Genomic DNA, 53,108 nt, shown 5'->3' with positions numbered 1-53,108 from the left:
GCCTCGAACACTTCCACGCCGTCGCCGCAGGATGGAGCCTCAGAGATCTGTGCATGCCCTAGTGCGAAAGCAGGGACGACGAAGTACTTTTGGCGTCTTTGTGCGCGTGATAACAGCGTATTCTTGGAAACCGGAGCTGCCGATGGTTTCTCTGATCAAGCCCGGCGCAAGACTGTTGCAGGTCGACGGTCCCGTGATCGAGACCGCGCGGCTCTTCCTGCGGCCATGGCGCGCGTCCGATATCGCCGACAACACGCGGATGCTGTCCGACCCCGAGACAGCGCGCTTCATCACACCGGATCATCAGCCGGTCACCTCGGAGCTGAAGGGCTGGCGCAATGCCGCCATCATCTCGGGCCATTGGGCGCTGCATGGTTTCGGCATGTTTGCGGTCGAGGAAAAATCCTCCGGCCGCTACATCGGCCGCGTCGGCCCGTATTATCCGCCGGAATGGCCGGGCTTCGAGGTCGGCTGGGGCATCGCCAGGGAGTATCGCGGCAAGGGCTATGCGGTGGAGTCCGCGCGCGCCGCGATCGATTGGGTGTTCGACAATTTCACGCTCGACCGCATCATCCATTGCATCGATCCGGACAACGTCGCCTCTCAGGCGGTGGCGCGGCGGCTCCGCGCCGACAACGAGGGGCCGGGCAAGCTCGAGGGCGATGTCGTTGATATCTGGGTGACGACGCGCCAGCGCTGGCGCCGCGATCCGGCTTGAAAAACCCCGCCTGACCGACGATTGTTCGGCTGACCCGGAGATCCTTTCGACCGATGACATTGGCCGCAACCGAACTCTGCCTGCGCGCCGCCGCCGTGACGCTGCTGCTGGTGCTTGCGGCCTCGATGTTCGCGGATTTTCGCAACGTGCTGGCGGGGCGGCTCGTGATCGCCTTCGCGCTCGGCACGGCCGCGCATGCGGTGACCGCGTCGATTGGCGCCGGGGAGCCGATCTCGATCTGGCACGCACCGCTGATCGCGATTTCGACCGGCGACATCGTGGTGTTCTGGCTGTTCACCCGCGCGCTGTTCGATGACGCCTTCGTCCTGCGCTGGTGGCACGGTCTGATCTGGGCCGCGGTGGTGACGTTCAGCTTCGTCAATTGCATGTGGATCGCGCCTAGCGGCCACGCGCAAGCCGCGATTACCACGGTCAATCTGCTGACGCTCGTCTTCATCGTGCTTGCCGTGGCGCAGACCATCGGATCGTGGTCGGCGGATCTGGTCGAGCGCCGCCGCCGTGTCCGTGTCTTCATCGTCGCGGCCTCTGCGCTGTACGGCGGAATGAACGCGCTGCTGCAGATCGCACATGCCGGCAGCCGCATGACCGTGGAGTGGGCCAATCTGCTCAACGCGGGCGTGCTCGCCGCCATTGTCGCTGGTATCACCTGGGCGATGATGCGCGTCGATGGCGCCGATCTGTTCGCCGCGCCGGTCGAGCCGGCCATCGCCAATGCGCAGCAGCCGGCCGCGATGGAGGAGGCTGCCGACCAGAAGCTGGTCAATGCCCTGATGCGCCTGATGGCGGACGAGCGCATCTACCGCCAGGACAACGTCACCATCGGCACGCTGGCGACCCGGCTGAGGATTCCCGAATACCGGCTGCGGCGCCTGATCAATCAGCGGCTCGGCTATCGCAATTTCAACGTCTTCCTCAACAACCACCGCATCGAGGAAGCCAAGGCCGCGCTGGCCGACCCCGCCCAGGCCGAGGTGCCAGTCATCACCATCGCGATGGACGCCGGCTTCCAGTCCCTCGGCCCCTTCAATCGCGCCTTCAAGGCGACGACCGGTGTGACCCCGACGGAGTATCGGAAGCTGAAGGCGACGGCGGCGTAAGGGACCGCTGATGTAAGGGACGCACCGGCGGCAGGGTTCCCTCCCCCCTTGCGGGGGAGGGTTAGGGAGAGGGGTGCCACACGGGTGGTCTCTCAATTCGAGTTTCGATGTTGTGCTGCGAGTTGTGACGACGCTGCTCTCATCGACGGTCTCGCCCGGGGCCACCCCTCTCCCCAACCCTCCCCCGCAAGGGGGGAGGGAGCCCAACTTTCCTGCTCGCCTCACGAAAGGGCGTAGCGATTCCAGAATGCCGCTGTAATCACAGGACAATTCCAGAATCGACCAGCCGCCTCCAATCCCCAGCTAGCCCGATTTCCAAATCCGGCGAGCCCTTCCGCGTCCGTTCCTGCTTCCTCCCGCCACGCACTCATGCCGGAGGACACAAGTGACCCGTCGAAAGCTCATTCTCATTCTCGCTGCCACCACCGCCCTCGGCGCGCTGGGTTGGTCCGCCGCCCGCGCCCGCGACGTGCCGAAGGTCGCGACCGGCTTTGTCGCCAACATCATCTGCTCCGAAACCTTCGTCAGCAGGCTCGACCCGAAGCGGAACTTCACCGAGACCACGGATGCGATGCCCGGCACCGGCCTGATCACCTGGGCGATGGACACCGAGGTCGACCTCGACCGCAGGGACGTCACCGTGACGCTGTTCGGGCTCGGCCGCAGCCATGCGGTCTATCGTGACGGCGTCGGCTGCACCCTCGAACATGGCGAGACGCTGGCGGACATCGCGCTGCCGCCCGCACGGCCGCAGGCCGCCCTGTTGCCCGAGGTCGCCGGCCCCGCGCTTGTCGCGCCGCAGAGCCCGCAGCTCGCGGCCGCGCTCGATCGCGCCTTTGCCGAACCGGCCGAGCCACCGTTCCGCCGCACCCGCGCGGTTGTGGTGATGAAGGATGGCCGCATCGTCGCCGAGCGCTACGCCGACGGCATCGGCACCGACACGCCGCTGCTCGGCTTCTCCGCAACCAAATCGGTGATCTCGGCGCTGATCGGAGTCCTAGTGCGCGACGGCAAGCTTGCGATTGATAAACCGGTGCCGATCGCGGCCTGGCAGGACCCGAAGGATCCCAGGCACGCGATCACGGTCGATCAGCTGTTGCGTCACACTGCGGGCCTTGCGCTCGGCAGTTCGCTGCAGGCTTCGCTCGCCTCCGCGCTCGAACCGGTCAACCGCATGAAGTACATGGAATCGGATATGGCCAACTATGCCGAGAGCATTCCGCTCGAAACGGCACCGGGACAGGTCTGGAATTATCACGACGGCAATTACGTCATCCTCTCGCATCTGATCCGCGACGCGGCCGGCAGCCATGCCGCCGACGTGCTGCGCTTCGCGCATCATGAATTGTTCGATCCGCTCGGCATGCGCAACGTCGTCATGCAGTTCGATGCGGTGGGCACGCCGGAAGGATCAGGTGCGATGATGGCGAGCGCACGCGATTGGGCGCGGTTCGGCCAACTCTATCTCGATGACGGCATCGTCGGCGGCCGGCGCATCCTGCCTGCGGGCTGGGTGAAGTACTCGGCGTCTCCGACGCCGAACGCCTGGGTCGGCATCGGCGCGGGCTTCTGGACCAATCTCGGCGACAGTTTTGGCGCCAAGTATCGCGTCGAGCACGGCTGGCCGCGCGACGCCTTCTTCGCCAAGGGCACGATCGGGCAGTATGTGATTGTCGTGCCGTCACAGCGGCTGGTCATTGTGCGGCTCGGCCGTTCGCCGAACTCGCCGCCCAAGGCGGACGGTGTGTTTGATCTGGTTAGCGATGTCGTTGCGGCGACCGCGACAGGCGCGCGGCTCGCGGGCGGCAAGTGACGGGCACGTCACACACCACCGCGCGATCGTGAATTGAATCTCCGCGTGAGGAATTTTCTGATGCCGTGACGCATCTCGCAGGAGGTGCGCCACAGCTTCTTGAACCGCGCCTCAGCCGGAGACCATCATGCCAAAAGCCTACTGGATCGTGCACGTCACGGTGCACGATGAAGCCCGTTACCCCGAATACCTCGCCGCCGCGATGCCGGTGTTCGAGAAATACGGCGCCAATTTCATCGTGCGCAATGGCCCCTACGAGGTGATGGAAGGCGCAACGCGCCAGCGCAATTTCGTCATCGAGTTCAAGGATCGCGATACCGCGATGGAATGCTACACCTGTGCGGACTATCAGGCTGCGAAAGCGATCCGGCAGAAGTATTCGGACGGGGATTTCGTGATCATTGATGGGCCGGAGTAGGGGAGGCGCTCGTCTTTTCCCAAACTCGGTGTCGTCCCTGCGAACGCAGGGACCCATAACCACAAATGCCGCTTATTGCGTGACGCTGGAACGACGAGTCCCGTTCACAACATCAGCTGCGGAGTATGGGTCCCTGCTTGCGCAGGGACGACAGCGGTAGATGCCGCTTCGACTCTGCGTCAGATGAGGCGCCCCGCCTACTGCCGCCCCAGCCGCGTCGCCTGCTCGACGCGATCAAACCGTTCCAGCGTCAGGATCGCTTCGGCGAGTTGGTCGGCGCGCTTGTCGAGCACCGGGCGGGCCAGAGTCAAAAACTTCTGTTGCATCGCCTTTGCGTCGGGGAACGAGGTGGGCTCGCCCGACGGGTCGGCGTAGAGCCGCTCATGCACGCCGTCGTCTGTCGTGATCGAGACGCGGGCGCCGAACGGATGGGTACGGCCCACCTCGAGCCGGTCGTCCTGCACCACGTCGAACTTGTCGGCGAGCGCATCGATCGCCGCATCGCCCAGCCGGTCGTAATCGTCCCAGCCGAAATGGCCCTGGTCGAGCGCGATCGCGCCGGTGAAGAACATCGAGAACTGGCCGCCGACCACCGAGGTCGGGTGGCGCTTGGTGGCGGCGTCGCCGGTCAGCGTGATGCCGTTGCGGTGCAGGCCGATCTCGACCTTCCTGATCTGGTCCGGGGTCAGATTGTGCTCGCGCCGCATCGCGATCAGCGCGTCGATCGCGGCATGGGTGTAGCGGCAGCTCGGATAGGGCTTCACGCCGATCTTCAGCGTCTCGTAGGTGCTGCCAAGGCCGGCCACCGCCTTGTCCGGATGCGCGTCATCGGTATAGCCGACCAAAAGGCCATGCTTGCCCTCGACCGAGTCGCTCGAGCCGACGAAGTCGTTGCGCGCCAGGGTCGCGGCGATCACGCCGTTCATCGCGGCGGCGCCGACCTGGTAGCGCTTGTTCCAGGCGCCGTTGACCAGGAATTGCAGCGAGCCCGCGGCCTGGCTGCCGGAGATGCCGAACGCGGAGACGATCTGCTCCTTCGACAGGCCGAACAGTTTTGCCGCCGCCGCAGCGGCGCCATAGGTGCCGGCGGTCGCGGTGGGGTGGAAGCCGCGGGCGTAATGCGAGGTCGGGTCGAGCGCGTTGCCGAGCCGGCAGCACACTTCATAGCCGGCGACGATCGCGGTCAGCACGTCGCGGCCGGAGGCGCCGACCATCTCGCCGACCGCGAACGCAGCGGGCACCACGGGTGCGCTCGGATGCAGCGAGGAATCGGCATGGGTGTCGTCGAAATCGAGCGAGTGGCCGAGCGCACCGTTGAGCAGCGCCGCCACCGCCGGCGTCCAGGTCTTGGTGTCGCCGAACACCGTGGCCTCGCCCTTGCCGTCCAGCGCCAGCGCCTCCAGCATCTTCATCAGCGAAGGGGTCGATTCCGCATCGCGGCGGGCGCGGATGGTGCTGCCCAGGAAATCCAGCGTCAAAACCTTGGCACGCTCCAGCACCTGCGGCGGGATGTCGGAAAATTTCAGGTCGGCGACGTAGGCGGCGAGCGTTGCGGTTTCGTGGGCCATCGTGTTTCCTCAATTTTGCGGCGCAGGGTAGGCGGGCGGGTTTGGCCTTTCAAGCCACCTTGCCGCCGCGGGCAGCAGCCATGCTCGACGTCCTTTAACATAGGCCTTTCCATTGATTGCGGATCAGGGTGCATGAGGACCTTCGCAAAACGCATGTTCGACAAGCTTTGGACCCGCAAGACGCAGCTGGCGCTGGCGGTCCGGATCGCCTCCGCGGGCGTCGCGGCCTATACCATCGCGGTGGCGATGCACCTGATGCTGCCGCTGTGGGCGGTGCTGACCTCGCTGATCGTCACGCAAATGAGCGTCGGCCGCTCGTTGAAGGCGACCCGCGACTACATGCTCGGCACCATCGGCGGTGCCATCTATGGCGGCGCGATCGCGGTGCTGATCCCGCATTCCGGCGAGGGCAGCCTGCTGGCGCTGCTGGTCTTGGCGATCGTGCCGCTGGCGTTTATCGCCGCGCTCAATCCCAGCCTGAACTCGGCGACGGTGACGGCGGTGATCGTGCTGCTGCTGCCGACGATGCATCATTCCAACCCGCTGGATTCCGCGATCGACCGCGTCCTCGAAGTCACGGTCGGTGCGCTCACCGGCCTCGTGATTTCGTTCCTGGTACTGCCGTCGCGCGCGGTCAGCCAGATCAGGGTCAATGCATCGAAGCTGCTGGAACTGCTTTCGGCAGCATTCGCCGAATTGCTCGCCGGCTTGACGCGCGGGCTCGACAACGACGCGCTGCACCGGATCCAGGACGGCATCGGCACCGCGGTGACCAATCTGCACGCGACCGGCCTCGAGGCCGAGCGCGAGCGCTCGATGCATCTGTCATCGGGGCCGGACACCGGCCCTCTGCTGCGGACCATCCAGCGGCTGCGGCACGACGTCGTGATGATCGGACGGGCCTGTGTCGTGCCGCTGCCGGCCGATATCCAGGCCCGGCTGGCGCGGCCGCTGGCCGAGGTCAGCAAGGCGATCGTGACTTACATGGTGTCGGTCGCGACCGCCTTGCGCGCCGGCAGCGGCCCGGCCGACATGGCGCCGGTCGATGCCGCGCTGCATGCTTACAGCGAGGAGGTCGCCGCGGTGCGAAGGGATGGCCTGATCCGCGGCCTGCCGGTCGATGCCGCCGAACGCTTCTACGCACTCGGCTTCTCGCTCGACCAGATGCGGCAGAACCTCAACGACCTCAAGCGCTGCCATGGCAATTGGTGCACGAACGGCGAGACTGCGGAGAAGATCGTCGCTGATGCACCGGAGAAGAGCGCGGCGTGATCTTTGGCTAGGCCTTGCGGCGCGTCAGGCCCTTGCTTTCCATGTGCCAGATCAGGAGGTCGATACGGTCCTGACCGAAGAAGGGTTCGCCGGCGAATACGAAGGTCGGCACGCCCCAATGGCCGGACGCCGCGTGCGCCTCCTCATTGCCCTTGATGACCTGCTCATAGCGGTCGGGATCGGTGGCGATGGCCGCATCCATCGCGGCGAGATCGAAGCCGGCGGCATCGGCCGCTCGCGCCAGATGATCGCCTTCGTTCCAGCCCTGCACCGAGCCGTCCCACAGCACACGGCTGATGGCGGAGGTGAAGGCGAGCGACTGACCCTCGAGCTGCGCGGCGGCGCCGAGCCGGGTCAGGCGGTGGATGTAGGGCTGATGTTCGGCGACGTCGAGCGTCGTCATGTCCTGCACGATCGGGTCCGGACGCGGAAAGCGGAACGGGATGTTCTCATGCTTGGCGACGCGGCTGGAGTCGAGCACGACATAGCGGGCGAATTGCGGATTGGTCTTCTTGAAGAAGCCGGGCACGCGCACCGCGAGCGGATAGACCGGCCGCAAATTCACTGCGACATCGTAGTCGGCGACCATCTTCAACGTCTTCGGCAGCGCGAGGTAGCTGTACGGACTGCGGAACGAGAAGAACAGGTCGACCGACAGGGGCATACGCTAGCCCCCGGCCTTGCGCAGCATCACGGGCACGATCAGGCGGTGGAACGGCATGATCACCGCGAGATAGGTGCGGCCGAGCCAGTTGTGGGTCAGCACCAGCGTGGTGGCGGTGATGTTGCGCGCGGCGCCGGCGCTGGTGACGTCGACCACCAGGCGGAAGTCGAGATGCTTGTCGTTGAAGCCGGCGACCAGCCGCTCGGGCGTCTCGCTGACCACCGGAAAGATCCCGATCATGTCGCGCGCCACGCCCTCAGTTGCGCCGGAGGTTTTCAGCCCGAGCGGCGCGACCAGCAGATTGCGCAAAGCGATCAGCCATTTGAACCAGCGCGGCCATCGGGCCACCATCGCCTCGGTGGCGTGCCGTGCATCGAGGCCGGGGTCCGTGGTCGCAATGCGGAACGCATCGATGAACTGCGCGCCGGCGAGCAGCGTAGCGGAATCCACGTTCGGTATGATCTCATCGACCCTCATCCCACCAGTCTGCGTGCCAACAGCCGGAAACGCAAGATCAGGAGGGTCGCATAAACCGCAGTGCCGAGCGACAGCCCGATCCATACGCCGGGCGCGTCGAGCTTGGCCCAGAAGGCCAGCGCGGAGGCCGAGGCGAAGCCGATCAGCCAATAGCTGATGACGGCGAACAGCAACGGCACCTGGGTGTCGTTCATGCCGCGCAGTGCGCCGGCGCTGGTGGTCTGGACGCCGTCGGCGATGAAGAACGTCGCGCCGATCAGCAGCAGCATCGCGGTGAGCTGCGCGGTGGCGTCGGAGGCTTCGCCGAGGAACAGCGCCGCGATCTCGAAGCGCGCCAGGATCACCGCCAGCGTCATGACGCTCATGAACACGCCGGAGAGCGCGACCGCGACAAAGCCGGCACGCTGCACCGCGTCGGGGTCACGGCGGCCGACCGCCTGGCCGACCCGCACGGTGGCGGCCATGCTGACGCCGAACGGCACCATGAACAGGATCGCCGCGATCTGCAGCGCGATCTGGTGAGCGGCCAGCGCCGTGGTGCTGATCAGCCCCATCAAGAGGCCGGCGGCGCCGAACAGGCCGTATTCCAGCAGGAAGGCGATCGAGATCGGCGCGCCGACGGCGACGAGCTTGCCCATCAAAGGCCAGTCGATGCGCCAGACGCGGCTGAACACCTGGTACTTGCGGAATGGACGGCGGCGCGCCGCAAACCACACGCCGGCGAGGAAGGTGCCGAGATTGACGATCGTGGTGGCAAGACCGGCGCCGAACATGCCGAGCTCGGGCATGCCCCATTTGCCGTAGAGCAGCAGGTAGACCATCAGCGCATTGGCCGGGATCGCCGCGAGCGTGATCCACAGCACGGGCTCCGGCCGGTTCACCGCGCTCATGAAGCCGCGGATCGCGATGAACCACAGCGCCGGCAGGATGCCCCAGGCGAGCCCGAACAGATATTGCTGCGCCAGATGCGCGGTGGCCTGGGTCTGGCCGAGCGCGAGCAGGATGCGCTCACCCTGGAACGGCAGCGCCATCAGCGGCAGCACCATGAAGAAGCCGGCCCACAGGCCGACGCGGAGCGCGCGCCGCATCACCCGCGGGTCGCGCGCACCGAAGGCCTGCGCGGCCAGCGGCGACACCGCTGACATCATGCCCATGCCGATGGTGAAGCTGACGAAATATACGGTATGCGCCAGCGCCGCCGCAGCGATGCTTTCGCTGCCGAGCCGGCCGATGAAGGCGAGATCGGTCGTCATCATCGCGATCTGCCCGAGCTGCGTCAGCGCAAGCGGCACCGCGAGCTTCAGCGTTTCCGCGAGCTCGGCCGTGAGCAGCTTGCGAGAGGGGACGACGGCCGCGCGCGACGCGGCCGGGTCGATCTTGTCGATGCAGGTCATGACGGCACGTCTAGCACGGCAAACCGGCCGGAAGGATGGCCAAGCTGCCCAAACGCGACGATCTCACGCAGAGATCGTCGCGTCCCAAATTGTTGTTTGAGCATGAACCGATCGGAAAACCGCTTCACACTTTTCCGGATCATGCTCCGATCAGGATCTGGCTGGAATCCGCTTGATCTTGGCGCCCAGCGCATTGAGCCGCTCGTCGATCCGCTCATAGCCGCGCTCGATCTGGTCGGCGTTGTTGATGGTGGAGGTGCCGTTGGCGCACACCGCTGCGAGCAGCATCGCCATACCGGCGCGGATGTCGGGCGAATTCATCGGCGCACCGCGCAGCCGGCTCGGCCCGGCGACGATCGCGCGGTGCGGGTCGCACAGCACGATGCGGCCGCCCATCGCGATCAGATTGTCGACGAAGAACATCCGCGACTCGAACATCTTCTCGTGCATCAGGATGACGCCGTCGCACTGCGTCGCGGTGACGATCGCGATCGACATCAGGTCCGCCGGGAAGGCCGGCCAGGGTTGGTCCTCGAGCTTCGGCACGTGACCGCCGAAATCGTCTTGGATCTTCATGGTCTGGTTCGACGGCACGACGAGGTCGTCGCCCTCGATGCCGCAGACGATGCCGAGCCGCTCGAAGCCCATCCGGATCGAACGTAGATGCTCGACGCCGGCGCGCGCGATGCGCAGCGGCGAGCGCGTCACTGCGGCAAGGCCGACCAGCGATCCGACCTCGATATGGTCGGGCTGGATCGCGAAGGTCGTGCTGCCGAGCGTCGCCGGCCCATGCACGATGATGGTGTTGGTGCCGACACCCTCGATCTTGGCGCCGAGTGCGATCAGGAAATTCGCGAGGTCCTGCACATGCGGCTCGGAGGCCGCATTGCGCAGATAGGTGGTGCCGCGGGCGGCGACGGCGGCGACCAGCGCGTTTTCCGTCGCGGTGACGCTCGGCTCGTCGAGGAACACGTCGGCGCCCTTCAGGCGCGAGGCGCGGAATTCCAGCCGGTGCGTCGCGGTCACCGTGGCGCCAAGCTGTTCGAAGGCCAGAAAATGCGTATCGAGCCGGCGGCGGCCGATCACGTCGCCGCCGGGCGGCGGCAGCGCGACTTCGCCGCAGCGGGCCAGCAGCGGACCTGCCAGCAGGATCGAGGCGCGGATGCGTGCGCACAGCGCCGGATCGAGATCGGCGGCGCGGATTTCCTTGGCGTGGATCTGCAGCGTGTTGCGCTCGGTCCATTCGGCGCTGGCGCCGACCGAACGGCACAGCTCGACCAGCGTTTCGGTGTCGCGAATACGCGGCACGTTGGTCAGCGTGACCGGATGCTCGGTGAGCAGGGCAGCTGCGATGATCGGCAGCGCGGAGTTCTTGTTGCCCGACGGCTCGATGGTGCCCGAAAGGCGGCGGCCGCCCTCGACGATGTATTGGATCGGCGGCACGCGGAATGTCCCCTAACGCATCATTCAGACTTGGATTCAAACTTGGCCACGCGAAATTCCGCAACGGAATCAATGGCCGTCCGGCACCGTAACACAATTCCCGGCGCAGCATCCACCCGAAAGGTAGTGCGCGACTGTGTCGATCGCGTCGTCACGGAGATGTCATCCCATGGCCGCTCGCTTTAGGACGATGGCGTAGACCGCACGGCTCACGTCATTGCGCGCGAAGCGAAGCAATCCATGGCTCCGCAAGCTGAGAGATGGATTGCTTCGTCGCTTCGCTCCTCGCAATGACGGTGGTGCAAAGCGTCGCAGCCCCTCAGATGTCGATGGTGGCGCTGAGCGAGTTTTCCTGGATGAAGTCGCGGCGCGGTTCGACCACGTCGCCCATCAGCTTGGTGAAGATATCGTCGGCCTCGTCGACCTCCTTGACCTTCACCTGGAGCAGCGAGCGCGCCTCGGTGTCCAGCGTGGTCTCCCACAGCTGTTCCGGGTTCATCTCGCCGAGACCTTTGTAGCGCTGCAGCGAGATGCCCTTGCGGGCGGCGTCGGTCACGGCCTCGAACAGGTCGACCGGACCATGGATCATTTGCTCGGCATCCTTGCGCCGCAGCCTGCCCGCGCGCACGTAGATCTCTTGCAGCTTGGTCGCGTATTCATCGAGCTTGCGTGCGTCGGCCGAGCCGAGGAAGGCGTCGTCGATCACGGCCACTTCCCTGACGCCGCGCACGGTGCGCTCGAACTGGAAGCCGTGGCCTTCCGTGAAGGTGCCGATCCAGCCGCGCTCGACCTCTTCGGCCACGGCGTCCAGCCGTTTGGCGATGTATTCCGCCGCCGAATTGGCGGTCGCGATCTCGCCGGTGATCCTGGGGCTCAGCACACCCGCGATCGCGGCCTGCTCGACGACCGCGCGATTGTAGCGGCTGTGCAGGTTGCGCAGCACGGAGCGGATGATCCGGGCGTCTTCGACCAGCGACAGCAGATCGCGGCCCGAGCGGTCCTCGCCTGAAGCCGGCTTGAAGACACATTCGTCGAGCCCGGTCGAGATCAGATAATCCTCGAGCGCGCGCTCGTCCTTCAGATACTGCTCGGACTTGCCGCGCGAGACCTTATAGAGCGGCGGCTGGGCGATATAGAGGAAGCCGCCATCGATGATCGAGCGCATCTGACGATAGAAGAAGGTCAGCAGCAGGGTGCGGATATGAGCGCCGTCGACGTCGGCGTCGGTCATCACGATGATCTTGTGGTAGCGCAGCTTGTCGACCGAGAAGTCGTCGCTGATGCCGGTGCCGAGCGCGGTGATCAGGGTGCCGATCTGCTCGGACGACAGCATCTTGTCGGGGCGCACGCGCTCGACATTGAGGATCTTGCCGCGCAGCGGTAGCACCGCCTGGAATTCGCGGTTGCGGCCCTGCTTGGCGCTGCCGCCTGCCGAGTCGCCCTCGACGATGAACAATTCGGACTTGGCCGGATCCTTCTCCTGGCAGTCGGCGAGCTTGCCGGGCAGCGAGGAGACGCTGAGCGGATTCTTGCGCGTCAGCTCGCGGGCCTTGCGCGCAGCCTCTCGGGCCGCGGCGGCCTGGATCACCTTGCCGACGATTTCCTTGGCTTCCTTCGGATTCTCCTCGAACCAGGCGGCGAGCGCCTCGTTGAGGACGTTCTCGACCACGGGTCGAACCTCCGAGGACACCAGCTTGTCCTTGGTCTGCGACGAGAATTTCGGATCGGGCACCTTCACCGAGAGAACGGCGGTCAGGCCTTCGCGGCAATCGTCGCCGGTCAGCGCGATCTTTTCCTTCTTCGCATTGGCCTCGGCATAGCCGTTGACCTGGCGGGTCAGCGCGCCGCGGAAGCCGGCCAGATGGGTGCCGCCGTCGCGCTGCGGGATGTTGTTGGTGAAGCACAGCACGTTCTCGTGGTAGCTGTCGTTCCACCACAGCGCCGCCTCGACGCCGATGCCGTTGGCTTCCGAGCGCACCATGATCGGCGCCGGCACGATCGCCTTCTTGTTGCGGTCGAGATATTTGACGAATTCCTCGACGCCGCCCGAATAGTGCATCTCCTCGCGCTTCTCGACCGCGTGGCGCATGTCTGACAGCACGATGTGGACGCCGGAATTGAGGAAGGCGAGCTCGCGCAGCCGGTGCTCGAGCGTCGCGAAATCATATTCGACGTTCTTGAAGGTCTCGGTCGAGGCCAGGAAGGTGACCTCGGTGCCGCGTTTGCCCGGGGCATCGCCGACCACCTTGAGCGGCGCCACGGCATCGCCGTGCGCGAATTCGATGTAGTGCTCCTTGTCGTCGCGCCAGATCCGCAAGCCGAGTTTGCTGGACAGCGCGTTGACGACGGAGACGCCGACGCCGTGCAGGCCGCCGGAGACCTTGTAGGAGTTCTGGTCGAACTTTCCGCCGGCATGGAGCTGGGTCATGATGACCTCGGCCGCCGAGACGCCTTCGCCCTTGTGGATGTCGACCGGAATGCCGCGGCCGTCGTCGAACACGGTGACCGAATTGTCGGCGTTGAGGGTGACCAGCACGCGGCTGGCATGGCCCGCCAGCGCCTCGTCGATCGCGTTGTCGACGACCTCGTAGACCATGTGATGCAGGCCGGACCCGTCATCGGTGTCGCCGATATACATGCCGGGCCGCTTGCGGACGGCGTCGAGGCCCTTCAGCACCCGGATCGATTCCGCGCCATATTCGGCCGGAATGGGATGCTCAGATTCGGCAGGGGTCTGCCGCGCAGGTTCAGTCATGTGAGGCCTTCGAGGATGTCCCGAATCAGCTGCGCAATATGAGGCGCTGATTCCGCTATTTGTGCCACGAAAGACGGGTTGCGCCTAGCGCAAAGTCTCTCTCTACAAACTGTTGAATAGATAGGATTTTTTAGGCCTTTTTCAAGGTCTGGGGAGGCCGATTCCGAAGGCTCTGAAAAGCCCGATTCGAAGGCAGATTCGAAGCCCTTTCGGAGCCTGCTCCGCGCCCTCAGCCGCGCCGTGTGGCGCGGCCGGATTCGACGTCGAAAATCTCCCCCGTCGGGCCGATATCGACGAACGCGGCGGGGTCCGCGCCGGTCATCCAGACCTGCGCGCCGAGCTTGGCGAGTTCGTCGAACAGCGCCTTGCGCCTGTTCGGATCGAGATGGGCGACGACCTCGTCGAGCAGCAGCAGCGGCACGATGCCGGTCATCTCGGCAACCATCGTGGCATGCGCCAGCACCAGCCCGATCAGCAGCGCCTTCTGCTCGCCGGTCGAGGCGTCGCGCGCCGGCATGTTCTTCGGCGCGTAGACCACCTGCAGATCGGTCAGATGCGGGCCGTCGAGCGTACGCCCGGCGGCGGCGTCGCGCGGGCGGCTGGCGCGCAGGATCTCGCGGTAGCGGTCTTCGACGGCGGTTGCTGGCTCCTGCAACAGCGCGTTCTCCATCCAGCCGTCGAGCATGATCTCGGCGGAGGGGAAGGCCGAGGCCGCGCCGCGCTCGCGCAGCATCACCGCGAGCTTGGCGGCGGTCTGGCCGCGCGATGCGGCGACCGCGACCGCAAGCTCGGCGGTCTCGCGCTCGATCGCGTCACACCAATGGTCGTCGTAGTTGCGCACCTCGAGCAGCCGGTTGCGCGAGCGCAGCGAGCGCTCCAGCGCCGAGACGCGGCTGGAATGCTCGGAATCGATCGCCAGCACCAGGCGGTCGAAGAAGCGCCGCCGTTCGGACGCGGCGCCCATGAACAACCCGTCCATCGCAGGCGTCAGCCACACGATGCGCAGATGATCGCCGAACGCGGTCGCGGAACCCACCGGCTCGCGATCGATGCGGCAGCGCCTCGAGTTGCTGGCCTCGCCGGTCGGCGGATCGATGCCGGTGCCGAGCGTTGCGAGGCCGAGCGCCCCCTCGACCTCCGCCGACACGGCCCAGGAGCCGTCGCCCTGGTTGTCGGCAATATCCTCCAGCGTCGCGCGGCGCAGCCCGCGGCCCGGCGACAGGAACGAGACCGCCTCCATGCAATTGGTCTTGCCGGCGCCGTTCGGCCCGACCAGCACCACCATGTCGCCCGCGACCTGCAGCGTCGCCGCGAGGTAATTGCGGAAATGCGTCAGCGACAGGCGATGAATGCGGGACGGGGTCATCTCTCTTCCTTCCCCTCTCCCCCTGTGGGAGAGGGTGGCGCCTCACGAAGTGAGGCGACGGGTGAGGGGTATCTCACAGCTCGGCAAGCTTGGCGATAATGTCTTCCAGCACAGCCCCGGGCGTCCGCAATGCGTCATTGTTCCAGTAGCGCAAGACCCGGAAGCCTTCTGCTGCCAGCGCGTCAGTCCTTGATGCATCTTGTGGCAACGAAGCGTGCTGACTGCCGTCGATCTCGATGATGAGCCGCTTCTCGAAGCACGCAAAGTCGAGAATGTAATTCCGAAATGGAACCTGCCTTCGGAATTTCAAGTGCGACAGGCGCCGATCAGGGAGCAGGCGCCACATCTTCGCTTCGGCATCGGTCGGCTCGTGGCGCATCTTCTTTGCGAAGCTGCGGAGGCGTTCGTCGCTTGGTCGATGGCTCGGCGTGCGCGGCACCAACCCCTCACCCGGCGCCTTCGGCGCCACCCTCTCCCACAAGGGGAGAGGGTGCAGTTGCGTGCGCGGAGAAAATCGTCACACCCGCATCGGCATCAGCACGTAGAGCGCGCCCTTGCTGTCGCGGTCCTGCACCAGGGTTGGCGAGCCGGGATCGGCGAGCTTCAGCACCGCGACCTCGCCCTCGATCTGGGCGGCGATGTCGAGCAGATAGCGCGAGTTGAAGCCGATATCGAGTGCGTCGGAGGCGTACTCGACCTCGATCTCCTCGGTGGCGCTGCCGGAGTCCGGATTGGTGACCGAGAGCACCAGCTTGCCCGCGGACAGAGCCAGCTTCACCGCGCGGCCGCGCTCGCTGGAAATGGTCGAGACGCGGTCGACGGCGGCTTCGAAATCCTTCTTGTCGACCACCAGTTCCTTGTCGTTATTCTGCGGGATGACGCGGCCGTAGTCCGGGAAGGTGCCGTCGATCAGCTTCGAGGTCAGCACCACATTGCCGAGCGTGAAGCGGATCTTGCCGTCCGACAGCTCGATCGAGATCTCGGCGTCGTCGCCCTCGATCAGCCGCTGCACCTCGCCGACGGTCTTGCGCGGGACGATCACGCCGGGCATGCCGGTCGCGCCCTTGGGCAGCGCGAGGTCGATCTGGGCCAAGCGGTGGCCGTCGGTCGCAACCCCGCGCAAGGTCGCGGCCTTGGCGCTGCCGGCGGCGTGCAGATAGATGCCGTTGAGGTAGTAGCGGGTCTCTTCGGTCGAGATCGCAAACTGGGTGCGGTCGATCAGGCGCTTGATGTCGGACGCCGGCAGCGAGAACGAATGCGTCATGTCGCCGGCGGCAAGGCCCGGAAAATCGCTCTCGGGCAGGGTCTGCAGCGTGAAGCGCGAGCGACCGGCGCGCACCGCGAGCACCGAGCGGTCGCCGTCGGCCTCGAGCACGATCTGCGAGCCGTCGGGCAGCTTGCGGACGATGTCGTAGAACATGTGCGCAGGCACCGTGGTCGAGCCGGCGGTTCCGGTCTCGGCCGCCAGGGTCTCCGTCACCTCGAGATCGAGGTCGGTCGCCTTCAGCGACAATTTGGCGCCCTCGGCGCGGATCAACACGTTGCCGAGGATCGGGATGGTGTTGCGGCGCTCGACCACGCGGTGAACGTGACCCAGCGATTTCAGGAGTTGCGCGCGCTCGACGGTGACCTTCATTGCAATACCCGCAAGATCCCTCAGATGGAAAAGCCGGGCGGCCGTTCAGGGCAGCATCGCGGCGTCGGAAACCCGAAAAGTCGGATCAATACCGGATTTGATCAAACCCACGGGGGGACCGCAAGGTGGCGCGGATGGCGGGCTGGCGCAAGGGAGACGGCGTCTGTTCCCCACGTTTTGGGTCCCAAATGGGTCGCCCTCCCCCTTGCGACAAAGGGGAGGGCGACCGAACCGGCGAGGCCTGCGACGGAAGTCTATTCCTGGAGCTGACGCTTCAGCGATTCGACTTCCTCCGACAGCGCCGTGTCCTTGGCGACCAATGCCTCGATCTTGCGCACGGCGTGCAGCACCGTGGTGTGGTCGCGGCCGCCGAACCTGCGGCCGATCTCCGGCAGCGAGCGCAGGGTCAGGGTCTTCGCCAGATACATCGCAACCTGGCGCGGGCGTACCACGTTGGCGGTGCGGCGCGACGACAGCAGGTCGGAGCGGCTGACATTGTACTGCCGGGCGACCACGCGCTGGATGTCCTCGATCTTGATCCGCTTCGGCTCCTGCGGGCGGATCAGGTCGCGCACCTCGCGCTCGGCCATCTCCAACGTCACCGGCTGGTTGTTGAGCTTGGAGTGCGCCAAGAGGCGATTGATCGCGCCTTCGAGGTCGCGGCCGTTATGGGTGATGGTGCGCGCCAGATAGTCGAGCACTTCCTCCGGCACGTCGAAGCTTGCGTGGTGGACGCGGGCTGCGGCGACGCGCGACTTGAGAATGCCAAGCCGCAGTTCCTCGCCGAGCGAGCCCATCTCGACCACGAGGCCACCGGCGAGCCGCGAGCGGACGCGGTCGTCGAGGCTTTCGAGGTCCGACGGCGGACGGTCGGCCGCGATCACGACCTGGCGGCCGGCGTCGATCAGCGCGTTCAGCGTGTGGCAGAACTCGGCCTGCGTCGACTTGCCCTGCAGGAACTGGAGATCGTCGATCACCAGCACGTCGATGCCGCGCAGCGCTTCCTTGAACGCCAGCGCCGTCTGCGTCTTCAGCGCCGCGACGAAGCCGTACATGAACTTCTCGGCGGTCAGATACAGCACCTTGCGCTCGCCGCCCGAATTGCCGGCCCAGGTCACCGCCTGCAGCAGATGCGTCTTGCCGAGGCCGACGCCGGCATGGATGTAGAGCGGGTTGAACATCACGGGATCGCCACGGCGTCCCTCCGCGACCTGGCGCGCAGCCGCATGGGCCAGCGTGTTGGAGCGGCCGACGACGAAGCTTGCAAAGGTCAGGCGCGGATCGAGCGGCGAGCCGCCGAGCGCGTCATGGCTGGCCGACACCGGCGCGGTCGCAACCGAGCGCAGTTCGGGCGCGGGGCGGCCATCGGTGCGCTCGACACGGCGCATCTCGACCGGCGCAACCGCTTCCTTCACCGGCGCCATCGCACGGATCGCGGAACGCACGGTGAGGTCGATGCGATGCACTTCGGGCATCTCGGCCTGCCAGCAGGTCAGAACGCGGTCGGCGTAATGCGCCTGGATCCAGCTCTTGAGGAACCGGGTCGGAACCGACAGGTGCACGCTCTCATCGTGCACGCTCTCCAGATCCATCCGTGCGAACCAGCTCGTGTAGACGTCCTCGCCGACGCTCGTCCGCAAACGTCCCTTCACCCGCGACCAGCGATCCTGTTCCGTGTTCGTCATTGCCTTCGTACTTTTCCAAAACTGAGAGATGATGATTGCGAAAGCGCCGCGCAGGTTTGCTGCCACGACGCGACCTCTAGCGGGCGCGGTCTGCTCCGGACATGGCTCTCCCGTGTGGCGGCCATGCGCCACGCGACAGATCAGCTGTTTGGAGAAGATGCGTCCCGCGAGGTCAGCGCGTACTCGACGGACTCTGCGGGTAAGAGCCAACGTCCGAGGGGTTGATTACGGCACCACTGGAGATCTGCACTTCGGCTGTCGTTGGTTCGACTGCAGTGATGATACCGTAAGGCATAAGTCCTCCCCCTCCCACCGCGACGTATCGCGGCAAGTTGTCAGCTTGCTGGTGTCTTCAAATTCGAACTGCCGCTACCGAACACCGAAATGCCCGGCGCTTCGCCGCCGCCGTGTCGTCGTCAACCCGTTCACTTGCTCCGCGTTCCCGCTGCCAGATTCCGACTGACGTCCTGGTCCCTCTTGTTCGATCCCCCAAATTGCCGGGGACATCGCCGGAGATATTTTGACACAGGTCGTCCGTCCTCATATCGCTATGAGCCGTCAATCTAGCTTCGCTTGGAGAGCGTCGCTAACGCACACACCGCCGCCGATTTGTGCGTCCGCCCTTGGGTCTCAAACCGCGCTGATCTGGAGAGCCGTGGGCGTCGCGAACAAGAAATAAATACACCAAGCGCATTTTCTGACAATCCGTGGAATCGACGGGGATCGAGACTCTTCGCGACTGTTGCGGCGTTGCCTATGCTGAGTTGCGAAAGCAAGTTTTTGAATCAGCGCACAGATTCACGCGTGTCACAAACGACGGTGCAATACCAAAAATTTTTCATAGAAAATTTACATTTGGTCTCGCGCCGGTCATTTTTCCAATCGCTGTTCAGCGCTATGTGCATAAGTAATTCGCGAGACGTCATTTTTCTCGATTACTTTTGCAGGGTAACCCGCGTCGCAATTTTCAACGCGAAATGTTCGCGCGCTATTCCATCTATCCAGCTTAGCGCAGGACAATCTCTGGGCGAGTGCGCTGCGTTAAGCATATTTGCCGGTAGAACTACGGACGCGACGAAACATGACACGCAGTTTGTTGCTCGGCAACGCTGAGTCTTCTCGCGCTATGAAACTTCCACGACAAAAGTCGAGACAAAAACAAAAAGCCCGGCGTGAGCCGGGCTTCGTGACAAATGTGTTCTTCAGTCAGCTCGATTGGCCGGCGTGCCGGTCGGCTTGTTACTTCGCGAGCTTGGCGATGCTCTGCGTGAGGCGCGACACCTTCCGGCTCGCGAGGTTCTTGTGAATGATGTTGCGCTGCGCTGCCTTCATCAGCTCGGGCTCGGCCTTGCGCATCGCCTTGAGTGCCGCCTCGCGGTCGCCGCTCTTGATCGCTTCTTCGACCGTGCGCACCGCGCCACGCATCTGGGTGCGACGCGACTTGTTGACGATGGTGCGGCGGGCAATCTTGCGGGTCGCCTTCTTGGCGGAGGTGGTGTTGGCCATGGTTCTCTAACTGTCCTTCGGCGGTGATCGCTCAGTGGTCGGGCTTGCGCGCACCGGCCGGTTCAAATCTCAACTCTGATGTATTTGTCCAAGGTATTGACTTGGGTGTCCTTGAGGCGGCCATACGAAGAGCGCAAAACTGCTGCCCCCGCATGCGGCACTGTCCAAAGAACAGCGGCGGCAGGATTGCGCCCGCCGCCATCGGCCGGTCTTATAGATGGCGCAGGCGATAGCGTCAACGCTTTCGGGACCGAAAAAGGGCCTGAAATCGGCCTCCGGGGGCCGGATAAGCCGCTGAAGAGGTTGAATTTCCGGGGGACGCCCGGTAAGGCCTGACGACGCGTGGGGCGCGACAGGGAGTTTGGGTGACGCATGATCCGCGGCTTTTTCCGTCTGATCGGCCTTTTGCTGCTCGCTGGCAGCTTCATCTTCATGGTCTATGACGGGGCCCGCTACGTCGCCGACCAGAGCCTGCGGTTCACCCAATTCGGGCAGTTCTGGAACGATATCCACCAGTCGAGCCAGCAGGCGTTCCATGCCTGGGTGGACCGCTTCGCGCCCTGGCTCTGGAACGATGTGATCCGCCTGCTGCTGGAGCAGCCAGTGTTCGCGGTGCTCGGCATTGCCGGCATCCTGCTGATGATCCTGTTCCGGCCGCGCAAGCCGCTGATCGGTTACGCACGCGACTGAACCGGCTGCAGTCCTGTTGGCCGCAGCCATCAGTAACGGGGATGCCATCATCTGCGTAAGGACATATATAGGTGACAGCCGGCCCGCAGGCCGCAGCCCGCGTCGGCCGATGTCCCGCCTGGAGGTGTCCATGTTGTTCATGCGCAAGACCACCGCGTTGCCAAGCGCCGCCGAGGCGCTGCCGGGCCGCGCGACGCCGATCCCGACCGCGACCACGCATTTCGTCAATGGCAGCAAATTGACGCCACCCTATCCGCAAGGCCTCGAGCAGGCGGTGTTCGGGCTCGGCTGCTTCTGGGGCGCGGAACGCAAGTTCTGGGAACTCGGCGACGGGATCTACACCACTGCGGTCGGCTATGCCGGCGGCCACACGCCGAACCCGACTTATGAAGAGGTGTGCTCGGGGCGCACCGGCCATACCGAAGTCGTGCTGGTCGTGTTCGATCCGAAGAAGGTCTCCTACGAGAAGCTGCTGAAGACGTTCTGGGAGAACCACAACCCGACGCAGGGCATGCGCCAGGGCAACGACATCGGCACGCAGTATCGTTCCGCGATCTACACGTTCAGCGACGCGCAGCGCAAAGCAGCCGATGCGTCGCAGGCGATGTATCAGAAGGCGCTAGCCGCCAAGGGGCTCGGCGCGATCACGACGGAGATCGCGCCATCAGGCGAATTCTACTTCGCCGAGGACTACCATCAGCAATACCTCGCCAAGAATCCGGCGGGCTATTGCGGGCTCGGCGGCACCGGCGTGTCGTGTCCGATCGGCGTCGGCGTCACCGCCGCCTGACCGCATCGGCCTTGCGTTAAATCGATGGCCTTCCGGCTCCCCACTCGGGCCGCGCAAACTCTTTGTTAACCATAAGTGGTGCAAGACTGGGCCTGTCTCGCCGTTGAGGGATAGGTCCGGTGCCGGTTGCACGCGCGTTACGATTGCCGATCACTGCCGTTGTGGCTGCGCTCGCGCTGTCTGGCTGCATGAGCACGTCCGGTCCCGTCGCGGTCGGCCCGCAAGGCGTCGATGCCGTCACCTATGGTCCGGCCTACGCACCCGCTCCGGTTGCCGATGGAGGCGGCGGTGCCATCAGCGCATTGCGTTCCGCCTTCGCCAGCGCTTCCCCTGGATATGGCTATGCCGCGCCGGTCGCCGCCCCGGTCGTCTACGCCGCCGCACCGGGTGGGCCCGCCGGTTACGACAACTCCTATCATCTCGGCCCGGGCGACAAGCTCCGCGTCGTGGTCTACGGCCAGGAAGGCCTGACCAACTCCTATGCGATCGACGCCGCGGGCGCGATCACCATGCCGTTGATCGGCTCGGTGCCGGCGCGTGGCCGCACGCCGGCCGGGCTCGCCGGCGAAATCTCGGCACGGCTGCGCAACGGCTTCATCCGCGAGCCGTCGGTGGCGGTCGAGATCGAATCCTACCGGCCGTTCTTCATCCTCGGCGAGGTCCAGGCTCCCGGCCAATATCCCTATGTGCCGAACATGACCGTCGAGAGCGCGGTCGCGATCGCCGGCGGTTTCTCGCCGCGGGCCAAGCGCGACAGCGTGACGCTGACCCACACGGATGCGTCCGGCGCCGGCCGCTTCGTGGTGCCGCTCGGCACGCCGATGAGCCCGGGCGATACGGTGTTCGTCGGCGAGCGCTGGTTCTGACGAAGGACAACGTCCTTCGTCACTCCGGGGCGATGCGCAGCATCGAACCCTCAGGTGCGCAATAGCGCACCGGGGGTCTGGTGCTTGCGCACCATCCCGGAATGACGCTTACAGCGTCACTTCTTCAGATGCTTCCCGAAAAATTCCATGCTGCGTGGCCAGGCGATGTCGGCGCTCGCCTTGTCGTAGCTCGCGCGCTCGTCGCAATGGAAGCCGTGCTGTGCGCCGGGATAGACGAAGACCTCGATCTCGGGCCGCTTCGACTTGATGGTCTCGACATCGCTCAGCGGAATGCCGGCATCCTTCTCGCCGAAATGCAGCTGCGTCGGCACGGCCGGCTTGTCGTCGGCGAAGCGGATGATGGCGCCGCCGTAATAGCCGATCGCGGCCGAGAGCCCGTTCAGCTTAGTGGCGGCCGCATAGGCGATGCTGCCGCCGAGGCAGAAGCCGATGATGCCGACCGGCCCGACCGACTTCACCGCGTCGATCGCCGCCTGGCTGTCGCGCAGCATCGCGGGAAAGTCGGGGTTGGCGACGAACTTTCGCGCCTCGGCGACTTCATCGGGTGAGTAGCCGCTCTGGAAGTTCGGCGTGATGCGGTCGAAGATCGAGGGCGCAATCGCGACATAGCCCTCCTTCACCAGGCGGTCGCAGACCGCGCGGATGTGCTGGTTGACGCCAAATATCTCCTGGATCACGACCACAGCGCCCTTCGGCGCACTGGTGGGATCGGCGCGATAGGCGCCGAGTTCAAATCCGTCCGAAGCCTTCAGTCTGATGTCTTGTCCCATGGTCCATCCTTGTCGTTGGGGGTTGCATGAAGGGGTTTAGCGCCATATCCAGTTTTCGCCCCAGTCGGCCTTCCAGCCGGTCAACCGGTGTTTGCGGAATTGCAGGAAGAGACGGTCGTGGTGCGGGAACAGCCCGCTGCCGCCGAGGTCGCGGAAGGTCAGGAAGATCTCGTTGCCGGGCCGCCCGCTGACATAAGTGAAGGGTGTGCCGAGCGCGCGTTGCGCGTCTGCGACGCCCATCCCGAACGCGAGCGGCGTGTGGTTGGACAGCGTCGCGGTGAAGGTCGGCGTGGCCGGGTCGGCGAACAGCCGTGGCTTCTGGGCGTTCGCGTCGGTCGCGGCCGCCGTCAGCAACAGAGCGACGACAACCGTCTTCATGAGGCGGCCTTTCCGGGCGCGTTCGCCGCGAGACCGTCGAGGAACGGCAGCACGGCGTCGATGAACGCCCGCGGCTGGTCGATGTTGACGGCGTGGCCGGCGTTCGGGATCACCGCCTTCTGCGCGCCCGGGATCTTTGCCGCCATGTAGTCGGACGCCGCCAGGAACGGCGTGTCGTCGGCGCCGACCACAACCAGCGACGGCACCTTGATATCAGGCAGTGACTCGATCACCCGGGCATCGCGCTGCGCCAGCATGCCGCGCGCGGCGAGCGCGAGGCCCTTGGCGTTGCGGTGGGTGACCGACGCGCGCTCGGCGCTCAAGGATTTCAGCACCTCGAGCCCTTCGCGATCGAAGCGGTCGCCGGTGTCGCGGGCGCGCTTGTTCCAGACCTCGCGGGCGTCGTCCTTCTTAAATCCCGGGCCGGTGTCGATGATCAGCAGCGCACGCACCCGCGCAGGATGGGCGCGATGGAAGGCGAGCGACATGTAGCCGCCAAGCGACAGGCCGCCGACAACAGCAGTGTCGGCGCCGGCGGCGTCCAGCAGGGCGGCGATGTCGCCGACCGTCTGTGCTTCGCTATAGGCATCCGGATTGTCGGGATAGTCGGACTGGCCGTGGCCGCGCATGTCCCAGAGAATGAGCTTGTACCGCTTCGACAGCGCCTCGATCTGGCCCTGCCACATCGCCGACGTCGACGAATAGCCGTGGGTGAGGATCAAGGGCGGGCCGCTGCCGTGAATCTCATAGTAGATATCGACGCCGCTGCGGTTGAGCTTGGCCATTGACGGGCTCCTTCTGCTGTCGATGTCAGGTCCGGCAGCGCTACCGACCTTGGTAGGAGTGATCGATACGGCATCAATACTGGCATTTCAAAAGCTTCATGCCGTTGCCGCATCGCACAACCGGCAGTTTCCGAAATTTATTCTTTTCGATCAATTCCAAATTGGATTGCCTCCAGCCGGGAACCGGATCATTGTTTCGGCAACTGTCGCTTACCCGGTGGGCGCCGGCCAAGACCCAACAGTGAGTTGCCGCCGTAAGCGGCTTCCGACACCGGAAGGGGAGAGAGATGCCAAATCTCAACATCAACGGACGGAATATGTCCGTCGAGGCGGCCAGTGACACGCCGCTGCTTTGGGTCATCCGCGAGCAATTGCAGATGACGGGCACCAAATTTGGGTGCGGCGCCGGTCTGTGCGGCGCCTGCACGGTTCACCTCAACGGCGAAGCGGTGCGGTCCTGCCAGACCTCGCTCGCCGACGCCGTCGGCAAGAAGATCACCACCATCGAAGGCCTCTCCGCCAAGGGCGAACATCCCTTGCAGAAGGCTTGGGTCGCCGAGCAGGTGCCGCAATGCGGCTACTGCCAGTCCGGCCAGATCATGCAGGCGGCGGCGCTGCTGTCGAAGAACACCAACCCGACCAAGGAAGAAGTGGTCGCGCATATGGACGGCAATCTCTGCCGTTGCATGACCTATTCACGTATCCAGAAGGCGATCATGCGTGCTGCGTCCGACATGCGCACCGCATCGGCCACCGGATCCGAGCGGAGGGCCACATGAACAAGCACGTGAAAAACCTCGCGCCCGAGACGACCGACCTCAGCCGCCGTTCCTTCCTGGTCGGCACCGCTGCAACCGGTCTCGTGCTCGGCTATGCCGGGTCCGGCATCGACCAGGCGCTCGCGGCGCCCGCACCCGCTAACTTCGAACCGAGCGTCTGGTACGCGATCGCGCCCGATGGCCTCGTCACCGTGACCTGCGGCAAGGCCGACATGGGCCAGCACGTCGCCTCGACGATGGCGCAGATCGTGGCCGAAGAGCTCGGCGCGAACTGGAAGGACATGCGGGTCCAGCTCGCATCCAACGATCCGAAGTTCAACGATCCCGTGCTGGGCGCGCAGATCACCGGCGGCAGCTGGTCGACGATGATGAACTTCGACGCCATGAGCCGCGCCGGCGCGGCCGGCCGCATCGCATTGACCGAGGCGGCGGCAGCCTCGATGGGCGTGCCGGCCAGCGAACTGGTGGTGCGCGATTCCAAGATCAGCCATCCGAAGTCGAAGAAGTCGATGTCGTTCGCCGAGGTGGTGAAGAGCGGCAAGGCGACCAAGACCTTCACGGCGGACGATCTGAAGGCGATCAAGCTGAAGTCGCCGGACCAGTACACCATGATCGGCGTCTCGGTGCCGCAGCTCGACATCCCGTTGAAGGTCAACGGCACGGCCAAATACGGCATCGACGTGATGCTGCCGGGCATGGTCCATGGCGCGCTGGTCACGCCGCCGGTCCGCTACGGCGCCACCGTGAAGTCGGTGGACGATAGCGCGGCCAAGAAGGTGCCGGGCTTCATCAAGGCCGTCACACTGGACGACAAGACCACGACCACCACCGGCTGGGTCGTCGCGGTCGCCAACACCCATGCCAACGCCAAGAAGGCGGCGGCGGCGCTGAAGATCGACTACGATGGCGGTCCGAACGCGAAGCTGTCCAGCGAATCGCTGCTCACCGAAGCCAAGCGGCTGCAGGGCCTGAGCGATTCCGGCCAGTTCTTCGTCAAGGACGGCGATCCGAATGCGGCCTTCGGCACGGCGGCCAAGGTGCTGGAGGCGGAATACACCACCAACATCAACATCCATGCGCCGATGGAGCCGATGAACGCCACCGCGGAGTTCAAGGGCGACATCCTGCACATCTATTCCGGCAACCAGTTCGCGACGCGCTCCGGTGCGATCGCGGCCGGCGCTGCCGGGATCGATCCGAAGTTCGTGGTGATGCACCAGATGTGGCTGGGCGGCGGCTTCGGCCGGCGTCTCGACGCCGACATGATGGTGCCGGCGGTGCAGGCGGCCAAGGCCGTCGGCAAGCCGGTCAAGGTCATCTACACGCGCGAGAACGACATGACGATGGATTTCTCGCGTCCGCTGACCTACCAGAAGGTGAAGGCCGGCGTGGACGGCGACGGCAAGCTCGTCGCATTGAGCCACGATGTCGTCTCTGCCTGGCCGACCCAGCGTTGGGGGATTCCCGACTTCCTGTCGCCCTCGGTCGACAAGAAGGGGCCGCTCGACGCGTTCACCGTCAACGGCTCGGACTTCTTCTACACCGTACCCAACCACTATGTGCGGGCGATCAAGAACGAGATGGCGCACAACGCCACCCCGTCCGGTCAGCTCCGCTCGGTGGCGCCGGGCTGGACGTTCTGGGCGGTCGAAAGCATGGTCGACGAGATCGCCCATGCGACCGGCAAGGACCCGGCCCTGCTTCGGGTCGAGCTGCTCGACGGCAAGGGCAAGAACGACGGCGGCGCGCAGCGTCTCCGCAACACCTTGCTCGCGGCGATGGGTCTGGCCGGCTACGGCACCAAGAAGCTGCCCAAGGGCGAAGGCATGGGCGTTGCCTGCGTGTCGTCGCAGGAGCGCGCTACGGCGAGCTGGACCGCCTGCGTCGCCCATGTCGCGGTCGCCCCCTCGGGCGAGGTGACGGTGAAGAAGCTGACGGTTGCGACCGACGTTGGTACGCAGGTGAATCCCGACGGCATCCGGGCCCAGGTCGAGGGCGCGGCGTTGTGGGGCATGTCACTGGCGCTGTTCGAGAAGGCGACGTTGAAGGACGGCGGCATCGAGCAGACCAACTTCGACAGCTACACGCCGCTTCGGATGAGCCAGCTGCCGGAAGTTGCGGTCAACGTCATCGCCAATGGCGAGAAGGCGACCGGCGTCGGCGAGCCCGCGGTGACGGTGGTGGCGCCGGCGATCGGCAACGCCGTCTTCAACGCGGTCGGCGCCCGTGTCCGCGGCCTGCCGATCACCGCGGAGGCCGTCAAGGCTGCGATGAAGGCGTAACCGCTTGAACCAATGAAAACGCCGGAGAGCGGATCGCTCTCCGGCGTTTTTTTGCGCCTGGGCGTCGAGAGGTCGTGGCGGCATCAGCATCCTTGACCTGCAAAAATTCATCATCCGCCCGCGATGCCCGCGGCCGGATCGATTTCCGGGCCGCCTGATCTTGCTGGCGGAATCCGCGATCCATCAAATTGTATCCATTGCGCTTAACCGCCGTTCAGCATCCCCATTAAGTCGGAGGGAACGCATCGTCAGGTAGCGTTGGCATCGGTCGTTACCGCGACGGGGATTCCATGACTGCCTTGGCCAATAACCAGACTTCGAAGCGCCGTCTCCTGCTGGCGTCAGATCGAAGCGATCAAAGCAACGAACTCGCCAGCATCCTGCGCTCGGTGGGCGAGGTCGATACCGTTCTGACATCGGATATTCCCGAGCAGCCGGCCCACGATCTCTCCGGTATCGTCGTCGACATCAACCTGCGCTCGCCTGAAGCCGTGCAAATCGTTCGCGCCAAGCTGCAGGGCGATGCCTATCGCGAGATGCCGCGGCTGTTCGTGCTGGCGGATGCGCTGCACCACGCCTCGATGCAGGCCTGGGCGCTCGGAGCCACCGACACGATCTCGCGGCCGTTCGATGCGCGCGGCCTGCTGCAGCGCATTCGCGCCGCATTTCCCGACAACAGCGGCTATGACGAGACCGATCGCGGCAAGGCGCTTAACCGCGGCGTCGAGGCCGCGCATGCCGTGATGGTGAAGATGTTCGAGCGGATGCGCGCCGGCGAGCCGCTCAAGTTCGAAGACATCGTTGCCGCCGAAAACAAGATCCTCAAGGCGATCAAGCACAACTCGCTGCGCGAATGGCTGACCACGGTCGGCTGCCATCACCAGGAGACCTATCGCCATTGCCTGTTCGTGACCGGCTTTGCGGTTGCGTTCGCGCAGCATCTCGGCATGCGTGAGGATGACCAGCGCCGGCTCGCGCGCGCGGCGTTGCTGCACGATGTCGGCAAGGCCTTCGTTCCGGTCGCGCTGCTCGACAAGCCCGGCGCACTGACCGTCGAGGAGATGGCCGAGATGCGCGAGCATCCGCGCCGCGGCTACGAGGCGCTGTCGGCGCAGGGTGGCTTCCCGCCGGAAATGCTCGACGTGATCCTGCATCATCACGAATTCCTCGACGGCACCGGCTACCCGAACGGCCTCAGCGGCAACCAGATCAGCGACATCGTCCGCGTCACCACCATTGTCGACGTCTATGCCGCGCTGGTCGAGAAGCGCGCCTACCGGCTGCAATTCACCCACGCCAAGGCGTTCTCAATGATGGAGGAGATGGGCGGCAAGCTCGATCAGCAATTGCTGCAGGCGTTCCGCCCGGTCGCGTTCGGGCATTATTGAGCCCTCGCCGCTCGTGCCGTCATTGCTTCGTCGCGTCGTTCCTCGCAATGACGCCTGAGACATGGCTTTTAGCCAATCAACGCAAGTCCGCGTCCCTAACCCCGCCTAGATTTCGGCGATCATCGGTGTGACCGATGCTTTGGGCGGGTGAGGAACATCATGGACACGGCAACGACCGGGGATATGGACATCCCCGCCGACATCGCGGCAACCCTTGTCGATCCCGTCGCCTATGCCGACGACCGCATTCACGACAGCTATCGCTGGCTGCGCGCCAACAATCCGCTCGGCATCGCACGACCCGAGAAGTTCGATCCGTTCTGGGTGGTGACCAAGCACGCGCATATCCAGGCGATCAGCCGGCAGAACGACCTGTTCCACAATGCCGACCGGCCGACCACGCTGACCAACCGGGCGCTCGAGGAGCGCGTTCGCAAGATCACCGGCGGCCCCAATCTGGTGCGCTCGCTGGTGCAGATGGATGCGCCCGACCATCCGAAATACCGCGCGCTGACGCAGGGCTGGTTCATGCCGAACAATCTCGGCAAGTTCGAGGGCCGCGTCCGCGAGATCGCGCGCTCAACCGTGCGGCGCATGCTCGACCGCGGCGGCGCCTGCGATTTCGTCGAGGACGTCGCGCTCGGCTATCCCCTGCACGTCATTATGGAGATCCTGGGCGTGCCCGAGGCGGACGAGCCGCGCATGCTCAAGCTGACGCAGGAGCTATTCGGCCCGCAGGATCCCGACACGGCACGCGTCCGCGACGCGCTGAGCGCCGAGCAGGTCTCAGTGATGCTGCAGGCGATCATCGCCGACTTCTCCGCCTACTTCCGCAAGATCACCGAGGATCGCCGCCAGAATCCGCGCGACGATCTCGCCACCGTCATCGCGAATGCGAAGATCGGCGGCGACTACATGCCGGAGCACGATCAGACCAGCTACTACATGATCGTCGCGACCGCCGGCCACGACACCACCTCGTCCTCGACCGCGGGTGCGATCTGGGCGCTGGCCAGGGATCCCGCGGAATTCGCCAAGGTGAAGGCCAACCCGGAATTGATCCCGGGCCTGGTCGACGAGTCGATCCGCTGGATGACGCCGGTCAAGCATTTCATGCGCTCGGCCACCGCCGACACCGAGCTTGGCGGCCGCAAGATCGCCAAGGGCGATTGGCTGATGCTGTGCTACGCCTCGGGCAATCGCGACGAGGAGGTGTTCGAGGACCCCGATCGCTTCCGCAGCGACCGCAAGCCGAATCGCCACGTCGCGTTCGGCTACGGCGCGCATCTCTGCCTCGGCCAGTATCTCGCCAAGCTCGAGATGCGCATCCTGTTCGAGGAGCTGCTGCCGCACCTGAAATCGCTGTCGCTCGACGGCGAAGTGAAAATGACGCAGGCTTATTTTGTCAACGGCCCGAAGAAGCTGCCGATCCGGTTCGAGGTAAGCTAAGGCCTATCCGTCATTGCGAGGAGCGCTGCGACGAAGCAATCCATGTCTCAACAAGCGGTGAAATGGATTGCTTCGCTTCGCTCGCAATGACGGAGAAACGTCACTCCAGCATCTTCCTTAACTCCGCCTTCGCGACCTTCTCCAGCGTCGAGCGCGGCATCTCGTCGACGAAGCGGATCTCGCGCGGCACCTTGAAGTCGGCGAGCGCGGAGCGGCAGGCGGTCATGACCTTGTCGTGCAGGTCGGCGGACAAGGCGGCGACGCCGGTTTGCGGGATGATGAAAACCACCGGCACCTCGTCCAGCATCGGATGCTTCTTCGCCACCACAGCGGCCTCGCGCACGCCCGGCACCACCGCAATCACTTGCTCGATCTCGGAGGCCGCGACATTCTCGCCGCCGACCTTGAGCATGTCCTTGGAGCGGTCGCCGAACTTGATGTAGCCGCGCTCCAGCATCGTGACGCGGTCGCCGGTGATGAAATAGCCGTGCTCGTCAAAGCTCTCGCGCGTGGCCTTCTCGTTGTGCAGATATTCGGCGAACAGCGACAGGCCGGGAATGCCCTTGATCAGGAGATTGCCGGTTTCGCCGACGCCGGTCGCGCTGCCGTCATCGTTGGTGATGCGGATTTCGTATTCCGGCGCGGCGCGGCCGATCGACATCGGCGGGTTCGGCTGATCGACCTCGCCAATGATGCCGTGGGTGATGGTCTCGGTCATGCCCCACCAGCCGATGATCTTGATGCCGAATACGGCGAATGCCGGCGGTTCGTTCACGGCAGTGCCCCAGAGCCGGAACTTGTGGTGCTTCGGCACTTCGTGCTCCAGCAGCGCCTTCATGCAGAACGGGATCGTCGAGGTCCAGGTCGAGCCGTGCTCGAGCGCCACCGGCCAGAACCGGCTCGCCGAGAAGCGCGGCTGGATTACGCAGGTGCCGCCGACCCACAGGATTGCCAGCATCGAATAGGCCAGCGCATTGGTGTGGAACAGCGGCAGATAGGTCTGGTGTACGTCGCTCGCGTGCAGATCCTGATGCGCGGCGTTGATCTTGGCGCCCCACAGCGCGTTGGCATGTGTCCACAGCACCGCCTTCGGCCGCGACGTGGTGCCGGAGGTGTATTGTACGCTGCAAGGAGCGAGCGGATCGATCGGGCGCTTCGGCCGGTCGGCGCTATCGGCGAACAGCGCGTCAAAACTGTCGCCGCGCGCGGGCGGCTGTGCCGGCGCCTGCCCGGCGTCGTGGGAGGTCACCGCGATCCAGCGCAGCCCCTTGCAGTTGGCTGATATCAGTTCGGCATAGGCCGGCTGCGTGATCGCGGCGACCGCGCCGCAATGGCCGGCGAAATATTCGATCTCGGCGGCCGCCGAGCGGGTGTTAGTGGTGACGGCAATCGCGCCAAGCTCGACACAGGCGAACCACGACATGATCGCCTCGACGCAGTTGTCGAGATGGATCAGGACGTAGTCGCCTTGCTTGATGCCGCGTTTGGCGAGGCCCGCCGCGAGCGCGCCGACCCGCTCATGGAATTCGCCGTAGCTCCAGCGCCGCGCCGGCGCATCGAACGGCGCCCAGATCAGGAACGGATGATCGCGGCGTACCTCTGCGCGCATCCTGAGCAGCCATGGCACGTCGAGCCCGGCAAACGGCCCCACGATTCCCGGCGCTGCTTTTGAATTGGTCATATGTCCTCCCGCAGCCTTCGGCCGCCCTTGTGATCTTGGTTGGGAGCAGTTCTGCCATCGGCGTGCGTCGAGAGCAAATCGGGATTTGCAGGGCAATGTTGCGCTGAAGCGATCCGTTCCGCCGCGCGGAAAGGTTGGATCTATTCTCGGCACCTTTGATCGGGCGCGCTTCGCAGCCGCGCGATCGGTGGCTCGCGATGAAAGCTACTTCGCGCCGTCCTCATACGACGAAATCTCGATCAGACTGCCATCGGGGTCGCGGCAATAGACCGAACGCAGCGTGCCGCGCGCGCCCTGCCTGGCCACCGGGCCTTCCTCGATCTTTACGCCGTTGGCCTTCAGATGCGCGACCACCTGCTCGGGCGTGCTCGAAGTGAGGAAGCAGAGGTCGTCGCTGCCGGCCGCCTCGTGGTCGGCGGTGAACCATTCCACCTTGTCGGCATCGCGCGGCCGCACGTTGATCTTCTGATTGCCGAACACCAGCGAGGTGCGCGGTGTCTTGCCCCTACCGGGATCGAACACCTTCACCTCCATGCCGAGGATCCTGCTGTACCAGGCAACCGAGCGCACGACATCGGTGACGTTGATCACGAGATGGTCGAGCCCATTCACCTTGACGGACATGATCGATCCTCTTCGGTCCAGAGCGTTTTCGAGCGAAGTGGACACCGGTTCGCGTGAAGAAAACGCGTCATAACAAGATTGCAGCTTAGTCTTTCGTCGCGGTCAGTGTCGCACGTGTCGCACTGGTCGCATCTGACATTGTTTGTTAAAACCGCGCCGCACGCAACGCAACAGAAACGGGCAGGGCACCAAACCCTGCTGGATCGGGAGAGACTTCATGATTTCACGCCGCACTGCGCTGGGCCTGATCGGGTCGGGGATTTCGACATTCGCGATCGGCCGCGCATCCGCAGCCGACTATCCGGCGCGGCCGGTGCGCTGGATCGTGGGCTATCCGCCGGGCGGCGCCACCGACATCATTGCGCGCCTGATCGGGCAGCGGTTGTCGGAGAAGCTCGGGCTGCAATTCGTGATCGAGAACAAGCCGGGCGCCGGCAACAATATCGGCACCGAGGCTGCGATCAACGCCGAGCCGGACGGCTACACCGTGCTGCTGGTCAATCCGGCGAACTACATCAACGCCTCGCTGTACGCCAATTTGAAGTTCAACTTCGTGCGCGACGTCGCGCCGGTTGCGTCCTTCAACCGCGTCCCGAACGTGATGACGGTCAACAAGGACGTGCCGGCGAAGAACGTCGCCGAGTTCATCGAATATGTGAAGGCCAATCCCGGCAAGGTGAACATGGCCTCTTCCGGCAACGGCACCTCGGTGCATCTCTCCGGCGAGATGTTCATGTCGATGACCGGCTGCAAGATGCAGCACGTGCCATATCGCGGCGCTGCGCCTGCCATCACCGACATGCTCGGGGGCCAGGTGCAGGTGATCTTCGACAACATGCCCTCGATCATCCAGCACATCCGCTCCGGTTCGCTGCGCGCGCTCGGCGTGACGACGACGGATCGCTCCGCGCAATTGCCCGACGTGCCGGCGATCGCCGAGACCGTGAAGGGCTATGAGGCGAGCGCGCTGTTCGGCATGGGCGCGCCGAAGAACACGCCGAAGGAGCTGATCGCCAAGCTCAACACCGAGATCAACGCCGTTCTCGCCGAACCCGATATGCGCAAGCGCCTGGTCGAGCTCGGCGGCGACTCGCTGATCCAGACCCCGGAGGCCTTCGGCAACGACATCAAGGCCGAGACCGACAAGTGGAAGAAGGTAGTTGAGTTCGCAGGCCTCAAGGTCGAGTAGGCCTCGGACGTTCAGCGTTGCATCACCGCGCGGACAGCTCTGATCCGTGCGGTGGTGCCTGCCCCGCGAGGCAAATGCGGGGCCTTGACGCGGAATAAAATGACCTTCAGGAACCTTAGCCGAGATGCCGCGCTTTAACTGCGGCATCTGAGGAGGCGGATCATGCGCACGTCGCAAATGACAATGCTTGTCTTGGGAGCGATGACGCTTGCTGGAGTAGCGAGTATCACGCCGGCTTCCGCCGATCCTTATGACTATCCGTGGTGTGCGCAGGGGCCGAGCCTCGGCTATCCCGGCGAATGCGCCTACCGAACCTACCAGCAGTGCCTTGCGAGCGTATCGGGGCGCTTTCTCGCTTGCGGCGAGAATCCGCGCTTTTTGTTCAGCGAGCCGCCGCCACCGCCGCGCAGCCATCAGCGCCGGCACCGGACGGTCTACCCCGACTAGCAAACTTCCGGACCGGCGCCGCGCAAGACGGCTTTGCGACGTTCCCGACGTTCGTCGTGACGGTGCGCCCGTCGTCGCGCGATCGTGAAGACGCGCGCTTGACGCCGCGCCGTTTGCGCTTATACTAAACCACATGGTTAAGTATCAGGACGAAACGCTGGACCGCACCTTCGCGGCGCTTTCCGATCCCACCCGCCGCGCGCTGCTGGCGCGGCTCGGCGAGCAGGAAAGCCTGTCGGTGAGCGAGCTGGCGCAGCCATTCGCGATGTCGTTGCCGGCGATCATGAAGCATCTCGACGTGCTCACGGACGCCGGTCTGGTTGCGCGCGAGAAGACCGGCCGCACGGTGGCGTGCCGGCTCACCGCGAGGCCGATGGAGCAGGCGATGAACTGGCTCAATCGCTATGCGCAATTCTGGTCCGACAATCTCGACCGCCTTGCCGCTTTTGTGGAGGAACACCCATGGCAGCCAACAAATCCGCAGTCGCAGCCGACGCCGGCCTTGCCGCGCGTCCAAGCCTCACCCTCACGCGGCGCCTCCGCGCCCGGCCGGAAAAAGTCTACGCCGCGTGGACCGAGCCGGAAAACCTAGTGCAATGGTTCGGTCCGGGTCAGGTCAAGCCCGGCACGACGCAGGCCGAGCTCGATGTCCGCGTCGGCGGCCGCTACCGGATCAAGTTCACCGGCGCCAACGGTGAATATCACGAGGTCGGCGGCGTCTATCGCGAGGTGGTGCCGAACGAGAGGCTGGTGTTCAGCTGGGCCTGGCATTCGACGCCGGAGCGCGTCTCCGAGGTGACGGTGTCGATCAGGCCCGACGGCGGCGGCACGTTGCTCACCTTCCAACACGCGCAGTTCGTCGATGAGACCGCGCGCGACAACCACCAGCGCGGCTGGACCGAATTCCTCGGCAATCTCCAACACTATGTCGACGCCTGAAGCGCAAAGGAGCATCGCATGTCTCAGCACAAGATCGTCTCCCGCGAAGAATGGACCGCGGCCCGCAAGGCGCTGATGGTCGGCGAGAAGCAACTCACCCAGGCCCGCGAAGCGCTGAGCCGGCAGCGCCGCGAACTGCCATGGGTGAAGGTCGACAAGGACTATGTGTTCGACGGGCCCGGCGGCAAGGTGACGCTCGGCGATCTGTTCAAGGGCCGGCCGCAGCTCGTGGTGCAGCACGTAATGTTCGCGCCGGAGTGGGACGCGGCGTGCAAGAGCTGCTCGTTCTGGGTCGACGGCTTCGAGCGCATGGTTCCGCATCTGGCCGCGCGCGACACCACGATGGTCGCGATCTCGCGCGCACCGCTGGCCAAGCTCGAGGCCTTCAAGCAGCGAATGGGCTGGAGCTTCGACTGGGTCTCGTCGGGAGAGAATGACTTCAACTACGACTATGCGGTCTCGTTCACCCCCGAGCAGATCGACGCCGGGAACGCGCAATACAATTATGGAACGACCCCGCTCTACGGGCCCGAATTGCCCGGCATCAGCGTCTTCTATCGCGATGACGCCGGCACCGTGTTCCACACCTATTCCACATTCGCCCGCGGCCTCGACATGATGAATGCCGCCTATCACTATCTCGACCTGACGCCGCTCGGCCGCCACGAGGAGGGCTTGCCCTATCCGATGGACTGGGTGCGGCTACGTGACCAATACCAACCGGCACCGGTTCAGGCATCCTGCTGTCACAGCTGACGATCGCCCACGCGTTGCGTTGGCGATCGTCATCCCGGGGCGATGCGGAGCATCGAACCACAGATGCGCAATTGCGCATCGGGGGATCTCGAGATTCCGGGTTCACGCTTCGCGTGCCCCGGAATGATGGCAGCAGACAGCAGGAATCTCTCCATGCCTTACGTCGATGGTTTCGTCGTCGCCGTCCCGAAGAAGAAACTCAAGGCCTATGCGAAGCTCTCGAAGATGGCCGGCAAGGTCTGGCGTGAACATGGCGCGCTGGATTATCGCGAGTGGGTCGCCGACGACGTCAAGCCGGGCAAGCTGACGTCGTTTCCGCAGAGCGTGAAGCTGAAGGCCGGTGAAACCGTCGTGTTCGCTTGGATCACCTACAAGTCGCGCGCCCAGCGCGACAGGATCAACGCCAAGGTGATGGCGGATCCGCGCTTCGCGTCGATGGATCCGAAAACCGCGCCGTTTGATCTCAAGCGCATGATCTATGGCGGCTTCACGAGCCTGGTGAAGGTCTGAGGCGGCACGGTTTCGCCGCAATCCGCGCAATAACCGGCCGTTAAACATCACGCTCGGCAGGCTGAGCGATGCCGCTTGCGTTTACTTGGTGATCCCGTATACTTTGCAATACAAAGTGCGGGCAAATCATGCGCGACCTCGACAAGGCTTTGGCCGATATTCTCGCGATCCGCAGCCAGATTGCGGCGGGAACCGCATTCCGCGGCTACGGTCCGGCGACCGTCGCCGCCACCAGCGGCATCGCGCTCGTCACCGCGCTTGCCCAATATCTCTGGCTCGACGATCCCTCCTCGCATCCGATCGCCTTCCTTGCCGGCTGGGCGGCGGCCGCGCTGCTGTCGGCGGTGCTGATCTGGATCGAGATGCAGGCGCGCTCGCGGCGGCATCACTCCGGCCTTGCCGACGCGATGGTCCAGCAGGCGATCGAGCAGTTCGTTCCCGCTGTTATCGCCGGCGTGTTGCTCGCGGTCCTGCAATGGAAATTCGCGCCCGAGACGCTGTGGATGCTGCCCGGCCTGTGGCAGGTGCTGGTCAGCCTCGCCGTGTTCGCCTCGGTCCGCCTGCTGCCGCGCACGATCGCGCTCGGCGGTGCCTGGTATTTCCTGTCGGGCTTCACGGTGCTCCTGATCGCAAGCCAGAGCCACGCGCTGTCGCCGTGGACCATGGGACTGCCATTCGCGATCGGCCAGTTGCTGCTCGCGGCGCTGTTGTATTTCGCTTCCGGAGGCCATGATGCCGAAGACTGACGTGACCACCGCGCCATTCGCCTATGATGGCCTCGACCGCGTCATCCACGAGAAGGCGCGGCTCGGCCTGCTCACCTCGCTGATGGCGCATCCGAAGGGGCTCGCCTTTGCCGATCTCAAGCAACTCTGCGGTCTGACCGACGGCAATCTCAGCCGGCATCTGCAGGTGCTGCAGGAGGCCGGCCTCGTCGATGTCATCAAGGGTTATGAAGGCAATCGTCCGCACACCACGTGCCGTCTGACCAAGAGCGGCCGCCGCCGTTTCCTCGATTATCTCGCCGTGCTCGAGCAGCTGGTGCGCGACGCGGCCAAGGCTGCCGGCACGGCCGACAAGGCTGAAAAGACCGCCGGCAAGGACGAAGGCGCATCTGCGCGCCTTGGTATCCAGCCGGTTTGATCATCCCATTTTTTGCCCGGAGACTTTGTGATGCAAAGCAACGTAGCGCTCAAGCCGGAAGCCGACGCCCGGCTGCATGTCGGCATCATCATGGACGGCAACGGCCGCTGGGCGACGCGGCGCGGCCTGTCGCGGCTGCGCGGACATGAGGCGGGCGTCGAGGCAATCCGCCGCATCGTCGAGGCCGCGCCGGACCAGGGCGTCGGCACGCTGACGCTCTACGCATTCTCGAGCGACAATTGGCGCCGGCCGAAAGCCGAAGTCACGGCGCTGATGGCACTGTTGCGGTTCTATCTCGCCAACGAGATCGCAGCCCTGGTGCGCAATGGCGTCCGCCTCACCGTGATCGGCCGCCGCGACCGGCTGCCCGATGGTATCGCAGCCGCGATCACCCGTGCCGAGGCTGAGACCTGCGACGGCACCACGCTGCATCTGCGCATCGCGATCGACTATTCGGCGCGCGACGCGATCCTGAACGCCGCGGCGCGCGCCGCCGGTACAGGCCAGCTGAGCCGCGAGAGCTTCGCCGATCTCATCACCGGCGAAGCCGGCTTGCGTGACGTTGACCTGATCATCCGCACCTCGGGCGAGAAGCGGCTGTCGGACTTCCTGCTCTGGGAGGGCGCCTATGCCGAGCTGCACTTCACCGAGCGGATGTGGCCCGAATTCGATGCCGATGATCTCGCCGACGCGCTCGCCTCGTTCCATCGCCGCGAGCGCCGCTTCGGCGGGCTGACCGCGATCGCACCGGCGCAGGTGCCGAACCTTTAGCGCGAGCCGCGCGTCTAGCAGTTCCAAAAGCCCGGCCGGGGGGTTGGGCTCTCTCTCGCAAAATGCGGGGACGAACGATCACGCCAACCAAAGCGGGAGCGATCATCCATGCGCATTCTTCTCATCAACGTGCCGCACCCGGCGATCGGTAGCCGGATCCCCGACGACCATCTACCGCCGCTCGGCCTGCTGTCGATCGGCGGTCCGCTGATCGACGACGGACACCACGTTCGGCTGCTCGATGCCGAGTTCGGGCCGATGCCGCTCGAAGCCATCGTGGCGGAGGCATCGCGGTTTTCGCCGGATGCCGTCTTGTTCGGCCATTCCGGCTCGACCTCGGGCCATCCGGTCATCGCGCAAGTGGCGCAGGCCATTGTCAACGCCGTGCCCAAGGTGCGGATCGTCTATGGCGGGGTGTTTCCGACCTATCATTGGCGCGAGATCCTGCGCGAGGAGCGCTACGTCACTGCGATCGTGCGCGGCGAAGGCGAAGAGACCGCGCGGCGCCTGATGCGGGCGCTGGAGGCCGGCGACGATCTCCGCATCATCAACGGCATCGCCTTCCGTGACGACTACGGGCCGCGCGTCACGCCGCCTGCGCCTGTTATCCGCGACCTCGATGCCTATCGTGTCGGCTGGGAGCTGATCGATCACGCGCGCTACAGTTACTGGGGAGGGCTGCGCGCCGTCGTCGTGCAGTTCTCGCGCGGCTGCCCGCATCTGTGCAATTATTGCGGCCAGCGCGGCTTCTGGACGCGATGGCGGCACCGCGATCCCGTGCGCTTCGCGAAGGAGCTCGCGCGGCTGCATCGCGAGCACGGCGTCAAGGTGATCAATTTCGCCGACGAGAATCCGACCGTCTCCAAGAAGGCCTGGCGCACTTTCCTCGAGGCCCTGATCGCGGAGAATGTCGATCTGATCCTGGTCGGCTCGACCCGCGCCGACGATATCGTCCGTGATGCCGACATCCTGCATCTCTACAAGAAGGCGGGCTGGCAGCGCTTCCTGCTCGGCATGGAGAACACCGACGAGAGGACGCTGGAGCTGATTCGCAAGGGCGCCACCACCACGATCGATCGCGAGGCCATCCGTTTGATGCGCCGGCACGGCATTCTGTCGATGGCGACCTGGGTGGTCGGCTTCGAGGAGGAGACCGATCGCGATCATTGGCGCGGCCTGCGGCAGTTGTTGTCTTACGATCCGGATCAGATCCAGATGCTCTACGTCACGCCGCATCGCTGGACGCCGTATTTCCGTCTCGCGGCAGAGCGTCGCGTCATTCAGGCCGATCGCCGGCTCTGGGACTACAAGCATCAGGTGCTCGCGACGCGGCACATGCCGCCATGGCGGGTGCTGCTCTGGTTCAAGTTCACCGAGATGGTGCTGCAATGCCGGCCGAAGGCTTTGCTCCGCGTGCTGTTTCATCGCGACGCCGGACTTCGTCATGCGATGCGCTGGTACACGCAGATGGGACGCCGGGTCTGGCCGCACGAAATTCTCGGCTTCCTGCGCGACACCAGGCTGGAGAACGGACCGACGGTGCGGGAATTTTGGGGCGAGCCGCAGGATAGTGAGGAAGAAGCGATGTCATCGCAGCGGCCCGAGCGCAGCGTCGGCACATCGCGCGCAGCGCAAATCGATACCGTGCTGCCGGGTTCTGGATGACTGGCGCTGATGACTGGACGCCTGAGTCATCAGCGCGATAATTTCCAGATCGACTGCGCAGAACAAAAAGAACCGTGGCGGTCGAGGCGGCGAGTTGAGCATACAGGTTGCGATTCTAAAAATATTGACCAGTCACGTCAGCGGCAGAGCCACACTCGATTCACTCAAGCACGATCTCGCTATTCTCTCGTCGAGCGGCGATGATTGGCATGCGCGGATCAAACGCCTGGCGTCGCGGGTTCCCGAACTCGACATCTTCAGCAATGGCTATGTGCTGCGTGACGTCGGAGGCTGGGAGATCACACCGGCCGGACGTGAGTTCCTGCACGCGCTGGAAGCGGTCGCGCAAGACAATCTGCCGGCTGCGCCAGTGGCCGAGGCTGCGGTCCGCGCCGAAGGCAGGCTGATCGTGGTCGGTCACCGCTTCAGGAACAGGACGCGGCCGCAACGTGAAGCGGAGCCGAGCGCGTCAGTGCGGCGCCGGCCGTCCCGCGAGCCGCGTTGAACCTCGCAGCGTTGCCCGCGACCTACCTTCGGGACGTGGCTCTGGAGGTCGCAAATGACTGCATTGGCTCAATCGATCGCTCGGGTATTTCCGGCCAATTCGATTCGGAGCAGCATCGCCCGGCATGTCCTGCTGTTCGGCTTTGCGGTCCTGTTCGTCGCGGTGCTCAGAGCTAGCTATGGCCTCGATCTGAGTGCAGGCTTCTTCTGATTTTTCCGGCTGCAAGTCATACTGGGTTAACCGGACCGGGATAGCTAAGCACACGCTATCCTTGCATCTCGAACCCGGGCCGATCTTCCATGGATAAGCCGATGCGCTGCCAGTGCGGCAGGACGCGAACCATTGTGCTCGACAAGCATTTCCGGACCGCGCTGCTATGCCCCAAATGCGATGAGGCCCAGCTGGCCGCGCCGGCCAGGCCGGAGCAACGGGTGTTGACCGCGCGATAGCGCGGTCGTCTTCGGCGCCGAAACTGGCCAGCGCGATGGGATTGACTTGAATCGTGATGGCGCTTTGGGTCGTTGATTGAGCATGATCTTTTCGGAAAACCGCTTCGCACTTTTCCGGATCATGCTTTAGGTTCCGTCTGATGAAACGGTCCAAAGCGAAACCCGATGCCGCACCTTTCCGATACCACCGCCGCAACGCCTGCTGACGTGACGCTTGCCGACGTGCGCCGTGCCGCCGAAACCATCAGGGACTCGGTCATGGTTACGGCGTGCAACGAGAGCCGTACGCTCGGCGAGATCTGCGGCTGCCGCCTGTTCCTCAAATTCGAGAACCTGCAATTCACCTCGACCTTCAAGGAGCGCGGCGCGCTGAACAGGCTGCGAGCGCTATCCGCCGAAGAGCGCAAGCGCGGGGTGATCGCGATGTCGGCCGGCAACCATGCCCAGGGCGTGGCCTATCACGCGAAGCGGCTCGGCATCCCCGCCACCATCGTGATGCCCATCGGCACACCGATGGTGAAGATCGAAAACACCAGGCGGCACGGTGCCGAGGTCATCATCACCGGGCAGACGCTGGAAGAATGCTTCGCCTTCGTCGGCACGCATGCCGCAGAGCGCGGCCTGATCCTGATCCACCCCTATGACGATCCGCTGATCATCGCCGGGCAGGGCACGATCGGCCTCGAAATGCTCGAGGCGGTGCCGGAGCTCGACATTCTTGTCGTGCCGATCGGCGGCGGCGGGCTGATCTCGGGCATCGCAACGGCCGCCAAGGCGATCAAGCCGTCGGTGCAGATCATTGGCGTGCAGGCCCAGCTCTATCCGTCGATGTACAATGCCGTCAAAGGCGAGCAGCTGCCGATGCGCGGCGATACGCTGGCCGAGGGCATCGCGGTCAAGGCGCCCGGGCAGATCACCACCAGGATCGTGCGCGACCTCGTCGACGACATCGTCCTCGTCAGCGAGGACCAGATCGAGCGCGCGGTCGCGACCCTGATCTCGATCGAAAAGACGGTCGTCGAGGGCGCCGGCGCCGCCGGCCTCGCGGCGGTGCTCGCGGCGCCGGAGCGCTTTGCCGGCCGCAAGGTCGGCCTCGTGCTGACCGGCGGCAATATCGACACCAGGCTGATCGCCTCGGTCCTGACCCGTGAGCTCGCGCGCGAAGGGCGGCTGACGCAATTGGCGCTCGACATCGTCGACCGGCCCGGACAGCTCGCGGCGGTGTCGATCCTGCTGGCCGATGCCGGCGCCAACATCATCGAGGTCTCGCACCAGCGCACCTTCTCCGATCTGCCGGCGAAGGCGACGCTGCTCGAGCTCGTGATCGAGACCCGCGATCGCGCCCATCTGGAGGACGTGCTGGCTGCGCTCAACGCAGCCGGATTTGCGGTGCGGGAGAGTTAGGGATCTTGCACCCTTCGTCGTGAGCTGAAGTACTCAACCCGTCATCCTGAGGAGGCCGCAAGGCGGCCGTCTCGAAGGATGAATCGGCCACCAGCCGGGCCGTGCATCCTTCGAGACGCGCTGCGCGCTCCTCAGGATGACGGGTCATTAGGTTGGCGAACTAGGCCTCACTCATCACCCGCCGCAAGCTCGGCGAGCTTGGCGATGGTGTTGAGATTGCGCGCGGTGCCGCTCGCGGCGGCGGGGATCTTCAACTTCGAACGGCCCATGCCGCTGCCATAGGCGACGTAGATCTCGCGCTTGCCGAGCCGCATCTGCTCGTCCTGCTGGCCCTTGACATCCTTCAGGGCGTCCTTGGGCGGCGGCTCGTCGAGGAAGATCGCGACCGTAAAATTCGGCGGCGCTTTTGGAAATGGATTGGCCTTCAGCACCGCGGCGATCTCGTCCGCGCTCCTGACGGCAACGCCGACCGGCTTGCCGGCATAGGTCTGCAGCCGCTGCTCCAGCGCGGCCTTGACCTTGGGCGCTGCGAGTTTGGAGGAGAACACGACATTGCCGCTGGCGATGTAGGTCTCGACGTCGGCGAATCCGGCGTCGACGCACATCGCCTTCAATTCTGCCATCGGCAGCTTGCCGGTGCCGCCGACATTGACCGCGCGCAACAGGGCGACATAACGCGGCATCACGGCCTCACGTCAGCAGCAACGTCATGCCGGGATCGCCCTTCTGCATCGCGCGGCCATAGGCCGGGCGCGCGGCGATGCGGCCGAGATAGTTCCTGATGTTGGGGCAGCGGCCGAGATCGTAGGGCAGGAAATAGCGCATCGTCGTCAGCGAGAAGCCGATCATGATATCGGCGGTCGTGAACGTATCGCCGGCGAGATACTGGGCGTCGCGCACCCGCGCCTCGATCAGATCGAACGAACGGTCGACCCTCGCTTTGGTCGCCACCAGTATCGGATTGTCGGCCGCGAGGTTGAGCCGATGGAGGATCATGCTGCGGCCCATCTGTGCCTGCAGCGTGCCGTTGGCGAAGTGAAACCAGTACAGGAACTGGGCAAAGTCGGGATGTTCCGATTTCAGCGCCAGGCGTCCATTGCCGTATTTGGCGACGATGTATTCGACAACAGCGCCGGATTCGGCCAGCACCAGCTCGCCGTCGGTGATGACGGGCGCCGCGCCGATCGGATGCAGCGCCTTGTAATCGGCGGGCGCCAGCATCGTGACCGGATCGCGCGCGGTGCACTTCAGTTCGTAGGGGATCTCCAGCTCCTCGCACAGCCAGACGATCCGCTCCGATTGCGACTTGCCGAGATGGTGAACGGTGAGCATGCGCGCTCCTGAAGCATGATCCGGAAAAGTGGACACCGGTTTTCCGAAACGATCATGCGAAAATAATGATCATGATGCGCTTCCATCGAAGCGCATCAGGCGTTCGTTTTCTTCTTCGCCGGCTTCTTCTCTGGTTTCTTCTCAGATTTCTGCTCGGATTTCTTCTTGGATTCCGTGGCCGGCGGCAGCTCTTCCATCGCCTTCTTCATGGCGCGGGCATAGGCGTCGGCGGCGTTCTCGGCCGAATTCTGCAACCGCTTGGCGGTCGCGGTCGCGTTCAGGATCGTGCTCTTGGCGAGGTGGCGGAAGCGCGCCTTGGTCTCCTTGTCCTTGGCCTTGGCGGCGCGCGCGACCCAGACGGCCTGGCGCTTCTTGGCAGCCGCCATCACGGCCTTGGTCTGCGCTCTTGCGGTTTGCCGGATGACGGCGTCGAGGTCGGCTTCGGCCATTCAGATACACTCATTGACTGGACATGCGCCGGGCGGGCGCACGGAAGGAGGGGAGCTATCACTAGCTCAACCGGCGCCGTTTGAACATGCCGATCCGCTTGCGATGCCCCCCTGGGGATGGCCACAGCCAGCGGCTGGCATGCCGGCCGTGCCGGCCAAACCAATGAACGCCCTACCGGGCGTACGGTTCAGCATGATATAGCGGCGCGGCCCGGCCGGTGCCGCGCAATCCAATCGAGGTTTCGATGCCAGCAATCAGCCGACGGAGCCTGCTTGGCGGCCTAGCCGTGCTGGCCGCATCGCCTTCGCTCGCGGTGGCAACCGCCGAGACGCTGACTGTCGATGCCGCCGAAGGCCAGGTCACGCTCAACCGTTTTGCCTCCGGGCGGGCCGGCAAGCGGCCGGCGGTGTTGATGCTGCACGGCTTGCGCGGCTTCGATCTCAGGCCGCAGGCCTACGAGCGTTATGCCAATGCGCTGACGGCAGATGGCATCGACGCCTATTTCGTTCGTTACTACACGCCGGCCGACGAGCAGGCGCTTGCGACGATGCACACGAGCGAGAGCCGGGCGCCCTATGAAGCCGGGCGTTTCGACGCCTGGGCCGCGCGCGTCTCGGCCGTGCTGACCACGGTGCTAGCAGGTGCAGACAGTTCCGGCCGGGTCGGACTGCTCGGCTTTTCGCTCGGCGGCTACGTTGCCGCGGCCGCGGCGGCGCGTGACGAGCGGGTGTCCGCGCTGGCCGTGCTGTATGGCGGCATGCCCGACAAGATCGCGCCTCGGGTGAAACACCTGCCGCCGATGATCGAGCTGCACGGCGAGGCCGATCGCAACGTGCCGCTTGCCAGCGGTGAGCAGCTTGTCAGGCTGGGCAAGTCGGTCGGCGCCGCGGCGGAGATCGTCAGGTATCCGGGCAAGGCGCACGGATTTGATTTTGCGGACAATGACCCAATGGCCGCAGACGCGGTCAACCGTGTTGCCGGATTCTTCCAGGCTCGCCTGAGCGCGACGTAAGTCTATTCCGCGGACGGACCCGGCGGCACCTTGGTGCCGGCGAGCAGTCCGGCCAGCTCCACCTGCCGGCCGAGCCCGGTCTTCGCCAGCACGGCCTTGAGCTGGTTGCGCACCGTTTCGCGGGAGATCCCGAATGCGACGGCGATCGCCTCGACGGTACGTCCTTCGCCGATGCCGCGCGCGACGCGCGCCTCGGCCGGCGTCAGGTCGAACAGGCCCTGCAACACTTCCGCGGTCGGCACCTCTGATGGCACCACCGGCGTCACGATCACGATCGCCAGCGCGCGGTCGAACAGGTCGCGGGCCGCGCCCTGGATCGGGACCAGATGCACGATCAGCGGCGGACGATCGGCCTGTGCCGCGATCGGGACCGAGCGGACCTCCACGCCGATGAGGCCGTGATCGAGTGCTCCGACTGCCTGCGCGAACAGCGCATCGGCGGCAGGCACTGCCAGCGTTAGGCGATCGGTACGATCCTGCATCACGTCGGGCACCAGGCGGTTGAACAGCGTGTTGGCCGCCATCAGGCGGCCGCCGCGCCGCAGCACCGCCGCGGGCAGGCCGAGCATCGCCAGCGACTCGGTTGCCGCCCTGGCGCGCTCCATCCCGAGCCGCGCCGACAGCAGCGCGGCCCGCGCCAGGTGCGGGCGCAGCGCGTCGAGCTGTTCGATCGCTTCCGGCTCGATCGGCCCGTGCTGGTACTCGCGCTCGACGCTGAAGATCAGCACGTCGCCGCTCGGCACCGGGATCGCGGTACCGGCGCCCCATCCGAGCCCGCGCGGACGGAAGAATTCGCGGATCTGGAAATCCTGCTGCACTTCCTCGGGCGTATCGAACACGTCGATATCGCGCAGGAAGCCGGCATGATTGGCCGCGAGCAGGCGCGGCAACCGCCCGTTGCGCTCGTGCCAGCCGCCTTCGACATAGGCAACCGTGTCGTCGTGCATGTCGGGGGAGGCGACCCAGCGGACGTCGTGCGGGTCTGCCGTCAGCAGCACGATACCGCGCGCTTTCGCGATGCCGCCGACCTGATGCAGAACGTTCGGCCACAACTCCGGGAGGACCGCGGCCTCATAGGCCAGTTCAATCAGATGCTCGTGCAGGTCGTTCGCCATCGGCCATTCCAGAAATGCTGTTGCCCAACAGTTAAACCCATCGATCGCGGAATTATTGCCTAGAGCAATTCAGTCTGGCCTACGAGTCCGGGCTATTCCGGTGCGACCACTCGTATCACGAGGAATTCCGGTGTTTGGCGGTCTTGCGGGTAGAGCCTCGCGCCTGCGTGCCGGGTCTTGTTCGTTTGGCGGCGACCCGGCGCGCGGCTGCCAGCGCAGCCTGCGCCGAGACCAGGAGCTCTCGGGCTCGAGCGACGCGCCGAAAGCCGCCGATGCCAAGGTCACCGAGATCAAGCCCAAGATTTGATGATCAAGCTCGATGACTGGGACCTGACGATCGTCGGCGGTTGTGACGGAAATTCAACCCGCGTGACAGTCAGACATCTTTCCGAAGTGTCGCGAAACGTAGTCGCCGTGAATTGCCGCTGTGCATGGCCCGGCAGCGTCACACGTTTGCAACGCTGCGCGCGATCGTTCGACCATGAACATCCTTTAATTTGTATCCGCGCGACTTGCCGCGCTTGCTAGGCGGCCATCTTGTGACATTCAGTCGAGCCATCGCCGGCTCGGGGAGGGCCGATGATCAGCCGCAGGGTGCTTTCCGGATTGCTGATGACGCTGGTCGGACCCTCATCGGTCACCGGCAACTCGCTGGGGCTAGGTCATTGCCGGGGATCGTGCGCGAATGTCGACCTGCCGGCGCTTGGCTACGATACGTTCTGCCGGTCGTTGTTCGATATCGCGGCGAAGGGAAAACTGCGCCCGATCGCAACCGGCCCGGACATCCGACGGGAGATGCGGTCGCTGTTCCGGGCGCGGCGGCTCTATCGGCCTTCCCGCGACGACATCCGGATTCTATGGCGCGACACGGCGGATGGATTCTCGGTCGCGAAAGTCGAGTTCGATCTGGAATGCGGCGTGCCGGTGCGCGGATGTCTCGGAATCCCCAACGGCGCGTTCAAGGGATTGATCCTGCTCGGTCACGGCATGGCGAGCACGCCGGAGCGATGCTTCGATGACGCCGACAAGGATTACATGAACGCGCTCGGCAAGCAGCTTTGCCAGGACGGCTATGTCGTCTGGTGTCCCTACATCGTCCAGATCGGAAATCAGGAAAGCCAGAACAACATCGCCGCGATGCTGGCATCCCATGGCGTCTCGGCGCACAACGTGTCGTGCGCATCGATCGACGCTGGCGAAACCGTCTGCCGGAAGCTGACCGGCGCGTCCGGTCTGAATGTCGGCGTCTACGGGGTGTCCTCGGGCGCGTTTCTTGCGCTGCATCTGGAAGCCGCGACAGGGCGGATGCGGCCGACCGTCGTCTCCGGATACATGCGTGACGAGAAGAAGTTTCTGATGTCGTCCACCATCAGCAAGAACCTCGGCATCGAACTTGCGGCCTACATTCATTTCGCCAACAGCCGCGCCAAATACACCGGCGCGGAGCTGGCATACCTGCTCTGTCCATGCCCGCTGTTCGTCGAGATCGGCAGCCATGACGCTGCAAACGCGATCGAGCTTGGGCGGGACGAGAAGTTTGCGGAAATGCAGTCGGTCTACGCGGCCTCAGCCCATCCGCAACTGATTGAGATGGACGTCTTCGATGGTGTGCACGAGGCCAGCGGCAAGCGCGCAAGGCCGTGGCTGTACGGCCATCTGGCGTCGCCGGTCTATCAAGAGATATCTCGCTTGAAGAACGCCATCGCGTTGTGAGTAGCGACCGCTATTCCCGCTGCAATACGCCGCCGAGCCTGCGCCGTGTCGCAGATACCCATCCCTGATTTCGATCATGCCGGTGCACGCTTGCGCGTATCACATTGGTGCGAGCTTCCGGCGTCCGCGGCATGCCCGAGCCGACGGCGATGACTTTACAGGATTGTCGGATTGGGCGCGTTATGATCTCCTGTAACGCACCTTGCCTATCTCTGGCCTTCACGGTCTGAGGGAACTCGACGTCATATCCGTCTCGTCAAGCTTGTTGATTGCCGAAGGGTTGGACCGCATGAGTGGTACGGAACGAATGCTCGGTGGATTGGCAGGGTTTCTTGTATCGGCGGGACTTGCGGCTAGCGGGATATCGGCGGCCCACGCCCAGGCAGGTCCGCCCGGGCCTCCTGCCGTCGGCGTGTTCGAGGCGGTGAAGCGGCCGGTCACCGAGACCAGTGAATTTCTGGGGCGCATCGAAGCGCCCAACCGCGTCAATGTGGTAGCGCGTGTCACCGCGTTCCTGGACAAGCGGAACTTCGTCGAGGGCGCCGAGGTCAAGGCCGGTGACCTCTTGTATCAACTCGAGCGCGGCCCGTTCGAGGCCGACCTCGCATCGAAGAAGGCGCAGGTCGCCCAGTTGCAGGCGACGCTGGTCAACGCCAAGCTGACCACCGACCGCGCCAAGGCCCTGATGGGCGGGCCGGCCGGCCAGCAATCGAACGTCGACGCCGCGGTCGCCAACCAGCAGAGCCTCGAGGCCCAGGTGCAGGCCGCGCAGGCGCAGGTCGACCTGTCCCAGATCAATCTCGACTACACCATGATCCACTCGCCGATCGACGGCAGGATCGGACGCACCGCGGTCACCGAAGGCAACGTCGTGACGCCGAGTTCGGGAACCCTGACGACCATCGTCAGCCAGGACCCGATGTATGTCACGTTCCCCGTTCCGGTGCGCGAGGCGCTCGATCTGCGCGAACGCTATGCGACGCGCGGCGGCTTCAAGGCCGTCGTGATCCGCCTGCGTCTGACGGACGGCCGGCTCTACGACAAGGTCGGCGAGCTGAATTTCGTCAACAATACGATCGCGCAGAACACCGACACCATTTCGCTGCGCGGCACCATTCCCAACCCGTCGACATACACCTCGGTCGCAACCGGCGGCGCGGTCCGCGAGCTTACCGACAACGAGTTTGTGACCGTTCTGCTCGAAGGCGTGCAGCCGGTCGAGGTGCTGGCGATCCCGCGCTCGGCGGTGCTGTCGAACCAGCAGGGCGAATATGTCTACGTCGTCGGCGCGGACAACAAGGCCGAGCAGAAGCGGATCCAGCTTGGGCAATCGACGTCGACGATTGCGGCAGTGACGGGCGGCATCGCGCTTGGCGACAAGGTCATCGTCGAAGGATTGCAGAAGGTCAAGCCGGGCGAGGTGGTCGCGCCGGGGCCTGCCAGCGCGCTGATCCAGTCGAGCATGAAGGTCTCGGCGGATGGTGGCGCCGGCAGCGCGCCGAAATCGACGGGCAATAACCCATGATTTCCGCTGTTTTCGTCGATCGTCCGCGGCTTGCGATTGTCATCGCGTTCGTGATCACGATCGCGGGCGCGCTGGCGCTGATGCAAATCCCGGTCGCCCAGTTCCCGGACATCGTGCCGCCGCAGGTCACGGTCTCGGCCGTGTTCCCCGGCGCTTCGGCCGAAGTCGTCGAATCGAGCGTCGCCCAGCCGCTCGAAGCGCAGGTCGTCGGCGTCGACAAGATGCTCTACATGAAGTCGACCAGCGGCAATGACGGCAGCTATACGCTGACGGTCTCGTTCGCGCTCGGCACCGACCCTGACATCAACACCGTCAACGTCAACAACCGGGTGCAGAGCGCGCTCGCGCAATTGCCGACCGAGGTGCAGGCGCAAGGCCTGACCGTGCAGAAGAAATCTTCGGCCGTGCTGCAATTCATCGTGCTGTACAGCAAGAGCGGCGAGCAGGACCCGCTGTTCATCACTAATTACGCCATCATCAACGTGCTCGACGCGATTTCGCGCACGCCCGGCGTCGGGCAGGCGTCGCTGTTCGCCAAGCTGAACTATTCGATGCGGATCTGGTTCGACACCCAGCGCCTGACCAGCCTCAATCTGGCGCCGTCGGACGTGATCGCCGCGATCCGTGCCCAGAGCGTGCAGGCGCCGGTCGGCCGCATCGGCGCGCGTCCGATCAGCAACGATCAGCAGTTCCAGTTCAACGTGCAGACCCAGGGCCGCCTGACGACATCCAAGCAGTTCGGCGACATCGTGCTGCGCGCCAATCCGGACGGATCGGTGCTGCGGATCAGGGACGTCGCCCGCGTCGAGATCGGCGCGCAGAACATGGATTCGGAGTCGCGGATCGACGGCAATCCCGGGGTGCCGATGGGCATCTATCTCGCGCCCGGCGCCAATGCCGTGACGACGGCCAAGGCCGTGCAGGCCACGCTTGCGAAATTGTCGGAACGGTTCCCGCCGGGCCTGACCTACCTCGTGCAATACGACTCCACGACCTTCGTCTCCGACACGATCAAGGAAGTGATCAAGACGCTCGGCGAGGCCTTCGTGCTCGTCGTGATCGTGGTGTTCCTGTTCCTCGGCAATCTGCGCGCCACGGTGATTCCGGCGGTCGCGGTGCCGGTCAGCCTGATCGGCGCCTTCGCAGTGCTGCTGGCGCTCGGCTATTCCGCCAACACGGTCTCGCTGCTGGCAATGGTGCTTGCGATCGGCATCGTGGTCGACGACGCCATCGTCGTGGTCGAGAATGTCGAACGCGTCATGGAGGAGGAGCCGGAGCTGTCGCCGGCCGACGCCACCAAGAAAGCGATGGCGCAGATCACGGCGCCGATCATCGCGATCTCGCTGGTGCTGCTCTCGGTGTTCGTGCCGATCGCGTTCATCCCTGGAATCTCCGGCACGCTGTTCCGCCAGTTCGCGGTGACGATCAGCGCCGCGATGGTGATCTCGGCGCTGAACGCGCTGACATTGTCGCCGGCGCTGTGTGCCGTGTTCCTGCGCCACGGCGGACCGCGCCGCGGCATCATGGGACGGGTGCTCGACAGCATCGATTGGGTGCGTGACCGCTATGCCGGCGTGGTGCAGCGGCTGGTCCGTCTTGCGGTGCTGTCGCTGGTCGCGGTGCTGGTATTTGCCGGCGCGGTGTTCGGCGTGTCGAAGATCACGCCGACCGGCTTCCTGCCCGAAGAGGACCAGGGCGCCTTCTTCATCGCGGTGCAACTGCCTGACGGCGCCTCGGTGGCGCGCACCAGCGAGGTCACCAAACAGGTCGAGGCGCTGTTGAAGAAGAACCCGGCGGTCGATCACGTGCTGTCGATCATCGGCTTCTCGTTGCTTGATGGTGCGAGCGAGCCGAATTCCGCCTTCATGGTGGCGCGCATGAAGGCGTTCGCCGACCGCAGGGCCACGACCGAATCGGTACAGGCCGCGATCGGGCAGACCTTCGTCGGCGGATCGCAGATCCGCCAGGCCTCGGTGCTGCCGTTCAACCTGCCGCCGATCATCGGGCTGTCGACATCAGGCGGCTTCGAATATCAGCTCGAAGCGCTGGAAGGGCAGGACCCGGCTTCGCTCAGCAGCGTGATGGGCGGGCTGATCGGCGCCGCCAACCGCAATCCGAACCTGGCCCGCGTGTTCTCGACCTTCACCGCGACCAATCCATCGGTCTATCTCGACATCGATCGCGCCAAGGCACAGGCGCTCGGCCTCAACATGGCCGACGTCTTCACTGCGCTGCAGGCCACGCTGGGCGGCATCTATGTCAACAACTTCAACCTGTTTGGCCGCACCTGGCAGGTCAACGTGCAGGGCGACGCCGCCGATCGCCGCGACATTCCCGACATCTGGCAGATCTATGTGCGCAACACCGGCGGCGAGATGGTGCCGATCCGCTCGATCGCAAACTTGCGGATCGTCACCGGCCCGCAGGTGATCACGCGCTACAACAATTATCGTTCGGTCACGGTGAACGGCAGCCCGGCGGCGGGCGTGTCGTCGGGCACCGCGATCGCGACGATGGCCGACCTCTCCAAGTCGACGTTGCCTTCAGGCTATTCCTATGAGTGGACCGGCACCGCCTATCAGGAGCAGGCGGCCTCCGGCCAGACCGGCATCATCCTCGCGCTGGCGGTGCTGTTTGCCTATCTGTTCCTGGTGGCGCTGTATGAGAGCTGGACGATCCCGATTCCCGTGCTGCTGTCGGTCACCGTCGGCGTGTTCGGCTCCTATCTCGCGATCAAGCTCGCAGGGCTCAACCTCGATCTCTACGGCCAGATCGGCCTCGTCGTGCTGATCGCGCTCGCCGCCAAGAACGGCATCCTGATCGTCGAGTTCGCCAAGGAGCAGCGCGAAGCCGGCCGGCCGATCGCGGAAGCCGCGACGATGGGCGCGCAGATGCGCTTCCGCGCCGTGATGATGACCTCGATTGCGTTCATCCTCGGCTTGGTGCCGCTGGTGGTCGCGACCGGCGCCGCGGAAATCAGCCGCCGCGCGGTCGGCACCGCGGTGTTCGGCGGCATGCTCGCCGCCAGCTCGATCGGCATCTTCCTGGTGCCGATGCTCTTTGTCACCTTCCAGGGCTGGCGTGAAGGCGTGAAGAACCGCTTCGGCAGGCGGAGCAAGGCGGAACAGCCGGCGTCGCATTAGATCCGGCTAATCCCATCGCGCATTAGCGGGGCGCGTGAGGCGGGGCTATACTGCCTGCCTCATCGAGGGAGTTCCGGATTGAGCGTTGCCTTCACCAAGGAAGAAAGTGCCGAGACTGCGTCCGAAACGCTGTTGCCGGACCGTCCCATCTCGCCGCATCCCAATCTGGTGACCGAAGCGGGACGCAAGGCGCTGGAACGCCAGCTTCAGGAGGCGCGCGCCGCCTATGAGACCGCGCAGCAGCTGGAGGACGTCAACGAACGGCGGCGGCAGTCGGCAGTTCCGCTACGCGACGCGCGCTATATCACCGAAAGGCTGCGCACCGCGCAGGTCGTCGCCGATCCTGCTTCGACGGAAGCCGTTGCGTTCGGCAGCACTGTGACCTTCAGCCGCGCCGACGGCCGCGTGCAGACCTACCGCATCGTCGGCGAGGACGAAGCCGATCCAAAGGCCGGCTCTATTTCGTTTGTCTCGCCGGTGGCAAGGTCGTTGATGGGCAAGGCCCTGGGCGATGTCGTCGGCACCGGCGATCAGGAGCTGGAGATCGTGGCGATCGCCTAGCGTGAGGACTTCAATTGAGCCGGCGTGTCCGCACGCTCGGTTCGCCTCTCCCGCTTGCGGGGGGCCGACGCGCGTAGCGCGGCGGGTGGGGGCTCTCTCCGCGGTACGACTCGTGGGGAGAGCCCCCACCCGCCGCGCTACGC

50 protein-coding genes are annotated in these 53,108 nt (G+C 64.9%); 30 read left to right on the top strand and 20 right to left on the bottom strand.

Translation table 11 applies throughout. From position 1 onward, the window contains the following. The first annotated feature begins 142 nt into the window (after positions 1-142). The 4 genes from QMZ05_RS22550 to QMZ05_RS22535 all read left to right on the top strand — a co-directional run bounded on the left by QMZ05_RS22550 (position 143) and on the right by QMZ05_RS22535 (position 4,067). A complete protein-coding gene (locus QMZ05_RS22550; protein WP_353702733.1) occupies positions 143-718 on the top strand; it encodes a GNAT family N-acetyltransferase in 576 nt (191 codons plus the stop codon). A 53-nt stretch (positions 719-771) separates the two neighbouring features. Beyond that, positions 772-1,836 (top strand): helix-turn-helix domain-containing protein, encoded by a 1,065-nt coding sequence (locus tag QMZ05_RS22545; RefSeq protein WP_353702732.1) that lies wholly within the window; start codon positions 772-774, stop codon positions 1,834-1,836. A gap of 385 nt (positions 1,837-2,221) precedes the next feature. Further along, complete coding sequence (locus QMZ05_RS22540) at positions 2,222-3,649, top strand: serine hydrolase (RefSeq protein WP_353702731.1); 1,428 nt, start codon at positions 2,222-2,224, stop codon at positions 3,647-3,649. A gap of 127 nt (positions 3,650-3,776) precedes the next feature. Next, the gene (locus tag QMZ05_RS22535; protein WP_353702730.1) at positions 3,777-4,067 is read left to right on the top strand and encodes a DUF1330 domain-containing protein; all 291 of its coding nucleotides are present in this window, start codon (positions 3,777-3,779) and stop codon (positions 4,065-4,067) included. A gap of 197 nt (positions 4,068-4,264) precedes the next feature. On the opposite strand, the gene QMZ05_RS22530 is transcribed toward QMZ05_RS22535, so the two are convergent. Then, positions 4,265-5,635: an MmgE/PrpD family protein gene (locus tag QMZ05_RS22530; RefSeq protein ID WP_353702729.1), complete on the bottom strand. Its 1,371-nt coding sequence runs from the start codon at positions 5,633-5,635 to the stop codon at positions 4,265-4,267. A 132-nt stretch (positions 5,636-5,767) separates the two neighbouring features. Here QMZ05_RS22530 and QMZ05_RS22525 point away from each other — a divergent pair, with 132 nt between their 5' ends. Next, positions 5,768-6,907: an FUSC family protein gene (locus tag QMZ05_RS22525; protein ID WP_353702728.1), complete on the top strand. Its 1,140-nt coding sequence runs from the start codon at positions 5,768-5,770 to the stop codon at positions 6,905-6,907. Positions 6,908-6,914: 7 nt separating this feature from the next. On the opposite strand, the gene QMZ05_RS22520 is transcribed toward QMZ05_RS22525, so the two are convergent. The 10 genes from QMZ05_RS22520 to rpsT form a co-directional block, all read right to left on the bottom strand. Further along, positions 6,915-7,571: a 2-hydroxychromene-2-carboxylate isomerase gene (locus QMZ05_RS22520; protein WP_353702727.1), complete on the bottom strand. Its 657-nt coding sequence runs from the start codon at positions 7,569-7,571 to the stop codon at positions 6,915-6,917. 3 nt (positions 7,572-7,574) lie between these two features. Beyond that, positions 7,575-8,048 carry a DUF2867 domain-containing protein gene (locus QMZ05_RS22515; RefSeq protein WP_353702726.1) on the bottom strand — a complete coding sequence of 158 codons (474 nt, stop codon included), beginning with the start codon at positions 8,046-8,048 and terminating at the stop codon, positions 7,575-7,577. Further along, the gene (locus QMZ05_RS22510) at positions 8,045-9,442 is read right to left on the bottom strand and encodes an MATE family efflux transporter (RefSeq protein WP_353702725.1); all 1,398 of its coding nucleotides are present in this window, start codon (positions 9,440-9,442) and stop codon (positions 8,045-8,047) included. The genes QMZ05_RS22515 and QMZ05_RS22510 overlap by 4 nt, the downstream gene beginning before the upstream one ends. Before the next feature lie 150 nt (positions 9,443-9,592). Continuing rightward, a complete protein-coding gene (murA, locus tag QMZ05_RS22505) occupies positions 9,593-10,885 on the bottom strand; it encodes a UDP-N-acetylglucosamine 1-carboxyvinyltransferase (protein ID WP_353702724.1) in 1,293 nt (430 codons plus the stop codon). A 319-nt stretch (positions 10,886-11,204) separates the two neighbouring features. Then, positions 11,205-13,640, bottom strand: a complete 2,436-nt coding sequence (gyrB, locus tag QMZ05_RS22500) for a DNA topoisomerase (ATP-hydrolyzing) subunit B (protein WP_353702723.1) — start codon at positions 13,638-13,640, stop codon at positions 11,205-11,207. Positions 13,641-13,869: 229 nt separating this feature from the next. Further along, positions 13,870-15,006: a DNA replication/repair protein RecF gene (gene recF, locus QMZ05_RS22495; protein ID WP_353702722.1), complete on the bottom strand. Its 1,137-nt coding sequence runs from the start codon at positions 15,004-15,006 to the stop codon at positions 13,870-13,872. 73 nt (positions 15,007-15,079) lie between these two features. After that, entirely contained in the window at positions 15,080-15,445 is a 366-nt protein-coding gene (locus QMZ05_RS22490; RefSeq protein WP_353702721.1) for a DUF559 domain-containing protein, read from the bottom strand. Between the two features lie 78 nt (positions 15,446-15,523). Then, a complete protein-coding gene (gene dnaN / locus QMZ05_RS22485; RefSeq protein ID WP_353702720.1) occupies positions 15,524-16,642 on the bottom strand; it encodes a DNA polymerase III subunit beta in 1,119 nt (372 codons plus the stop codon). 254 nt (positions 16,643-16,896) lie between these two features. Next, positions 16,897-18,327, bottom strand: coding sequence for a chromosomal replication initiator protein DnaA (gene dnaA, locus QMZ05_RS22480; protein ID WP_074126562.1), 1,431 nt, complete (start codon positions 18,325-18,327; stop codon positions 16,897-16,899). A gap of 1,239 nt (positions 18,328-19,566) precedes the next feature. Beyond that, on the bottom strand, positions 19,567-19,833 hold the full coding sequence (gene rpsT, locus QMZ05_RS22475) for a 30S ribosomal protein S20 (RefSeq protein WP_021077661.1): 267 nt from the start codon (positions 19,831-19,833) through the stop codon (positions 19,567-19,569). Between the two features lie 372 nt (positions 19,834-20,205). Between rpsT and QMZ05_RS22470 the strand changes: the two genes are divergently transcribed. The 3 genes from QMZ05_RS22470 (at position 20,206) to QMZ05_RS22460 (ending at position 22,179) form a co-directional block, all read left to right on the top strand. Then, positions 20,206-20,523, top strand: a complete 318-nt coding sequence (locus QMZ05_RS22470; RefSeq protein ID WP_016842666.1) for a hypothetical protein — start codon at positions 20,206-20,208, stop codon at positions 20,521-20,523. 130 nt (positions 20,524-20,653) lie between these two features. Beyond that, positions 20,654-21,313, top strand: a complete 660-nt coding sequence (gene msrA / locus QMZ05_RS22465) for a peptide-methionine (S)-S-oxide reductase MsrA (protein ID WP_353702719.1) — start codon at positions 20,654-20,656, stop codon at positions 21,311-21,313. Positions 21,314-21,432: 119 nt separating this feature from the next. Further along, positions 21,433-22,179 carry a polysaccharide biosynthesis/export family protein gene (locus QMZ05_RS22460; RefSeq protein WP_353702718.1) on the top strand — a complete coding sequence of 249 codons (747 nt, stop codon included), beginning with the start codon at positions 21,433-21,435 and terminating at the stop codon, positions 22,177-22,179. A 116-nt stretch (positions 22,180-22,295) separates the two neighbouring features. Here QMZ05_RS22460 and QMZ05_RS22455 read toward each other — a convergent pair whose 3' ends face one another. Genes QMZ05_RS22455 through QMZ05_RS22445 form a run of 3 tightly spaced genes read right to left on the bottom strand, consistent with a single transcriptional unit; the run spans position 22,296 to position 24,133 of the window. Next, positions 22,296-22,970 (bottom strand): dienelactone hydrolase family protein, encoded by a 675-nt coding sequence (locus tag QMZ05_RS22455; RefSeq protein WP_353702717.1) that lies wholly within the window; start codon positions 22,968-22,970, stop codon positions 22,296-22,298. A 36-nt stretch (positions 22,971-23,006) separates the two neighbouring features. Then, positions 23,007-23,348, bottom strand: coding sequence for a hypothetical protein (locus QMZ05_RS22450; protein WP_353702716.1), 342 nt, complete (start codon positions 23,346-23,348; stop codon positions 23,007-23,009). Then, on the bottom strand, positions 23,345-24,133 hold the full coding sequence (locus QMZ05_RS22445; protein WP_353702715.1) for an alpha/beta fold hydrolase: 789 nt from the start codon (positions 24,131-24,133) through the stop codon (positions 23,345-23,347). Before QMZ05_RS22445 ends, QMZ05_RS22450 begins: the two co-directional genes overlap by 4 nt. A 287-nt stretch (positions 24,134-24,420) precedes the next feature. Here QMZ05_RS22445 and QMZ05_RS22440 point away from each other — a divergent pair, with 287 nt between their 5' ends. The 4 genes from QMZ05_RS22440 to QMZ05_RS22425 all read left to right on the top strand — a co-directional run bounded on the left by QMZ05_RS22440 (position 24,421) and on the right by QMZ05_RS22425 (position 30,031). After that, positions 24,421-24,912 (top strand): (2Fe-2S)-binding protein, encoded by a 492-nt coding sequence (locus tag QMZ05_RS22440; protein WP_050405446.1) that lies wholly within the window; start codon positions 24,421-24,423, stop codon positions 24,910-24,912. Further along, complete coding sequence (locus QMZ05_RS22435) at positions 24,909-27,194, top strand: molybdopterin cofactor-binding domain-containing protein (RefSeq protein WP_353702714.1); 2,286 nt, start codon at positions 24,909-24,911, stop codon at positions 27,192-27,194. The genes QMZ05_RS22440 and QMZ05_RS22435 overlap by 4 nt, the downstream gene beginning before the upstream one ends. Positions 27,195-27,484: 290 nt before the next feature. Continuing rightward, positions 27,485-28,582: an HD domain-containing phosphohydrolase gene (locus QMZ05_RS22430; protein ID WP_353702713.1), complete on the top strand. Its 1,098-nt coding sequence runs from the start codon at positions 27,485-27,487 to the stop codon at positions 28,580-28,582. Positions 28,583-28,741: 159 nt separating this feature from the next. After that, a complete protein-coding gene (locus tag QMZ05_RS22425) occupies positions 28,742-30,031 on the top strand; it encodes a cytochrome P450 (RefSeq protein WP_353702712.1) in 1,290 nt (429 codons plus the stop codon). A 100-nt stretch (positions 30,032-30,131) separates the two neighbouring features. On the opposite strand, the gene QMZ05_RS22420 is transcribed toward QMZ05_RS22425, so the two are convergent. Both QMZ05_RS22420 and QMZ05_RS22415 read right to left on the bottom strand, forming a co-directional pair. Further along, positions 30,132-31,712 (bottom strand): AMP-binding protein, encoded by a 1,581-nt coding sequence (locus QMZ05_RS22420; RefSeq protein ID WP_353702711.1) that lies wholly within the window; start codon positions 31,710-31,712, stop codon positions 30,132-30,134. Between the two features lie 204 nt (positions 31,713-31,916). Next, positions 31,917-32,336 (bottom strand): VOC family protein, encoded by a 420-nt coding sequence (locus QMZ05_RS22415; protein ID WP_353702710.1) that lies wholly within the window; start codon positions 32,334-32,336, stop codon positions 31,917-31,919. Between the two features lie 217 nt (positions 32,337-32,553). Between QMZ05_RS22415 and QMZ05_RS22410 the strand changes: the two genes are divergently transcribed. The 13 genes from QMZ05_RS22410 to QMZ05_RS22350 all read left to right on the top strand — a co-directional run bounded on the left by QMZ05_RS22410 (position 32,554) and on the right by QMZ05_RS22350 (position 42,114). Further along, the gene (locus QMZ05_RS22410; RefSeq protein WP_353702709.1) at positions 32,554-33,525 is read left to right on the top strand and encodes a tripartite tricarboxylate transporter substrate binding protein; all 972 of its coding nucleotides are present in this window, start codon (positions 32,554-32,556) and stop codon (positions 33,523-33,525) included. A gap of 162 nt (positions 33,526-33,687) precedes the next feature. After that, a complete protein-coding gene (locus QMZ05_RS22405; protein WP_353702708.1) occupies positions 33,688-33,972 on the top strand; it encodes a DUF3551 domain-containing protein in 285 nt (94 codons plus the stop codon). A gap of 133 nt (positions 33,973-34,105) precedes the next feature. Further along, positions 34,106-34,564, top strand: coding sequence for a metalloregulator ArsR/SmtB family transcription factor (locus QMZ05_RS22400; protein WP_128971435.1), 459 nt, complete (start codon positions 34,106-34,108; stop codon positions 34,562-34,564). After that, positions 34,564-34,911 (top strand): SRPBCC domain-containing protein, encoded by a 348-nt coding sequence (locus QMZ05_RS22395; RefSeq protein WP_353702707.1) that lies wholly within the window; start codon positions 34,564-34,566, stop codon positions 34,909-34,911. Before QMZ05_RS22400 ends, QMZ05_RS22395 begins: the two co-directional genes overlap by 1 nt. Before the next feature lie 18 nt (positions 34,912-34,929). Beyond that, positions 34,930-35,667 (top strand): thioredoxin family protein, encoded by a 738-nt coding sequence (locus tag QMZ05_RS22390; RefSeq protein WP_353702706.1) that lies wholly within the window; start codon positions 34,930-34,932, stop codon positions 35,665-35,667. Positions 35,668-35,820: 153 nt separating this feature from the next. Further along, on the top strand, positions 35,821-36,177 hold the full coding sequence (locus tag QMZ05_RS22385; protein WP_146986365.1) for a DUF1428 domain-containing protein: 357 nt from the start codon (positions 35,821-35,823) through the stop codon (positions 36,175-36,177). 128 nt (positions 36,178-36,305) lie between these two features. Continuing rightward, positions 36,306-36,923: a hypothetical protein gene (locus QMZ05_RS22380; protein WP_353702705.1), complete on the top strand. Its 618-nt coding sequence runs from the start codon at positions 36,306-36,308 to the stop codon at positions 36,921-36,923. Beyond that, the gene (locus QMZ05_RS22375) at positions 36,910-37,320 is read left to right on the top strand and encodes a transcriptional regulator (RefSeq protein ID WP_279710311.1); all 411 of its coding nucleotides are present in this window, start codon (positions 36,910-36,912) and stop codon (positions 37,318-37,320) included. The genes QMZ05_RS22380 and QMZ05_RS22375 overlap by 14 nt, the downstream gene beginning before the upstream one ends. Positions 37,321-37,350: 30 nt before the next feature. Then, positions 37,351-38,091: a di-trans,poly-cis-decaprenylcistransferase gene (locus QMZ05_RS22370; protein ID WP_353702704.1), complete on the top strand. Its 741-nt coding sequence runs from the start codon at positions 37,351-37,353 to the stop codon at positions 38,089-38,091. Between the two features lie 108 nt (positions 38,092-38,199). After that, positions 38,200-39,756: a magnesium-protoporphyrin IX monomethyl ester anaerobic oxidative cyclase gene (bchE, locus tag QMZ05_RS22365; protein WP_353702703.1), complete on the top strand. Its 1,557-nt coding sequence runs from the start codon at positions 38,200-38,202 to the stop codon at positions 39,754-39,756. 94 nt (positions 39,757-39,850) lie between these two features. Next, positions 39,851-40,261: an aminoacyl-tRNA deacylase gene (locus tag QMZ05_RS22360; RefSeq protein ID WP_353702702.1), complete on the top strand. Its 411-nt coding sequence runs from the start codon at positions 39,851-39,853 to the stop codon at positions 40,259-40,261. Between the two features lie 54 nt (positions 40,262-40,315). After that, the gene (locus tag QMZ05_RS22355; RefSeq protein WP_167350155.1) at positions 40,316-40,471 is read left to right on the top strand and encodes a response regulator; all 156 of its coding nucleotides are present in this window, start codon (positions 40,316-40,318) and stop codon (positions 40,469-40,471) included. Positions 40,472-40,875: 404 nt separating this feature from the next. Beyond that, positions 40,876-42,114, top strand: coding sequence for a threonine ammonia-lyase (locus QMZ05_RS22350; protein ID WP_353702701.1), 1,239 nt, complete (start codon positions 40,876-40,878; stop codon positions 42,112-42,114). Between the two features lie 167 nt (positions 42,115-42,281). Here the strand turns inward: QMZ05_RS22350 and QMZ05_RS22345 are convergent, their stop codons facing one another. The 3 genes from QMZ05_RS22345 to QMZ05_RS22335 all read right to left on the bottom strand — a co-directional run bounded on the left by QMZ05_RS22345 (position 42,282) and on the right by QMZ05_RS22335 (position 43,895). Then, positions 42,282-42,797 (bottom strand): DUF1697 domain-containing protein, encoded by a 516-nt coding sequence (locus tag QMZ05_RS22345; RefSeq protein ID WP_353702700.1) that lies wholly within the window; start codon positions 42,795-42,797, stop codon positions 42,282-42,284. A 7-nt stretch (positions 42,798-42,804) separates the two neighbouring features. Then, a complete protein-coding gene (locus tag QMZ05_RS22340; RefSeq protein ID WP_353702699.1) occupies positions 42,805-43,446 on the bottom strand; it encodes a glutathione S-transferase in 642 nt (213 codons plus the stop codon). Positions 43,447-43,541: 95 nt separating this feature from the next. Beyond that, complete coding sequence (locus tag QMZ05_RS22335) at positions 43,542-43,895, bottom strand: hypothetical protein (RefSeq protein WP_353702698.1); 354 nt, start codon at positions 43,893-43,895, stop codon at positions 43,542-43,544. Positions 43,896-44,140: 245 nt separating this feature from the next. Here QMZ05_RS22335 and QMZ05_RS22330 point away from each other — a divergent pair, with 245 nt between their 5' ends. Then, entirely contained in the window at positions 44,141-44,908 is a 768-nt protein-coding gene (locus tag QMZ05_RS22330) for a dienelactone hydrolase family protein (protein ID WP_353702697.1), read from the top strand. A 2-nt stretch (positions 44,909-44,910) separates the two neighbouring features. Here the strand turns inward: QMZ05_RS22330 and QMZ05_RS22325 are convergent, their stop codons facing one another. Next, entirely contained in the window at positions 44,911-46,023 is a 1,113-nt protein-coding gene (locus tag QMZ05_RS22325) for a helix-turn-helix transcriptional regulator (protein ID WP_353702696.1), read from the bottom strand. 579 nt (positions 46,024-46,602) lie between these two features. Here QMZ05_RS22325 and QMZ05_RS22320 point away from each other — a divergent pair. The 4 genes from QMZ05_RS22320 (at position 46,603) to greA (ending at position 52,965) form a co-directional block, all read left to right on the top strand. After that, positions 46,603-47,736, top strand: a complete 1,134-nt coding sequence (locus QMZ05_RS22320; protein ID WP_353702695.1) for a hypothetical protein — start codon at positions 46,603-46,605, stop codon at positions 47,734-47,736. Positions 47,737-48,025: 289 nt separating this feature from the next. After that, on the top strand, positions 48,026-49,261 hold the full coding sequence (locus tag QMZ05_RS22315; protein WP_353702694.1) for an efflux RND transporter periplasmic adaptor subunit: 1,236 nt from the start codon (positions 48,026-48,028) through the stop codon (positions 49,259-49,261). Then, on the top strand, positions 49,258-52,404 hold the full coding sequence (locus QMZ05_RS22310) for a multidrug efflux RND transporter permease subunit (protein ID WP_353702693.1): 3,147 nt from the start codon (positions 49,258-49,260) through the stop codon (positions 52,402-52,404). Before QMZ05_RS22315 ends, QMZ05_RS22310 begins: the two co-directional genes overlap by 4 nt. A 78-nt stretch (positions 52,405-52,482) precedes the next feature. Further along, complete coding sequence (gene greA, locus QMZ05_RS22305) at positions 52,483-52,965, top strand: transcription elongation factor GreA (protein ID WP_353702692.1); 483 nt, start codon at positions 52,483-52,485, stop codon at positions 52,963-52,965. Positions 52,966-53,108 lie beyond the last annotated feature (143 nt).

This window comes from Bradyrhizobium sp. INPA03-11B (genome assembly GCF_040446015.1).
GTDB classification, from domain to species: Bacteria; Pseudomonadota; Alphaproteobacteria; order Rhizobiales; family Xanthobacteraceae; genus Bradyrhizobium; species Bradyrhizobium macuxiense_A.
The sequence above is the reverse complement of the archived record's forward strand: the minus strand, read 5'-3'. Positions and strand labels throughout refer to the sequence as shown.

What these genes read in the sequence shown, in the direction of transcription:
- QMZ05_RS22550 (WP_353702733.1), top strand. Translation starts at nt 143, where the DNA reads ATGGTTTCTCTGATCAAGCCCGGCGCAAGACTGTTGCAGGTCGACGGT.
- QMZ05_RS22545 (WP_353702732.1), top strand. Translation starts at nt 772, where the DNA reads ATGACATTGGCCGCAACCGAACTCTGCCTGCGCGCCGCCGCCGTGACG.
- QMZ05_RS22535 (WP_353702730.1), top strand. Translation starts at nt 3,777, where the DNA reads ATGCCAAAAGCCTACTGGATCGTGCACGTCACGGTGCACGATGAAGCC.
- QMZ05_RS22530 (WP_353702729.1), bottom strand. Translation starts at nt 5,635, where the DNA reads ATGGCCCACGAAACCGCAACGCTCGCCGCCTACGTCGCCGACCTGAAA.
- QMZ05_RS22525 (WP_353702728.1), top strand. Translation starts at nt 5,768, where the DNA reads ATGAGGACCTTCGCAAAACGCATGTTCGACAAGCTTTGGACCCGCAAG.
- QMZ05_RS22520 (WP_353702727.1), bottom strand. Translation starts at nt 7,571, where the DNA reads ATGCCCCTGTCGGTCGACCTGTTCTTCTCGTTCCGCAGTCCGTACAGC.
- QMZ05_RS22515 (WP_353702726.1), bottom strand. Translation starts at nt 8,048, where the DNA reads ATGAGGGTCGATGAGATCATACCGAACGTGGATTCCGCTACGCTGCTC.
- QMZ05_RS22510 (WP_353702725.1), bottom strand. Translation starts at nt 9,442, where the DNA reads ATGACCTGCATCGACAAGATCGACCCGGCCGCGTCGCGCGCGGCCGTC.
- gyrB (WP_353702723.1), bottom strand. Translation starts at nt 13,640, where the DNA reads ATGACTGAACCTGCGCGGCAGACCCCTGCCGAATCTGAGCATCCCATT.
- recF (WP_353702722.1), bottom strand. Translation starts at nt 15,006, where the DNA reads ATGACCCCGTCCCGCATTCATCGCCTGTCGCTGACGCATTTCCGCAAT.
- dnaN (WP_353702720.1), bottom strand. Translation starts at nt 16,642, where the DNA reads ATGAAGGTCACCGTCGAGCGCGCGCAACTCCTGAAATCGCTGGGTCAC.
- dnaA (WP_074126562.1), bottom strand. Translation starts at nt 18,327, where the DNA reads ATGACGAACACGGAACAGGATCGCTGGTCGCGGGTGAAGGGACGTTTG.
- rpsT (WP_021077661.1), bottom strand. Translation starts at nt 19,833, where the DNA reads ATGGCCAACACCACCTCCGCCAAGAAGGCGACCCGCAAGATTGCCCGC.
- QMZ05_RS22470 (WP_016842666.1), top strand. Translation starts at nt 20,206, where the DNA reads ATGATCCGCGGCTTTTTCCGTCTGATCGGCCTTTTGCTGCTCGCTGGC.
- msrA (WP_353702719.1), top strand. Translation starts at nt 20,654, where the DNA reads ATGTTGTTCATGCGCAAGACCACCGCGTTGCCAAGCGCCGCCGAGGCG.
- QMZ05_RS22455 (WP_353702717.1), bottom strand. Translation starts at nt 22,970, where the DNA reads ATGGGACAAGACATCAGACTGAAGGCTTCGGACGGATTTGAACTCGGC.
- QMZ05_RS22450 (WP_353702716.1), bottom strand. Translation starts at nt 23,348, where the DNA reads ATGAAGACGGTTGTCGTCGCTCTGTTGCTGACGGCGGCCGCGACCGAC.
- QMZ05_RS22445 (WP_353702715.1), bottom strand. Translation starts at nt 24,133, where the DNA reads ATGGCCAAGCTCAACCGCAGCGGCGTCGATATCTACTATGAGATTCAC.
- QMZ05_RS22440 (WP_050405446.1), top strand. Translation starts at nt 24,421, where the DNA reads ATGCCAAATCTCAACATCAACGGACGGAATATGTCCGTCGAGGCGGCC.
- QMZ05_RS22435 (WP_353702714.1), top strand. Translation starts at nt 24,909, where the DNA reads ATGAACAAGCACGTGAAAAACCTCGCGCCCGAGACGACCGACCTCAGC.
- QMZ05_RS22430 (WP_353702713.1), top strand. Translation starts at nt 27,485, where the DNA reads ATGACTGCCTTGGCCAATAACCAGACTTCGAAGCGCCGTCTCCTGCTG.
- QMZ05_RS22425 (WP_353702712.1), top strand. Translation starts at nt 28,742, where the DNA reads ATGGACACGGCAACGACCGGGGATATGGACATCCCCGCCGACATCGCG.
- QMZ05_RS22420 (WP_353702711.1), bottom strand. Translation starts at nt 31,712, where the DNA reads ATGACCAATTCAAAAGCAGCGCCGGGAATCGTGGGGCCGTTTGCCGGG.
- QMZ05_RS22415 (WP_353702710.1), bottom strand. Translation starts at nt 32,336, where the DNA reads ATGTCCGTCAAGGTGAATGGGCTCGACCATCTCGTGATCAACGTCACC.
- QMZ05_RS22410 (WP_353702709.1), top strand. Translation starts at nt 32,554, where the DNA reads ATGATTTCACGCCGCACTGCGCTGGGCCTGATCGGGTCGGGGATTTCG.
- QMZ05_RS22405 (WP_353702708.1), top strand. Translation starts at nt 33,688, where the DNA reads ATGCGCACGTCGCAAATGACAATGCTTGTCTTGGGAGCGATGACGCTT.
- QMZ05_RS22400 (WP_128971435.1), top strand. Translation starts at nt 34,106, where the DNA reads ATGGTTAAGTATCAGGACGAAACGCTGGACCGCACCTTCGCGGCGCTT.
- QMZ05_RS22390 (WP_353702706.1), top strand. Translation starts at nt 34,930, where the DNA reads ATGTCTCAGCACAAGATCGTCTCCCGCGAAGAATGGACCGCGGCCCGC.
- QMZ05_RS22385 (WP_146986365.1), top strand. Translation starts at nt 35,821, where the DNA reads ATGCCTTACGTCGATGGTTTCGTCGTCGCCGTCCCGAAGAAGAAACTC.
- QMZ05_RS22380 (WP_353702705.1), top strand. Translation starts at nt 36,306, where the DNA reads ATGCGCGACCTCGACAAGGCTTTGGCCGATATTCTCGCGATCCGCAGC.
- QMZ05_RS22375 (WP_279710311.1), top strand. Translation starts at nt 36,910, where the DNA reads ATGCCGAAGACTGACGTGACCACCGCGCCATTCGCCTATGATGGCCTC.
- QMZ05_RS22370 (WP_353702704.1), top strand. Translation starts at nt 37,351, where the DNA reads ATGCAAAGCAACGTAGCGCTCAAGCCGGAAGCCGACGCCCGGCTGCAT.
- bchE (WP_353702703.1), top strand. Translation starts at nt 38,200, where the DNA reads ATGCGCATTCTTCTCATCAACGTGCCGCACCCGGCGATCGGTAGCCGG.
- QMZ05_RS22355 (WP_167350155.1), top strand. Translation starts at nt 40,316, where the DNA reads ATGACTGCATTGGCTCAATCGATCGCTCGGGTATTTCCGGCCAATTCG.
- QMZ05_RS22350 (WP_353702701.1), top strand. Translation starts at nt 40,876, where the DNA reads ATGCCGCACCTTTCCGATACCACCGCCGCAACGCCTGCTGACGTGACG.
- QMZ05_RS22345 (WP_353702700.1), bottom strand. Translation starts at nt 42,797, where the DNA reads ATGCCGCGTTATGTCGCCCTGTTGCGCGCGGTCAATGTCGGCGGCACC.
- QMZ05_RS22340 (WP_353702699.1), bottom strand. Translation starts at nt 43,446, where the DNA reads ATGCTCACCGTTCACCATCTCGGCAAGTCGCAATCGGAGCGGATCGTC.
- QMZ05_RS22335 (WP_353702698.1), bottom strand. Translation starts at nt 43,895, where the DNA reads ATGGCCGAAGCCGACCTCGACGCCGTCATCCGGCAAACCGCAAGAGCG.
- QMZ05_RS22330 (WP_353702697.1), top strand. Translation starts at nt 44,141, where the DNA reads ATGCCAGCAATCAGCCGACGGAGCCTGCTTGGCGGCCTAGCCGTGCTG.
- QMZ05_RS22325 (WP_353702696.1), bottom strand. Translation starts at nt 46,023, where the DNA reads ATGGCGAACGACCTGCACGAGCATCTGATTGAACTGGCCTATGAGGCC.
- QMZ05_RS22320 (WP_353702695.1), top strand. Translation starts at nt 46,603, where the DNA reads ATGATCAGCCGCAGGGTGCTTTCCGGATTGCTGATGACGCTGGTCGGA.
- QMZ05_RS22315 (WP_353702694.1), top strand. Translation starts at nt 48,026, where the DNA reads ATGAGTGGTACGGAACGAATGCTCGGTGGATTGGCAGGGTTTCTTGTA.
- QMZ05_RS22310 (WP_353702693.1), top strand. Translation starts at nt 49,258, where the DNA reads ATGATTTCCGCTGTTTTCGTCGATCGTCCGCGGCTTGCGATTGTCATC.